This window comes from Paenarthrobacter aromaticivorans (assembly GCF_019038615.1).
Taxonomy (GTDB): domain Bacteria; phylum Actinomycetota; class Actinomycetes; order Actinomycetales; family Micrococcaceae; genus Arthrobacter; species Arthrobacter aromaticivorans.
Genome location: NZ_JAHOPC010000003.1, coordinates 1 through 57,671 on the forward strand (window position 1 = coordinate 1; position 57,671 = coordinate 57,671).

Sequence of the window (57,671 nt, forward strand, 5' to 3'; positions counted from 1 at the left end):
CCAACACGCCGACGGGCACTCACCCCTGCTGGCCTCCACCAACCCCGCCGTGAAAACCTACGACCCCGCCTACGGCTACGAAATCGGCCACATCATCCGCCACGGCCTCGAACAAATGTACGGACCCGACGCTGACGCGCAAGGCATACAAACCGCGTCAGATAAAAACGTGATGTACTACCTCACCGTCTACAACGAACCCATCACCCAACCCGCCGAACCGGAAAACCTGGACATCAACGGGCTCCTCAAAGGCATCTACCGCCTCGCCCCCGCCCCGGAAAACACCACCGGAAACGGCAACCGGCCCACCGCGAACATCCTCGCCTCCGGTGTGTCCGTGCCCTGGGCCCTGGACGCCGCCCGGATCCTCAACGACGACTGGGGAGTCGCCGCCGACGTCTGGTCCGTGACGTCCTGGAACGAACTCCGACGCGACGGACTCGCCGCCGAAGAACACGCCTTCCTCAACCCCGGCCAACCCGCCCGCACCCCGTTCATCACCGAACAACTCGCCGGCACCACCGGACCCGTCATCGCCGTGTCCGACTACATGAAAGCCGTCCCCGACCAAATCCGCCAATTCATCCCCAACGACTTCGCCTCCCTCGGAGCAGACGGCTTCGGCTTCTCCGACACCCGCCAAGCCGCACGCCGCTACTTCAAAAACGACACCCACTCCATCGTCGCCAAAACCCTCCAACTGCTCGCCGCCAAGGGAGAAGTGGAAGAAGGTGCGCTGGAAAAGGCCATCGATAAGTACCGGCTCTTGGATGTAAACGCGGGCACCACCGGCGGAGCAGGCGGAGACGCCTAACAAGCCGGGTACCCGTAAACCAGGGCAACAGTCCAGGTTGTAGCAACTCAAGCAGTAACCGCGACGGCGGCTTCCAGCGGAAGGTGGGAGCCGCCGTCGGGCGTTTAATAGAGGCCTTTCAGCGCTCAACATGACGTGACGAGCGGCAACATAAGTTGTAGCCTTCGCACAAATGGAGCTTGCCTGAGATGCACCGTATGCTCGTTCCATGGCAGAGCCCAGCAAAATCACTACAAAGCGCAAAGCAGCAACCCAGGCATTGTCGCCGGAAAAGGCGGAGACCCTGCGGCAGCTCCGTGCAAATGTAGGGCAATTGTCCACCAGCACCATGCGTCAGCTTGAAAAATCGCTGCCTTGGTACGGTCGGCTGAGCTCTGATGAACGCTCCGCCTTGGGGCTCGTGGCCCAAAATGGCATTGCCGCTTTCGTGACCTGGTATGAGCGCCCCAGTTCGCCGTCGTGGATCCTGACCGACGTCTTTGGTAATGCGCCTACTGAACTGACCCGCTCCATCAGCCTGCAGAAAGCCTTGCAGTTGATCCGGATTGTGGTGGAGGTGGTAGAGGACCAGGTTCCTGTGATCGCCCCTGAATCGGACCAGCCTTCGCTGCGCGAGGCGGTGCTTCGCTACTCCCGGGAAGTGGCGTTCGCGGCCGCGGATGTCTATGCCCGCGCAGCGGAATCACGGGGATCCTGGGATACCCGGCTTGAGGCGTTGATCGTGGACGCAATCCTGCGGGGTGAGAACACAGACGCGTTGCGATCAAGGATCGCCGCCCTGGGCTGGAAGGCGCAGGAGCGCTTCACCGTCATGGTGGGCAACTCGCCATCGGAGCCCAGCGCCAGCTACGTCAGCGATTTACGCCGGACTGCCGGCCGTTTCGCAGAAGACGCGCTGGTTGGAATCCAAGGTGACCGCCTCATCCTCATCCTCGGCGGGGTCCAAGACCGCGACACTGCGTACGTAAAACTCAGTGAACTGTTTGCGCCGGGCGCCGTTGTCTACGGGCCGGAGGCTGGCTCGTTGCTGGAGGCCAGTACTTCGGCCCAGGCCGCCTTCGCTGGCCTTACCGCCGCGCGCGCCTGGCCCTCGGCGCCTCGACCTGTTGCAGCGGACGATCTCCTCCCGGAACGCGTTGTTTCCGGGGATGATGCGGCCCGGCGGTCACTCATCAAGAATATTTACCGCCCGCTGCTGGCAGCCTCAAATGGCTTGGTGGAGACCTTGGGAACGTACCTCGAGTTGGGACATTCATTGGAGGCCACAGCGCGTGAATTGTTCGTCCATGCCAACACGGTGCGCTACCGTTTGAAGCGTGTCTGCGATGTGACAGGCTGGGATCCGCTCCTCCCAAGGGAAGCTTTCGTACTTCAAACTGCCCTGGTGGTGGGCCGGCTTTCGGCCCAGCCCAAAGCCGCCCCCGAGCGTCACGCATCGCGTTCACAGAACTGAACCGTTGTAGACTTCCTACAAACTGACCCAGTGAGCTTGGTGTACGAAAACACCAGTGGATCACGTGGCAATTTGGAAAGCTGGATACGTGCTTGCAATCGTCTGCCCTGGACAGGGCTCCCAGACCCCTGGATTTTTGGCCCCTTGGCTGGAACTCCCCTCCGTCGAAGGCCAATTGGCTACCCTGAGCGAGATCGCAGGCATCGACCTCAAGGCCCACGGAACTACCTCTGATGAAGAAACCATCAAAGACACCGCAGTGGCCCAACCCCTGATCGTCGCCGCGGGCTTGGTGGCGGCCAAGTCTTTGTTCGACGTAGAACTCAACACGCTTCCGGTTGTCCTTGCAGGGCACTCCGTCGGTGAAATCACAGCTTCAGCCCTTGCCGGCGTCCTCACTGAGCAGGAAGCCATGACTTTCGTCCGCGAGCGGGCCAATAGTATGGCTGCCGCAGCTGCGGTAACCCCGACAGGCATGAGTGCCGTCGTAGGTGGCGACCCCGCGGAGGTCCTTGCAGCCATCGAGGCATCGGGCGCCACTCCCGCCAATGTGAATGGAGCCGGCCAGACGGTGGCCGCAGGAACGTTCGAGCAGCTTAAGGCTTTGGCGGACAACCCACCGGCCAAGGCTCGCGTCATTCCCCTGAAGGTCGCCGGCGCCTTCCACACGGCACACATGGCTCCCGCCGTGAGCGCATTGGAAGCCCTCAAGCCTTCCTTGTCGCCGCAGGACCCGACTGTCCCCCTGCTGTCCAACTATGACGGCCAGGAAGTTAAGGCAGGTTCTGCCGCCGTCGACAGCATGATCGCGCAGGTCTCCAGGCCCGTCCGGTGGGACCAGTGCATGGAGAACCTCTCGACCCGCGGAGTTACCGGCCTGATCGAACTGGCTCCCGCCGGCACGCTGGCTGGTTTGGCCAAGCGTGGAATGCCAGGGGTCAAGACAGTTGCTGTCAAAACCCCGGATGATTTGTCCGCGGCCCTGGCACTTTTCGCCGAATTGGAGGGACAGGCGTGAGCACCCCCGTACTCAACAAAGCTAGGGTCAACGAGAATGCCCGCATCCTGGGCATCGGCGCTTATCGTCCCGATGTCATCGTCACCAACGACGACGTCTGCCAGTGGATCGACTCCTCCGATGAATGGATCCGGCAGCGTACTGGCATCATCACCCGCCACCGGGCAGCCGCTGACGTCAGTGTCATCGACATGGCCGAAGGTGCCGCCCGTGAAGCCATCCAGCAGGCCGGGATCGAACCATCGCAACTGGGTGCGGTCATCGTGTCCACCGTGACCCACCCGTACGCAACGCCATCGGCCGCCGCTGCCCTTACGGAGCGTTTGGGCGCGACGCCGGCACCCGCCTTCGACATCTCCGCTGCCTGCGCCGGGTACTGCTACGGCGTTGCCCAGGCAGATGCGCTGGTGCGCTCTGGTGCTGCCGAATATGTTCTGGTGGTTGGCGCCGAGAAACTCTCGGACGTCATCGACAACCACGAACGCACCATCTCGTTCCTGCTCGGCGACGGCGCCGGCGCAGTAGTGGTGGGCCCCTCTGACACTCCCGGCATCGGACCTTCGGTATGGGGCTCGGATGGCAGCAAGTGGGACGCGATCGGAATGACCCACTCTTTGGAGGACGTCAAGAAACTGGGTGAATCCGCCCGTCACTCGGACGAAACGGATGACCTTGCAATCATCTCTGCAACGCAGGATGTTTGGCCTACGCTGCGTCAGGACGGCCAGACCGTTTTCCGTTGGGCCGTGTGGGAAATGGCCAAGGTAGCCCAGCAAGCGCTGGACGCTGCCGGAATCGAAGCCAGCGACCTCGCCGCTTTTGTTCCCCACCAAGCGAACATGCGCATCATCGATGAGATGGTGAAGAAGCTGAAGCTTCCCGAAACAGTCCTCATTGGCCGCGACATCGCCCAAGCCGGCAATACGTCAGCTGCTTCCATCCCCCTGGCCACGCACCGCCTGCTTCAGGAGAACCCTGAACTCAGCGGTGGGCTGGCATTGCAGATCGGCTTCGGCGCCGGATTGGTATTTGGCGCCCAGGTTGTCGTTCTGCCATAGACCTGGACAGTCCCCGCGGCCTCCAGCCAACTGAATATATGACTTACAAACCCAAACCGTAACCGCGGTTTGCCCCCTTTCCGGCATAGCCGGCACAACAAGAAAAGGAGCCAACAATGGCTAGCAACGAAGAAATCCTGGCCGGCCTGGCTGAAATCGTCAACGAAGAAACGGGCCTGGCTACCGAAGCCGTCGAGCTGGACAAGTCCTTCACCGAGGACCTGGACATCGACTCCATCTCCATGATGACCATCGTCGTTAATGCCGAAGAGAAGTTCGGCGTACGCATCCCGGACGAAGAGGTCAAGAACCTCAAGACCGTCGGCGACGCCGTCAGCTTCATCGCAAACGCCCAGGCCTAAGCCTGAAACCTGCTGTGCCGGGCCAGGGTGCTTGACCCTGTGCCCGGCACAGCCGCAGTAACGCCCAAAGTTTTTCCTGCCGCCCCTGCAAAAACTGCAGATGGGACGGCTGATCCGACAGAGAGTGATCGCATGGCACGCAAAGTAGTCATAACCGGTCTGGGGGCCACCACTCCCATCGGCGGCGACGTCCCCACAATGTGGCAGAACGCGCTGAAAGGGGTCTCAGGTGCCCGCACGCTCGAAGACGAGTGGGTGGCCAAGTACGACCTCCCCGTCCACTTTGCTGCCCGGTGCTCGACGCCGGCCCTGGAAGTCCTGAGCCGGGTGGAAGCCAAGCGTATGGACCCGTCCACGCAGTTTGGTGTCATCGCTGCCCGGGAGGCCTGGGCTGACGCCGGCATCGAGGACATCGACCACGACCGTCTGGCGGTGGCGTTTGCCACGGGTATCGGCGGCGTATGGACGCTCCTTGATGCATGGGACACGCTCAGGGACAAGGGTCCCCGAAGGGTCCTGCCCATGACCGTTCCCATGCTGATGCCCAATGGCGTAGCCGCTGCCGTCAGCCTTGACCTCGGCGCCCGGGCCGGAGCCCACACCCCAGTTTCAGCTTGCGCATCCGGTACTGAGGCCCTGCATCTTGGCTTGGACCTGATCCGCTCAGGCAAGGCCGATGTGGTCATGTGCGGTGGAGCGGAAGCTGCGATTCACCCAATGCCCTTGGCGGCGTTCTCGTCCATGCAGGCACTCTCCCGCCGCAATGACGATCCCGAGCGTGCTTCCCGCCCGTACGACATAGACCGTGACGGCTTTGTCATGGGTGAGGGTGCAGGCGCCCTGGTACTTGAAGCCGAAGAGCACGCGATCGCCCGCGGCGCCCGCATCTATGCTGAGCTTGCCGGAACCTCGGTCACGGCTGACGCTTACCACATCACAGCTCCTGACCCCGAAGGTCTCGGCGCCACCCGTGCACTCAAGGCCGCAATGTTCGACGGCAGGATCCAGGCTGAGGACGTAGTCCACGTCAACGCCCATGCCACCTCCACTCCCGTAGGTGACAGGCCGGAGTACACGGCCCTGCGCGCCGCGCTGGGGGCTCACGTGGACAGCGTTGCCGTATCTGCCACCAAGTCCCAAATGGGGCACCTGCTGGGCGCCTCCGGGGCCGTAGAGGCTGTCCTCACCGTCCTGGCCGTCTATGAGCGCAAGGCACCCGTCACCATCAACCTCGAGAACCAGGATCCCGAGATCCCCCTCGACGTCGTAACCTCCGCCCGTGACCTGCCTTCGGGCGACATCGTCGCACTGAGCAACTCCTTCGGCTTTGGCGGACACAATGCCGTCATCGCCGTCCGCAACGTCTAAGACCTGCGTTCGCCGGATGCCGCGAGGTAAATACCCTAGGTAATTAGAAGAGAAGGGCCCACCAGCAGGTGGGCCCTTCTCTGTTGCTATGGGAATGTTTTGGTGGTCAGGAGTTGCTGCTACCCGACTTGGTGCAGCCACCGGACCGGGGCGCCCTCAGCGGCGTGGCGGAACGGCTCCAGTTCCTCGTCCCAGGCTTCGCCCAGGGCCAACGACAACTCATGGTAAACGGCAGACGGGTCTCCAGCTCCTGACTCATAGGCATAGCGGATGCGGTCCTCGCTGACCATGATGTTGCCATGCACATCCGTGACGGCATGGAAGATCCCTAATTCCGGAGTGTGCGACCAGCGTGCGCCATCCACGCCTTGGCTCGGTTCTTCAGTCACCTCGTACCGCAGATGTGCCCAGCCCCGAAGAGCAGACGCCAACTGGGCGCCGGTGCCGGGCGTACCTGTCCAGGACAGTTCGGCACGGAACATTCCGGGCGCAGCTGGCTGAGGGGTCCACTCAAGATCGGTCCGCTTGTCCACGACCGATCCGATGGCCCACTCAACGTGCGGGCACAACGCCGTAGGGGCCGAGTGCACGAAAAGGACACCGCGGGTTGTTGCAACAGACATTCCATCCTCCATAGCTGTAGGTACGTCTTCCCCAACGACCTCTGCGGCGGATGTCTTGCTGTTGCTGCCCGGTCCTGTCATTCTTGCGGACCCTGCAGCTATTCAATTTAGCTCTTTGATTGTGACACGAAACGAACCCTCAACCCTAAATTGAAGGTTCGGCCGTGGTGCTTTCATTTTGCCGTACCCTTCCCTTTTCCGCCAGTGCAACTCCTGGGGCGTCATTTTCAGGCCCGGGGGTGGGCCTGCTGGTAGCTCTTCCGAAGCCTGTCCACGGAAACGTGCGTGTATATCTGCGTAGTGGCGAGGCTACTGTGGCCAAGAATTTCCTGCACGGCCCGAAGATCAGCCCCACCATCCAGCAGGTGGGTTGCGGCGCTATGCCTCAGGGTGTGGGGCCCCGTTGCGGCCGTATCGCCAAGTGCCTGCAGCAGGACGGCTACAACCGCACGGACCTGACGTGGGTCAACGCGGTTTCCTCTTACGCCCAGGAACAGAGCCGGGCCGCTCGTGGCAGTTACCAGTGCCGGACGTCCCCGGCGAAGCCAATCGTCGATGGCAAGGGCAGCCGGAACTCCGAAAGGAACGGTACGCTCCTTGTTTCCCTTGCCAATGACGCGGAGGGTCCTTCTATCCTGATCCATGTCATCGATGTCCAGCCCGGCAAGCTCCCCAACCCGCACGCCGGTTGCGTACAACAGCTCCACCATTGCACGATCGCGGAGGGCCAGAGGACCTCCATCCGCCGCGGCAGCGTCAAGGCTATCCACGACCCTGAGAACTTGCTGCTGCTGGAGGACTCCAGGCAACGATTTCACGCGTTTAGGAGCTTGCAGGCGAATGGCCGGATCCGTGGCGATGAGTTCCTCCCGCAGAGCCCACTTGGTGAACGCCCGGGCCGTGGCGGCCCGGCGGGCAAGAGTCGACCGGGCCATCCCGGCTTCACTTTGTGCGCCCAGCCATCGGCGGAGAGAACCCAACTCAAGTTGATCGAGATCGCGTATTCCCTCCTGGACCGCGAATCCGAGAAGGCTGTGCACATCTGCCAGATATGCGCGGACAGTATGTGCCGACCTCGCGCGTTCACCGTGGAGGTAGCGTTCGAAACCCTCCACTGCACTCTTTAGCGGTGCTGGCAATGATTCTGCGTCCACCCGTCCAACTTTGCCAGCAACATGGACCGTCGCTGCGTATCAACATGCTTCGCGACTTGTCCACCCTACGCATTCTTGGTGCGCTTCCAGGCCCCCCGTTCAGAGGATGCGAGCCCCAGCAGTCCCAATCGGCCCAAGCCCGCACGCACAGAGTCCGGGCTGAGGCCTGCAACCACTGTGAGCTTCTCCACGGAACTTGCTGATCGAAGAGGTAAGGCATCCAAGAGAATCAGGTCTTCCAAAGACAAACCATCATGGGGTGCGGCCGGCGAATCCTTGTAAGAGACAGTCACCTCGCCGTTCCGCCCGGCCAATTCAGCAATTTCTCCGACGTCCGTCACACAGATCGCCCCGCCATCCCGGAGCAGCCTATGGCAACCAGCCGAATTCGCGCTGTGAATGGACCCGGGAACAGTTGCCACCACCCGCCCAATGCTCTCGGCGTGATGGGCTGTGTTCAGTGCGCCTGAACGCCATCGAGCTTCCACCACCACCGTGACAGCCGCCAGCGCAGCGATGAGGCGGTTTCGCTGCAGGAATCGGTACCTTGTAGGAGCAGATCCGGGTGGAACCTCGGAAATCACCGCTCCTTGGTTGGCCACAGCACGAAGAAGGTCGTCGTTCCCGGAGGGATAGAAGCGGTCCACTCCCCCAGCCATGACCGCAATGGTCGGCAGGTTTGCTACGCCGCCGCGGAGGGCCCCACGGTGGGCGTGGGCGTCAATGCCGTAGGCTCCCCCGGAAACTACGCAGTACCCACGTTGAGCCAAGCCGTAGGCAAGGTCCCCCGTCACAGATGCTCCGTAGCTCGTGCTGTCCCTGGACCCCACCAGCGCGATGGTCTGCCGCATTGAGGGAAGGGGCTGCTCGTGTCCGCGCCACCACAGGCACAAAGGCTCCTGGAGGCCGAGGTCCGACAATTGCTCAGGCCATAGCTCATCGCCGGGAACGATCAGGCGGCCACCGAGCCTCTTCATCGTCTCCAGGTCACGGTCCGGCGCGAGGTCCGGAACACGTGGAGCCCATCGTCGCTTACTTGCCGTGAGCCCCGGCCAGGAAGCCTGGCCTCCGCTTTCGGACAGTAAGGTGGAAATTTCCTGCTCGAGGCGTGGCCCGGCAGCGAGTTCGCCGGTCGCGATACCCAGCGCGTCAATAGCTCCAACAGCATGAACCAACGCGAGCCCTACGGAATCCTGTGGTTCCATCAGACGCGCCAATGCTGCCCGTGCCAGCCTCTCCTTTTCCTGTTTTCCCAACACTGCTGCGTTTGCGCCTTCCGTTGTCACTTCGTCCTTCGTCACGTTGTCCTTCATGCTGTCGTCGTTGCTTGCCGGAGGCCGAGCGCTTGTCCGATGTGGTCTGCAGTGGGAATGTTGCTATGGTCCAGGTCTGCCAGTGTCCACGCCAAGCGAAGGACGCGGTCGTAGCCTCGGGCCGTGAGAATGCCGCGCTCCAACGCCGTGTCCAGGATGCGCGTGGTGCCCGGCGCCAGCCTCAGTTCCCCGCGCAGGGTGCGTCCTGGCACTTGGGAATTGGTCTCAATGCCGAATGCGCCCAGGCGCTCAGCCTGCCGCTGCCTCGCAGCCAGTACCCGTCCTGCGACGGCGTCGGTTCCCTCTTCCATACCTGCCTGTCCAAAATCGGCAAGAGATACGCGTTCCACTTGGAGTTGTATGTCGACGCGATCCAGGAGAGGACCCGATATTCGGCCGAAGTACCGCCTGCGCATTATTGCGGTGCAGGTACAGTCCATTCCCTTGCCCGACGCTTTGCCGCATGGGCAAGGATTGGATGCCAGGACAAGTTGAAAGCGAGCGGGGTAAGCTGCTGTTCCCGCAGAACGGTGAATGACCAGTTCACCGCTCTCCAAGGGCTGTCGGAGGGCATCCAGGACACGTCGTTCAAACTCGGGAGCCTCGTCAAGGAAGAGGACCCCACGGTGTGCCCGCGAGGCAGCACCCGGGCGGGGAAGTCCCGAACCTCCGCCGATGATGGCAGCTGCAGTAGCACTGTGGTGGGGATTCTCGAAGGGGGGCCGCCGGAGTAACGTGCCGGTTGATGAGCGGACCGCCGCCAGGGAGTGAATGGCAGTAACTTCCATTGCTGCCTTGTCCGCCAGATCCGGCAAGAGTCCCGGCAGACGCTCTGCGAGCATCGTCTTGCCGGCACCTGGTGGACCGGTCAGCAGCATATGGTGGCTACCTGCGGCTGCGACTTCCAGCGCGCGCCGGGCCTCTGATTGCCCCGAGACGTCGGAAAGATCAGGCACGAGGCCCACTTCGTCTTCATTTTCATCCCCGGGCTCACCGCCGGGCGGGTCATAGTCCAGGGCGAGTTCTTTGGGGTCCGCGCCGAAGTCGTAGGCGAGCCGGGCGAGAGTCCTGTATCCCCTGACGTGAGCTCCCGGTACCAACGTTGCCTCGGCGACGTTAGCTTCGGCCACGACGATTTCCGGATACCCGGCCTGGACGGCTGCCATGACGGCAGGGAGGATGCCCCTCACCGGCCGAAGCCGGCCGTCCAAACCCAGCTCAGCAATGAAGACTGTCCCATCGATCGAACGAATGTCCTCGGCAGCACGGAGAACAGCCATGGTGATGGCAAGGTCAAAGCCCGAACCACGTTTGGGCAAGGATGCTGGAATGAGATTTGCGGTGATCTTCCTCCGACTCAAAGGAATTCCCGAGTTTTGTGCCGCGGAGCGTATTCGCTCTTTTGCTTCGTTAAGGGCGGCATCGGGTAGTCCCAGGATCACGAATGCTGGGAGAGTCTGGCCAATGTCGGCTTCTACCTCAACGACGTAGCCGTTGAGGCCAACCAGGGCAATGCAGTAGCTGCGCCCGACCCCCATCAGCCAACACCCCTCAGGTGTTCCAGTTGGGGATCCCCAATGCCGTCGTGGATGACCGACACCACATCAATACGTTTTCGTCGAGCATTCACTTCATGCTCCCGGCACCACGATGAAGCGAGCCGGTGCAGGCGAGCCAGCTTGGCCGAATCTACTGCCTCAAAGGGATGCCCGTAATCCAGGCTGCTGCGGGTCTTTACCTCCGCGACCACCAGGGTGTCGCCCTCCAGTGCAACGATGTCGATTTCACCATCGGCGCACCGCCAATTGCGATCGACGATCCGCATGCCCTGGTGTTCCAGGAATCCTGCTGCCAAAGCCTCGCCGTTACGGCCAAGTATGTCTTTTGCTCTCATGAGCATCACCTCCGCTATCCAGCTTTGATGCTGGCAGCGGCTCGTGACAGACGGCCCTGATGCTATGTGGGTAAACCCGTCACATCTTTCTCTTGTGGAGGAAGAGTACCCGCGGGCTGCAGGTGCTAGTTGCCGAGGTCTCCCAGATCCCCGAGGCCACCATCCTTGGGCAACGCAAGGTCTTCATTGCGTGGGAGTTCCTCGACGTTGACGTCCTTGAACGTTATGACCCGGACATTTTTCACGAAGCGGGCTGAACGATAGACATCCCAAACCCAGGCATCCTGCAGGGTTAGATCGAAATAGACTTCGCCGTCTGCGCTGCGGGCTTGTAAATCAACATGGTTGGCCAGGTAGAAACGCCGCTCGGTTTCGACAACGTAGCTGAACAAACCGACAACGTCCCGGTATTCACGGTAGAGCTGCAGCTCCATGTCGGTTTCATAGTTCTCAAGGTCCTCGGCGCTCATAGTTCCATCTTGCACCATCTGCCGCGAACCGGACGCCATCAGCAGGACACACGCTGCAGAGCAGGCTGTCAGACAACGTCCGGCCCGGTGAGGTTCCAGCTCGTCCGGTGATAGGCACTGGGACCCTGCACCCTGATCACTTCGCGATGCGCTGCTGTGGCGTAACCCTTGTTTTCGTTCCAGCCGTAGGCCGGTACTTCGGAGTGGAGATCAACCATGATCCGATCGCGGGCTACTTTTGCCAAAACACTGGCAGCAGCCACGCTGAGACAGCTCATATCTGCTTTTACCTTTGTGTGGACCGGAGCTTCACACCAGGGTCCTGTGGGTGCGGTGTCGAACAGTGAGGCTTGAACTTCCGGAGAAAGCCAGTTGTGGCTGCCGTCCAACAACACGACATCGGGCGTGATGCCACCGGCCAAAATCTCACACCACGCCCGTGTTCCCGCCAGGCGCAGGGCAGCTATGATACCGACGTCATCGATTTCGCGGGCGGACGCGTGTCCAACTGCGGAAGCTACAGCCCAGTCACGGACCATGGGCTCCAACCTGTCGCGGTCCTCGGGCTTGAGCAACTTGCTGTCCCGGACATCGGCCAGAAGTACGTGGTCCTCGAGATTGACCACTGCGATTCCCACACTGACGGGGCCAGCCAGGGCGCCCCTGCCAACCTCGTCCACACCTGCCAGCAACCGCACCCGGGGAGACAGGAAGGAACGCTCGACGTCCAGGGTCGGAACTTCGATTGGTGTCTTGGTTTTCAGCCGGGTGCTTGCCATGGCCGCTATTTTCCTGACGTGCCCGCGGGAACGTTCTTGAAGACATCCGGGTAATTGTCCAGCACCGTCCACCGGTTGACGGGCCAGGCTATGACTGTGGCTTTGCCCTCAACGTCCTCGATATTAATGAAACCACCATTGACCTCCTGGTGGGCCCTGGAATCTGCGGAGTGGTTGCGGTTGTCTCCCATCACCCAGACCTTGCCCTCTGGAACGACGATGTCGAACGGGTTGGGCTGGGGCACTTCTGCAGGATTGATGTATGTTTCGTCCACTGGTGTGCCATTGATGCTGACCCGACCCTGCGCGTCACAGCAGGAAACGTGATCGCCGGGAAGCCCAATCACGCGCTTGACCAGGTGCTGCTCATTGTCGTCGGCCGCCAACCCAACGAACTCCAAAGTGTCGCCTACCCAATCAAGGGGGCCCGCCGGTTTTTTCAGAACTGCGGGCAGCCAACCTTGCGAATCCTTGAAGACGACCACGTCGCCCCGCTCCAAAGCGAAGGGCTCCGGCACCAGCAGGTTGATGAAGATGCGGTCATTCACGTCCAAGGTACTTTCCATGGATTCAGAAGGAATGTAGAACGCCCGGAAAAGGAATGTCTTGATAAGGAAGGAGAGCACTACAGCAATGGCCACGACCGTGACGATTTCCTTCAGCCATCCAAGGACAGGGTTCCTGCGCGGCTTTTCGTCCTCGTCGGTTTTGTTGCCGGTATCGGCGGCAGCGTCAGCGGCCGGGCTGGGCTCAGCCACTCCGGCCACGCCAGCCGTTCCGTCCGAGAGCCGCGCGTCGTCGTCGTGCCGCTCGGGGTTCTCGGGAACTTTGTCCGGCATTTATTGTCCGTTCTTTGATGGTTCGGCCTGCGGGGAGCGAGGCACCTCTGCAAATCTATCAAGGGGCCAGATAATCTGGACTGGTCTGCCGATCACCCGGTCAAGCGGGACCATTCCCCCACCAGGTGCTCCCAGCAATCCGCGGGAATCAGCAGAGCGGGATCGGTGGTCGCCCATAAGCCAGAGCCGGCCCTCGGGAACCACGACGTCGAACTTCTGTTTGCTGGGTTCGTCCCCGGGGTACACATAGGGTTCCTCAAGTACCTGACCGTTCACTGTGAGCCGCCCCTCGGAGGAGCAGCACTGAACGTGGTCACCCGGAATCCCAATGACCCGTTTCACATATGTGGTATCGCTTCCAGTGAGCCCGAACCACTGAGTCACTGCAGCAGACGTGTCAACAAGGGGACCCTTACCGCTGCTGAGCGGGGCGAACGACCCACGCCCGTCAAAGACGACGACGTCTCCACGCTGGATCGCCTCGGAGGCGAATGCTGTACGGGAAACCAGGATCCTGTCCCCAGTCCCCAGTAACGGCTCCATGGACTCGGAAGGGATGTAGTAGACGTCTACCCACAAGGAGCGGACCAAGCCGCTGATCGCGATTGCAAGGACCAATGCCAGCAAAACAAAACGCCAGCCCTGTTTCCGGGGCTGGCGTTCTGATGTGTCCATGACTCGTATCCCTGTTGCGTTGCGGATTGCTCCGGAACAAACCGGGCACGAATCCTGGACCCGTTGCGTAAGTCGCTGGACTTACTTGGCGAAGTCGCGCTTTTCCTTGATCTTCGCAGCCTTACCGCGCAGTGCGCGCATGTAGTAAAGCTTGGCGCGACGGACGTCACCCTTGGTAACGACCTCGATCTTGTCGATGATCGGGGAGTGTACCGGGAAGGTACGCTCTACGCCGACACCGAAGGAAACCTTGCGCACGGTGAAGGTTTCGCGAACACCGTCACCCTGGCGGCCCAGGACAAAGCCCTGGAATACCTGGACACGGGAGTTCTTGCCTTCGATGATGTTGACGTGAACCTTGAGGGTGTCACCCGCGCGGAACTCGGGAACATCGTTACGCAGCGAGGCTGCATCTACGCTATCGAGGATATGCATTAATCCACTCCTGGTGAACGCCACAGGTCATCCACTTTGGGTTACGGCAGACAAGCCCGCGGCACAAAGCCAACCGGAAATCTCCGCCGAAGTTTCTTGGTGTCCGATTCCGCCACTGATTGGCGGCACCGGGTTGTCCGGCTGTTGGCTTCGCTCCCCCTGTGGCAGGTGCTAGCCCAGCAGACACAAGGGTTAATTCTGCCACATGCCGCAGCATCCGGCCAATTATGCGGACTTGAAATGCCCGAGGGCGGTTAGCGGGTCTGCTGTGCCGTGTTGCTTTCCATGCGGCGGCGCAAGCGACCATCCACGACGTCGTAACCCAGGTCCGCAAGTGCGTTGCGGTCCGCACGACTCAGCTGGCCGGCGTCGAAGTTATCAAGGAGATCCGGACGCCGCTCGGCAGTGCGGCGGAACTGTTCGTGACGCCGCCACTGCGCGATCTTCCCGTGGTTGCCGCTGAGCAGGACCGGCGGCACTTCGTGGTCCCGCCATGAGGATGGCTTGGTATACACCGGATACTCAAGGAGGCCGTCCGAGTGGGATTCTTCAACGAGCGATTCGGGGTTGCCCACCACCCCGGGGAGCAAACGGCCGATTGCTTCAACCATGGCCAGGACAGCAACTTCCCCGCCATTGAGGACGTAGTCGCCAAGGCTGACAGGCCGCACCGTGAAGTGCTCCTGGGCCCAGTCGATGACGCGCTCGTCAATTCCCTCGTACCGCCCGCAGGCAAAGACCAGCTGTTCCTCTTCGGCGAGCTCATAGGCAAGGGCCTGGGTAAACCTCTCCCCTGCCGGCGAAGGCACGATCAGCACAGGTTTGGTGCCCTCGCGAACCCCGGCAACCGACTCAAGCGCCTGCGCCCACGGCTCGGGCTTCATCACCATGCCGGCGCCGCCCCCATAGGGAGTGTCGTCCACGGTCCGGTGCTTGTCAGTGGTGAACGTCCGGAGGTCGTGGACGTTAAGTTCCAGGAGCCCATCCTGGCGTGCCTTGCCTATCAGCGAAAGTTCCAGTGGGGCAAGGTATTCAGGGAAGATGCTGACGACATCGATCCTCATTCAGGCATCATCCCCGGCGCCGTCCTTGGACTCCTCGGCCGTGTCATCGTTGATTTCGAAGAGACCAGCAGGCGGGGTGATGAGAATGAAGCCGTCCTCGATGTTGACCTCTGGCACGATTTCATCGACGAAGGGAACCAGAATTTCCTTTCCTTCCTCCGTCTTGACCGTCAACAGGTCCTGAACCGGCATTGTGGTCAGCGCGGCAACTTTGCCCACAACCCGTGAGCCAACCCGCGCCTCCAGCCCAACGAGTTCGTGCTCATACCAGCCTTCATCGTCGTCTTCGTCGTCGAGTTCTTCGGTTTCAATGAAAAGCTTCGCGCCACGGATGGCCTCGGCGGCATTGCGGTCTGCAATTTCTTCGAAGCCCAGCAGGAGGATGTCCTTGTTCCATCTGGCGCTGCGGATGGTCAGCGGGCCCGCAGAGGCCGGTTCCACGACGAATTCGGTTCCAGCGACGAAGCGCTCGGAGGGGGCGTCGGTGAGCACTTGCACCGTCACCTCGCCGCGTATGCCATGGGGTTTGCCGATCCGGGCCACCTGGAGCTGCATGGGTTCCTCTGAATTCTCGTTGTGCCCGCGCTGCATGGCAGCAACGGAAGTGAAATGATCGATAAAGCAATCCGGCCCCTCCACCATATTCGGTGAAGGGGCCGGATCTAAGACAAGTATTGCTGAGCGCGTTACCGGCGACGATCGGTGTCGACGACGTCGACCCTGACCTGCTCGCCACCTGCCAGGGCTGCAACCACAGTGCGCAATGCGCGTGCGGTACGTCCCTGACGGCCGATCACCCGTCCGAGGTCCTCCTGGTGAACGCGCACCTCGAGGGATTCCCCGCGGCGGTTGTTCCTGGCACTGACCTTGACATCCTCAGGGCTGTCAACGATCCCACGGACCAAGTGCTCGAGCGCTTCTGCCAGCAATTTACTCAGCCTCGGTGGTCTCTGCTTCAGCCTCGGCCGGAGCTTCGGCTTCGTCCTTCTTGGCCTTCTTGGTGATGGCTTCCGGAATGATGACGGAACCCTTCTCCGGGGCTACGAAGGCTTCCTTCGGAGCTTTGGTCTTCAGGGTGCCTTCCTGGCCCGGCAGGCCCTTGAACTTCTGCCAGTCACCGGTGATCTTGAGGATCGCAGCAACCTGCTCGGTCGGCTGGGCGCCAACGGAAAGCCAGTACTGGGCGCGCTCGGAAGCGACCTCGATGTACGACGGCTCTTCGGTGGGGTGGTACTTGCCGATTTCTTCAATGGCACGGCCATCGCGCTTGGCGCGGGCATCCATGACGACGATGCGGTAGTACGGTGCGCGCATCTTACCGAAGCGCTTAAGGCGAATCTTTACGGCCACTTTTGTGGTCACTCCTGTTTCTGAAACGGGGTTGAACCCGACGTTCTGCACCCGTGGGGCGGGCCATACTTGGGGGTTCGAAAGGACAAGATTTGGGCACGGAGAGAGGGGCCGCGCCAATCAAGTACCTGACCATTGTGCCAGATGCCGGAAGTAATTACGACTTTCGCCACTCCCGGCCACAACGGTCAGACAGACCAAACGTAGAGCCCTGACCGCTCCGCCTTTTCCACGTCAGTGGCCAAGGCGGCCAACTGCTGCACGTATTGACGCGATTCGTCCGCACCAAAAGGCATGTCGTCCTGAGCCGCCCACGCCGCAGCGACGTCGTCAAGAACGTTCCCGTCGCCTTCGCTTTCATACGTCAGCAACTCGGCCAGCGCCCTCACCATCGCCTCCGGAACACCAAGGAGGGCGTCGCTGGTGACATCCACCAGCGCCAGTTCGTAGTCTGCGCCGGCAGCGTGGACGGCTTTACCCGCAAGGTCACCCAATTGTTCGACCTCAAAGTCGGTGATGCCATCGATCCTGACGGCGGGGCCGGTAACGTCAGCGCCCCGATCCAAGGCAGCTGCCCTCTTGAGTGCTTCATCGTGGGTGGCTACAAAAATTTCGGCAAAGCCCATGGAGAGTGCTCTCATTCGTTCGTGCTGACGGGGCGGCGGCAAGGCCCAAGGGGGCAAATACCGTCAATGCCCAGCCTAATGCAGTCCCTGCCCATGCTCGCGGAAGCCAGCGCGAGGATGCTTAGCGCACTGCCACGCGCAGCTTGTTGCGCCAAGGGTCTTCGAACTGAAGCTCCAGGCCCGTATGGTGGTTCGCCACGGACGCAACCTTCAGCCGGTCAGCCAGTGCGGCGACGTCATCCGCGGACGGCACCTCGATCAAGACTTCGCCCAGGCCCAGAGTGTCCTTTCGGGGTCCAGCCCCTCGGCTGTTCCACACGTTCATCGCCATGTGGTGGTGGTACCCGCCGGCAGATACGAACAACGCCTGCCCGTGCCAGCCCGCCGTCCTCTCAAAACCCAGCGTGTCCACATAAAAATCCTGGGCGGTCTGTACGTCACCTACCTGAAGGTGCACGTGCCCGACGCCGGCTGCGGCTTCCCGCTGGCCAGTCACGGCGGCCTCACTCAAGTGTTGCTGGAGGAAACGCTGGGGCGGCAAGGCAACATTGTCCATCACCACGGTCTTCCCATCCCACTGCCACACATCGCGCGGTTTGTCGTAATAGAGCTCGATGCCGTTGCCTTCCGGATCAGTGAAGTAGAACGCTTCGCTCACCAAATGGTCAGCACTGCCTACAAAGGCGCGCGGTTCATACTCTGCCGCAGTGGCGATGGTGGCCGCCAGGGAAGGCTGGTCCTGGAACAGGATGGCCGTATGGAAAAGCCCCGCTTCCCCACGGCCTGGAATCTGCAGGCCGGCAGCGGGAGCGAGGTGGACTACAGGCTTGCCCAAGCGCCCGAGGTACAGCCCGCCATCCTGCTCGGCCACGATCTCCAAGCCCAAGGCACGCTGATAGTAGTCACTCATTACCCTCATATCGCCGACCTTGAGCATGACGGTGCCCATGGTGAGTTCGGCAGGAAGGAGATCCTGGTTGGATATCGTCGTCATGTGAAGCTCCCGGTTCATAGATGGCCGCCCTTCGGCACGTTCTACTAATCTAAATTACTTGAAGCTTCAATTTATTCCTAGTAGACCAGTTTTCCGCGCAGGACTACATGCTTCAGGCTTGCCACAGTTGCGAGGTTCTTCCTGGGATCATCCCGGCAAAGCACGACGTCGGCACTTGCCCCTTCGCTGATGCCCTCGGCTCCGAGCCACTTCCGTGCGCCCCATGTGGCGGCGCCCAGAACGGCAGTGGGCGGCAGGCCGGCGTCGTGCAGTTCCTTCATTTCGTCAGCGATCCTGCCGTGCTTGATCACGCTCCCTGCGTCAGTTCCCGCATAGATGGAAACACCGGCTTGGTAGGCCTCCAGCACCCGTTCTCGGCGCCGCTCCCAAAGCCGGGTCATGTGCTCGGCATAGACCGGAAACTTAGGTGCGGCCTGGGCGGCGATATCCGGAAAAGTCGCGATGTTTACCAACGTAGGAACAATCGGGACGGACTGCTCCACCAGGCGGGGAATATGCCGGGGCAAAAGGCCGGTTGCATGCTCAATGCAGTCAATCCCGGCGTCGAGCATGTCATCAATGGTGTCTTCAGCGAAGCAGTGGGCCGTCACCCTGGCCCCTTCGTCGTGGGCGGCGGCGATGGCATCCCTTACGACGTTCGCGGGAAACGAGGCGGAGAGGTCACCGGCACCGCGATCGATCCAGTCGCCCACTAGTTTCACCCAACCGTCCCCGTCCCGGGCTTCCTTACGGACTGTCTCCACCAGCTCGCCCGGCTCCACTTCGTGGCCCAAGCCACGCAGGTAACGCCGGCTCCGGGCGATGTGGCGTCCGGCACGAAGCAGCCGTGGGAGGTCCTCCCGCCGCTGAACCCAACGTGTATCGCTTGGCGAGCCGGCGTCACGGATCAACAATGTGCCGGCTTTTAGGTCCGCCTGTGCCTGGGCAAGAGTTGTTTGCTCATCAACCGCCCCGCCGACGCCAAGTCCAATATGGCAATGGGCGTCTACAAAACCAGGAAGGACCCACCCCTCCAGTGTGGAATCGGGCGCGGCAACGGGACGGTCGAACGTCAGTTTGCCATCAACGGACCACAGTCCGTGTCGTTGCTCGTCTCCTGCGACAAGCACAGGACCGGTGAATTCGATGATGTTGGCCATGGCAAAAGCCTAATCTGCCAGGCATGGGCCAATCCTCACGACCGGGTGTGACTGGGACGCCGATCGGAGCTGTGGTAGCTTCGTCTACGACCACACGGGGGCCCCTGCAGGGGCTGAGATCGGACTGAAGCAGTCTGCGACCGTTGAACCTGTCCGGGTAATGCCGGCGAAGGAAGTGAGTAATCCTTTGAGCACCACCAAAACACAGCACAGCTCTGCCGAAAACCAGACCAACACCAGCGAAAAAGCGGCGGAAACCGTCACGCAGTCGCTGAAGTCCCATTCGTTGGCCTGGTTGGAAGACCCGGCAAATGGTATCCGGGTCCCCGTTACGGAGATTGCGTTGGAGCCCTCCCCCAACGGTGAGGCCAACGAACCACTGCAGGTATACCGAACTGCCGGACCGGGCAGCGACCCCGTGGTGGGCCTGGAACCGTTCCGCACCGGATGGATCGAAGCCCGGGGAGATACCGAGGCATATTCCGGGCGGGAGAGGAACCTGCTCGACGACGGCAAATCAGCGGTACGCCGCGGTGCAGCATCCCAGGAGTGGAAGGGGGCGCAACCGGTGCCCCGCCGCGCCGTCGAAGGTAAGACGGTCACCCAGATGCACTATGCAAAGCAAGGCATCATCACGCCGGAAATGCAGTTTGTCGCACTGCGTGAGAATTGTGACGTCGAACTGGTACGCAGCGAAGTGGCTGCCGGGCGCGCCATCATTCCCAACAACATCAACCACCCGGAATCCGAGCCCATGATCATTGGCAAGGCCTTCTTGGTCAAAATCAACGCCAACATCGGAAACTCGGCCGTCACCAGTTCCATCGCCGAGGAAGTTGACAAGCTGCAATGGGCAACCCAGTGGGGTGCCGACACCGTCATGGACTTGTCCACTGGCGACGACATCCACACAACCCGCGAGTGGATCATCCGCAACTCCCCCGTTCCGATCGGCACTGTACCCATCTACCAGGCCCTGGAGAAGGTCAACGGCGAAGCCAACAAGCTCACGTGGGAAATTTTCCGGGATACCGTCATCGAGCAATGCGAACAGGGCGTTGACTACATGACAATCCACTCCGGAGTGCTCCTGCGGTACGTGCCCTTGACGGCAAACCGTGTGACAGGAATCGTCTCCCGCGGCGGCTCGATCATGGCGGGGTGGTGCCTGGCGCACCACGAGGAGAACTTCCTCTACACGCATTTTGATGAGCTCTGCGAAATCTTTGCCAAGTACGACGTCGCCTTCTCGTTGGGCGACGGCCTGCGTCCCGGCGCCACAGCCGATGCCAACGACGCCGCGCAGTTCGCTGAGCTCGATACGCTTGCCGAGCTGACCCAGCGCGCTTGGGAATTTGATGTGCAGGTGATGGTTGAAGGACCCGGGCATATTCCCTTCCACTTGGTCCGCGAGAACGTGGAACGCCAACAGGAACTCTGTAAAGGTGCCCCCTTCTACACCTTGGGACCGCTGGTCACGGACGTTGCTCCTGGCTACGACCACATCACATCGGCAATCGGTGCAACGGAAATTGCGCGCTATGGCACGGCCATGCTCTGCTACGTGACGCCCAAAGAACACCTTGGACTGCCAAACAAGGACGATGTGAAGACCGGTGTGATCACGTACAAGATCGCAGCGCACGCAGCGGACCTCGCCAAGGGACACCCGGGCGCAAACGAACGCGACGACGCTTTGTCCAAGGCCAGGTTCGAGTTCCGTTGGCGCGACCAGTTCGCACTGTCCCTGGACCCGGTTACCGCAGAAGCCTTCCACGACGAAACACTTCCCGCCGAACCTGCCAAGACCGCGCACTTCTGCTCGATGTGCGGACCTAAATTCTGCTCGATGCGCATCAGCCAGGACATCAGGGACGAGTTCGGTTCGGCCGAGGCGCAGGCCACCATTGCCGGGATCTACGACGGCATGCGGGAAAAGAGCGAAGAATTCCTGGCGTCAGGCGGCAAGGTGTACCTGCCTGAGCTGCAGCTTCCCCCAACCCGGACGGCGGAGACTTCAGGAAACCTTAACTGACCTCGTCCGGACAACATCGGCTACAAAAGAGCGAATAATCCGGTCTCCATCCACCGAGTCCTGGGGCCGGTGCCCTCCAGCTGCTACGCGGCGGAGGGCACCGGTGTCCTCCAGGTACCCCGCGATTTCTTCGTACAGTGGCTCCCACCCGCCCGTAAGGACGAGGGTAGGTACACCCGGAACTATGTGCAGGGGCGCCTCCCAAGGAGGTGCCTGCAGCCGGAGGCGACGTGCGGAACGGCGAGCTTCGGGCGTGTCCGGCCCGCTGGCTTCGGCCGAAAATGCACGCCTGAAGTATTCGCGTTCGTAGTCGGCGTCCTTAAGCTGGTTGCGCACGTCAAACAGCGGTTCCATGAGCGAACGATGGAATGTCGTGGCAGGCAGCTCGGCTGTCAGGGATAAACAAGCCGGTTCAACCAGTGTCAGTGAATGCATCAGGTCCGGGCGTTCAACTGCTGCGAGCATGGCGGAGATTGCACCTTGCTCATGCGCCACCACATGGCCGCCACCAGAATCCACCAGCGAAGCAACCACGATGCCGACATCCGCAGCGACGTCTGATTCCATGGGTTCAGCCACGGGATCAAAGCCGTGCCGGCGCAGGAACAGTGCGTCATATGACAGGGCCATGCCGTGCTGCTTGGGCCATGCCGAGGCGCCAAAACTCCCCAGTCCGTGGACGAAGACTACGCGCTGTTTGTGCATGGATTCACCCTAGTCCAGAGCCCTGACATCCCCGCCAAAAAGCAGTTGGCGCCGTTATGGGAATTCACAACGGCGCCAACTGTCACAGTGAGTCGGAGGTTCCGGGTTACTTGCCCAGGAACTTCTCGAAGCCCTTGGGGAGGTTCAGCGTGGACGGATCGAAGTCCGCAGCGCCCTGGCCGAACGCCGCTCCCGTGGGGGCTGCCGAGGCCGCATTGGCCCGTTTGGCCTCGGCGTCCCGGAGTTCCTGGGCTGCCTTTGCGGGGTTGCCGGAGCGCGCCTTCTTCTTCGGAGCGTTTTTGCCGCCCTTGCGGCCTCCGCCGGGGCCACCCATTCCAGGCATGCCCGGCATACCGGGCATACCGCCCTGGGCCATCTTCTTCATCATTTTCTGGGCTTGGGCGAAGCGCTCCAGGAGGCCGTTGACCTCGGAGACGTGCACACCTGAACCCTTTGCAATGCGGGCCCTGCGGGAGCCGTTGATGATTTTGGGAGCTACGCGCTCGTGCGGCGTCATGGACCTGACGATCGCCTCAACGCGATCGATTTCGCGTTCGTCGAAGTTCTCCAGCTGCTGGCGGATGTTCTGGGCACCCGGCATCATCATGAGCATCTTCTTCATGGAACCCATGTTGCGGATCTGCTGCATCTGCGCGAGGAAGTCATCCAAGGTGAAGTCTTCCTGGTCGGCGAACTTCTTCGCCATCCGGGCAGCTTCGTCCTTGTCCCAGGCCTTCTCAGCCTGTTCGATCAAGGTCAGTACGTCACCCATGTCCAGGATGCGTGAAGCCATCCGGTCCGGGTGGAAGAGCTCGAAGTCGTCCAGGCCTTCACCAGTGGACGCAAACATGACCGGCTTACCCGTGACGGATGCAACCGAGAGCGCGGCACCACCGCGGGCATCGCCGTCGAGCTTGGACAGCACGATGCCGGTGAAGTTGACGCCTTCATCAAACGCCATGGCCGTGTTGACGGCGTCCTGACCGATCATGGAGTCGATGACGAAGAGGACTTCGTTCGGGATGATCGCCTGACGGATCCTTCGCGCCTGGTCCATCATCTCGGCATCAACGCCGAGGCGGCCCGCGGTGTCAACAATCACGACGTCGTGCAGCTTCTGGCGCGCTTCTTCCACACCGGCACTGGCAACCGCCACAGGGTCACCGGCCGGGTGGTCCAGCTCGGAGGTTGCTCCCGGGTGCGGCGCGAAGACAGGGACGCCTGCGCGCTGGCCGACAACCTGAAGCTGCGTTACGGCGTTGGGCCGCTGGAGGTCGCAGGCAACCAGCATGGGGCTGTGGCCCTGCGCCTTAAGCCACTTGGACAGCTTGCCAGCAAGGGTGGTCTTGCCTGCACCCTGGAGGCCGGCCAGCATGATGATGGTGGGGCCGGTCTTGGCCAAGCGGATGCGCCGTGTTTCACCGCCGAGGATCTCCACGAGTTCCTCGTTGACGATCTTGACGATCTGCTGGCTCGGGTTCAAGGCACCGGAAACCTCGGCGCCAAGAGCCCGCTCGCGAATGCGGGACGTGAATTCGCGGACCACCGAAACGGCAACATCCGCGTCCAAAAGGGCACGGCGGATCTCCCGGACGGTGGCATCGACATCAGCCTCGGAGAGGCGGCCCTTGCCACGGAGGTTCTTGAAGGTTGCTGTCAACCGGTCAGAGAGTGAATTGAACACGCGCCGTGCACTTCTTTCGATGGTCTGCGATTGGCGGCCAGTGCGGCACGCCAGAGTCTTGACTTATTCTTGCCCCAAACAAATTTGCCTCAACCCCAACAAATCCGTGTCAACCAAGGGACTCGACTATCTAGGGTACCAAGTCGCACCTGCAAGATGGCATGCTGGCACAGTGACCAGCAAAACAACTGTGAAAACGTTGCTCATCCTCGGCGCGTCCGGGGACCTTACAGGCAGGCTGCTCCTCCCGGGACTGGCAGGGCTTATAGCCACGGGTCGGGCGCCCGGGTTGCGACTGGTGGGGGCCGGGTCCGACCCCTGGACGCCGGAGCAATGGCAGGAACGCGTCCATGGAGCATTTGCGGCCGCGTCAAAGACCGCCGATGCAAATGGACGCAACGCCTTGGCAGCTGTGGCCGGATCCACCGAATACCACCAAGTGGATGTCACTACCGACGGGCCCTTGGCGGACCTCTTGGCACGCTTGGAGGGACCCATAGCCATCTATTTCGCCCTGCCGCCCCACATCAGCCAGAAAGCGTGTGAAGTCCTCCGTCGCGAGCAAATGCCCGCTGGCACCCGCCTGGTGATGGAAAAGCCCTTCGGTTCCGGAAGCGAATCTGCACGCGAACTCAACCAAACGCTGGCCACTCTCGTGCCTGAGGACCACATCCACCGAATGGACCACTTCCTGGGCAAGGCCACTGTCCTGAATATCCTCGGCTTGCGGTTCGCCAACCGATTCCTTGAGCCTGTGTGGAACCGCGACCACATCGAAAAGGTGGAAATCGTCTTTGACGAGGACCTCGCCCTTGAAGGACGGGCCCGTTATTACGACGGCGCCGGTGCGTTGCGTGACATGATCCAGAGCCATTTGCTGCACATCATGGCGTTCATCGCCATCGACGCGCCAGCCAGCATCAATGAACGTGACCTCCGCGACGCCGTGGCTACGGTCTTGAGGGCCAGCAGTATCAAAGCCCCTTACCGCGATTCAACGCGGCGGGCGCGCTACACGGCAGGAACGCTCGGGGAACGGACAGTGCCGGATTACACCGCCGAGGAAGGCGTTGACCCCTCACGCAACACCGAGACACTCGCCGAAGTCCGGGTGGACATTGATAACTGGCGGTGGGAGGGAGTTCCCTTCCTCCTGCGCTCCGGCAAGGCCTTGGGGCGCCGGAGGAAGGAAGCCGTGATCACCTTCCGGCCAGTACCGCACCTGCCCACCGGCTTCTCCGGCGTGGACTCCCCCAACCAACTCCGGATTGGGTTCGGGCCAGACACCCTCCAACTCGACGTCGATGTCAACGGTCCAGGCGACATCTTCGCCTTGGACCGGGCCAGCCTCGTCGCAGAGCTGTACGCGACAGACATGCTTCCGTACGGTGAAGTACTTGAAGGCGTACTCACGGGCGATCCCTTGCTCTCCGTCCGGGGCGACACAGCCGAGGACTGCTGGCGGATCATTGAGCCCGTCCTTCGGGCTTGGGAACGGGATACAGTCCCCTTGGAGGAGTACGACGCCGGTGGCGCCGGGCCGGCGGACTGGCCCACCGCCGTCGTAGGTTAGGCCGGGCGACCCTCATAGGGCGTTAGGAAACCGTCCAGACATGAAGCGGGCCGGATACCTGAGAGGTATCCGGCCCGCTTTATTTATTAGGACTTAGATAGCGGCAGCGCCGCGCTCCCCGGTCCTTACTCGAACTGCTTCGTAAACATCCACGGTCCAGACCTTGCCGTCTCCGGCCCGGCCGGTGTTCGAGCTTGCGATCAGGACATCCAGGATGTCGTCTGCTTGCTCGTCCGTGGCAAGAACCTCAATGCGAATCTTTGGCAACAGGTCCACGTTGTATTCGGCTCCGCGGTACACCTCGGTGTAGCCACGTTGCCGGCCGTAGCCGCTTGCTGCGCTGACCGTCAAGCCTTGGACGCCGTACGCTTCCAGGCCTTCCCGGACTGCTTCAAGCTTTTCCGGGCGGACAATCGCTGTGATGAGCTTCATGCCTGGACACTCTCCTTGCCTTCTGCGGGCGTCTTGGCTGCTGCGGACTCAGACTTTCCGGTCATGGCCTCGTGCAGCGGCTGGAAGCTGCCACCGTGGCCATTGACACCGAACTCGTAGGCCGTTTCGGCGTGGAGGCTGAGGTCAACACCCACGTTCTCCTGCTCCGTGGAGACCCTGAAGCCCATGGTCTTGTGAATGGCAATGGCGATTATGGCTGTCATGACTGCCGAGAAGGCAATTGCGACTCCGGCAGCTGCGAGCTGGGCCCACATCTGGGTCATACCGCCACCGTAGAAGAGACCACCGGCAGTGACGCCTTCGCTTGGGGTGGCGATGAAGCCCAATGCCACGGTGCCGATGATGCCCGACACGAGGTGGACGCCGACAACATCCAGGGAGTCATCGAAGCCCCAGCGGAACTTCAAGCCGACTGCCAGGGCTGAAGCGACACCGGCTACAACACCGAGTCCAAGGGCACCCACCGGGCTGACATTGGCGCAAGCGGGAGTAATGGCAACCAGGCCTGCAACTACACCGGAAGCTGCACCCAATGAAGTGGGGTGCCCATCGCGGATGCGTTCGGTGACGAGCCAGGCGATCATGGCGGCGGCGGGGGCCGCCAGCGTGTTGATCCAGATGAGGCCAGCCTGTTCAGCAGTGGCTGCTGCACCGCCGTTGAAGCCGAACCAACCGAACCAGAGGATGGCTGCACCGAGCATGACGAACGGAATGTTGTGCGGGCGGTGGTTCGGGTCCTTGCCGAAGCCGCGGCGGTTACCAATGATCAGAACGAGGACGAGTGCTGCAACACCTGCGTTGATGTGCACGACGGTGCCGCCTGCGAAGTCAATGGCCGGGCCGAGGGCCTTGCCGATGGCTCCTTCAGCGCCGAACAAGCCGCCACCCCAAACCATGTACGCCAGCGGCGCGTAGACGAGGGTGACCCACACTGGAACGAAGAGGCTCCAGGCGCCAAACTTGGCGCGGTCTGCGATGGCACCGCTGATAAGGGCAACCGTAATGATGGCGAAGGTGGCCGCATAGCCGACCTTGATCAAACCATCGGGAGTGCTGATGCCTTCAAGGCCGAAGGTGGCAAACGGATTGCCCACGATCTCCATGAAGCCTTCGCCGGAGCTCATCGACGAGCCCCACAGCACCCAGACAACACCCACGATGCCGATGGAGATGAAGCTCATCATCATCATGTTCAGTGCTGCCTTGGCGCGGGTCATGCCGCCGTAGAAGAATGCCAAACCGGGAGTCATGAACAGCACGAGTGCCGCCGCCACCATGACCCATACGTGACCTGCGGTAAGTTCCATGGTGCACGTTCCTCTCTTGCTAGATCTGCGGTTCAACCGCGGTCTGACGCCGTTTTGCGTCCTGCTTAAGATTTTTGTGCCACCGTGTTTCGCCTGCGCAGGTTTTACATTGCGGGCTCGTTACAACAACCTCCCCAACGTAAATAGTGCATATCCCCGTTGTTACGGATATGTTTCATGCGTCACACTTCCCCGAAAACAGCCAGAATTTGAAGGACCCGCACCGCATGACTGAACAGCCCCGATCCGTTGAAGAGCCGAGGATCAGGCCGGAGAAGGAACCACTGCCCCGCGACATCAAGGTGATGTTGGCCGCAGCCTTCCTGATTGCGCTGGGCTTCGGTCTTGTAGCGCCGGTGCTCCCGCAATTTGCCACTACCTTCGACGTCGGTGCCACCGCTGCCGCCGTCATTGTCAGCATCTTCGCTTTTATGCGCCTGGTCTTTGCGCCGGCAGGGGGCTCCCTCATCGGTCGCTTCGGCGAGCGGAACGTGTATGTATCCGGCCTACTGATCGTTGCCGTTTCCACTGCCGCCTGCGCCTTCGCCCAGAATTATTGGCAGCTGCTGATTTTCCGGGGCCTCGGCGGAGCGGGGTCCGTAATGTTTACAGTCGCCGCCATGGGACTGCTCATCCGTTTGGCGCCACCTGAACGAAGAGGCCGCGTGTCGGGCGCGTACGCGTCGGCTTTTCTGATTGGCAGTGTCCTGGGCCCGGTTGTTGGTGGTCTGCTGGCAGGCTTTGGCCTTCGGGTGCCGTTCCTTGCCTACGCGGCGGCCTTGCTCGTTGCGGCGCTTGTAGTCCACACGATGCTCAGCGGCGAGGGCACCTCAGCCCAGGATGCCAGCCCTGCCCCACCCATGTCGCTGAAGGAGGCGGTGACGGATTCCGCCTACCGGGCTGCAGTGTTTTCCAGCTTCGGCAATGGCTGGGTGACTTTTGGTGTCCGCATGGCAACCATCCCGCTCTTTGCCGTCGCGGCACTTCACTCGCGGCCGGAGACAGCGGCGTGGGCCTTGGCCGTCTTTGCCGTAGGCAATGCCACAGCTTTGACGTTCTCGGGACGCCTCGCCGACGCCTGGGGTAGGAAGCCCCTGCTGATTCCGGGCCTTGTCATCACTGGCCTCACCACCGGTGTCATCGGGTGGACGACGGACCTTCCGGCATTCTTCGCCGCTTCCGCTGTGGCAGGTTTCGGCTCCGGTCTGTTGGGCCCCGCGCAACAGGCCGCGGTCGCTGATGTCATTGGCCGGGGCCGCTCCGGCGGAAAAGTACTGGCGGTTTTCCAGATGGCCGCAGACACTGGCGCCATCATCGGGCCCGTTGTAGCCGGCATCCTCGCCGATCGCTTCGGCTACGGGCTTGCGTTTGCCGTCACGGGCGGCGTGCTGCTGCTCACCGCCGCTGGCTGGCTGTTGGCGCGGGAACCGCTTAAAAGCAAAAGTGACTGGCAATAGTGGTTGGTAGAGCGTTGAAGACAACCACTATTGCCAGTCAGTTGGGCGATTGCGCTAGTTAAGCAGAGCGTCCACGAAGCCCTCGGCTTCGAACGGTGCGAGGTCGTCCGGACCTTCGCCGAGACCGATGAGCTTGACGGGCACACCCAGCGACTTCTGGATAGCCACCACAATGCCGCCCTTCGCTGTGCCATCCAATTTGGTGAGCACAATACCTGTGATGTTGACCACCTCGGCAAAGACGCGTGCTTGGTTCAGGCCGTTCTGGCCCGTGGTGGCGTCAAGGACCAGTAGGACCTCGTCCACTTCAGCCAGTTTTTCGATGACACGCTTGACCTTGCCGAGTTCGTCCATCAGGCCGGTCTTGTTCTGCAGGCGCCCAGCGGTATCCACCATCACAACGTCGACCTCCTGGTCGATGCCGGCCTTGACGGCTTCGTAGGCAACAGAGGCGGGGTCGGCGCCGTCGATGTCGGACTTGACGGTGGGTACGCCAACACGTTGGCCCCACGTGGCCAACTGCTCAGCAGCTGCTGCGCGGAAAGTGTCCGCAGCACCGAGCAGCACGTCCTTGTCCTCGGCCACGAGCACGCGCGCCAGTTTGCCCACGGTTGTGGTCTTGCCCACGCCGTTGACACCAACAACAAGCACGACGGCGGGTCGGTCAGCTTTGCGCTCGACGTTGAGGGAACGGTCCATGGTGGGATCCACGAGCTTGATGAGTTCTTCACGGAGCATGTCTTTGACATGCTCGGGGCTGCGGGTGCCCAGCACCTTGACGCGTTCCCGGAGGGCATCGACCAATTGCATGGTGGGCTCGGTGCCAAGATCGGCAAGGAGCAGCGTCTCCTCAACCTCGTCCCACACGTTCTCGTCGATTTTGTCCCCGGACAGCAGAGCCAGCAGACCCTTGCCCAGAATGTTGTTCGATTTCACCAAACGGGCGCGGAGGCGGGTCAGGCGCCCTTCCACAGGCGCCGGCGTCTCTACAGCGATGGTCTCCAACCCGGCGGCATCATCCGGAACATCAGCACCTTCGACTCTTCCGTCGAAAGTTGGGGCAGGAGGTGCGATTACGGCATCCGGTCGGTCCTCCACAAGGGTTCCGCTGCCTGCGGCCGATGACTGAGCGGGGTCATTGGCATCCCGCGTTCCAGGGTAGTTGGCGCCGGACTTCCGGGCCTTCATCAGTACCGGCACCAGCCCGCCGACCACGACGAGCGCAGCGACAATGGAAAGAATTATGGGTAGGAAATCGTTCACTCCCCTACCTTCTCATAAAGCTATGCCCCGGCACCGAGCCGTTGGCTGATGACGGTGGACACCCCGTCGCCGCGCATCGTGACGCCGTAAAGGGCATCGGCCACTTCCATGGTGCGCTTCTGGTGTGTGATGACGATCAACTGGCTGGACTCCCGGAGCTCTTCGAAGATCGTGATGAGCCGGCCCAGGTTGGTGTCGTCCAAGGCCGCTTCCACTTCGTCCATGACGTAAAACGGCGACGGCCTGGCTTTGAAGATCGCCACCAGCAGTGCCACAGCGGTGAGTGAACGTTCGCCGCCGGAGAGCAGGGACAATCTCTTGATCTTCTTACCTGCCGGCCGGGCTTCGACCTCGATGCCAGTGGTCAACATGTCGTTTGGATCCGTCAGGACCAGCCTGCCCTCGCCTCCTGGGAAGAGCCGCGCGAAGACGCGGTCAAACTGGGCCGAAGTATCGGCAAAGGCTTCGGTGAAGACCTGCTGGACGCGGTTATCCACTTCCTTGATGATGTCCAGCAAGTCCTTCCGGCTGGACTTGAGGTCCTCCAGCTGCGAACTGAGGAACTGGTGACGCTCCTCAAGGGCGGCAAACTCTTCCAGGGCCAGAGGGTTGACCTTTCCCAGTGCCGCCAGTTCCCGCTCAGCCTTTTTGAGCCGTTTCTCCTGCTCCGCCCGGTCAAAGGGAATTCCTTCCACCAGCGGTGCACCCGTTTCGTCCACAGGCGCACGGAGTTCCGCCCACTTGTCAGTGGTTGCGCCGGCTGGCTGAGGGACAAGTTGATCCGGGCCGTAATCTGCAACGAGTTGTTCGGCCGATAGCCCGAGTTCCTCGATAGAACGGGCCTCCAACGCCTCGATTCGAAGACGCTGTTGGGTCCTGGCCATCTCGTCCTTGTGCACGGAGTCGGTAAGTTCGGCGAGTTCCTTGGCGAGGTCATCGTTTCCGGAACGCACGCCGGACAGTTCCTTCTCCAGTTGCTCACGCGCTTGCTCGGCAAGGTCGCGTTCATGGCCGGCGAGATCCACTGAGATATCGATGAATCGAAGCACCTGCTCAACTGCCGACACCACTGCACCAGCACGTTGGGCTTGGGCGCGCCGCCTCTGCGCCCGGCGGGCGGCCTCTTCACGGGCCCGCCGCTCTGTGGCTGCTGCACGTTCCAGGGAGGCAGCCCGGCCAGCGATGGCCCCCACTTGTTCTTCGGCGGTGCGAAGGGCCAACCGAGCGTCCATTTCGTTGGAACGGGCCAACCGCGCCTGCGCCGAGAGTTCATCCCGCTGGTCCGTGGATGGTTCCTCATCCGGAGCTTCCTGGGCGGCGGCGAGCCGCTCAGCCGCAACTTCAAGGTCCAACCGGGCTTCTGCGATATTCGCTTCCGCACGCGCCAGTGAAGCCTCCAGGCGTTCGCTTTCACCCACCGCACTGCGAAGAAGTGAGTTCAAGTGCCCCAGGCGCTCTGCCACGGCAGCAAGGCGGGCATCGGATTCATGCAGCCTTTCCAATGCCGCATCAGCCCGGTCCTGGGCTTCGGCGCGACGAGCTTCAGCGCCAGCCAGGGCAAACCGTCCCCGCTCCAAGCGTGCCGTAACTTCGTGGAGCCCGGCCACGGCGTCGTCCACTGCTGCCTGGATCTCCAGCAGGGAGGGCGCCGTGGCTGAACCGCCCTGGACCGTCAGTGCAGTGAAGACGTCGCCTGCACGGGTGACCACCTTGATTTCCGGGTGTCCACCAATCAGCGCTGCCGCACCTGCCGTATCATCGACGACGGCGATCCCAGCCAGCAGGGCCAAGGCACCCTGGGCGGCTGGTTCCGTGACCTTAAGGACGTCCACTGCCCATCTGCTGCCAGCCGGCAGCTCCAAGGGGAACGCCGCATCACCAGCCCCGCGGCCGACGTCGGCCAGGAGCAACGCAGCCCTGCCGGCGTCGTCCTCTTTCAACTGTTGGATCGCGGCGACGGCGACAGTGGAGTCCCCGACCACGAGGGCGTCCGATGCAGAGCCCAGTGCCGCTGCTATCGCGGCCTCATAACCGGGCTCAATAGCCAGCATCCCGGCAAGGGGCCCCAGAATGCCCTGGACATCGCCGGAAAGCAGATGCTCCGAGCCGTCCTTGCGATTCAGCCCCAAAAGAAGTGCATCGCGGCGGGCGGTCAGGGCATCCCGCTGGCGAAGTGCTTCCCGTTCTGCGGATTTCAGCTCTTCGATCTCCGCCAGCACGGCGTCCAGGGCCTCGGTGGCATTCTCGTACTCGGCGTCAAGACTCTCTTCGCCATCTTCAACCCCTGCAACCTGCGATTCGAGTGCTGCGAATTCGCTCTGGGCGTGGCGGCGTCGCTCGTTGCCCGCGGCCAGTGATTCGCGGAGGCGGCCACGCTCGGCCTCCGCCGCTTCTGCCCTGGAGCGTGCCGCCGCGACCTGGCCCGCGAGCCTGGCGAGTCCTTCACGACGGTCTGCCGCTGCCCTTAGCATGGCCGTCAGCCGTTTGTCCTCGGCGGCTGCGAGCGCCTCCGCAGAATCCTTAGCCACTGTTGCTTCCAGGAGGACGGCCTGCTTGGCCAGGATGTCATGTTCCAAGGCGGCCTGTTCGCCGCGGGCCTTCGCCGCCTGGCGCTCCAGTTGTTCGGGGTCCCGGCCCGAGTCCGGCACAGCTTCTGAGGAGCCCAACAGCCGGCGACGCTCTGCTGCGAGGGAGCCCAGCGAGCGGAGCCGCTCACGGCCTGCAGACAGCTGGTACCAGTTGTCCCGTGCTGCGTTCAGCCGGGGGGTCGCTTCCGCTGCTTGCTGTTCCAATGCGGCCTGGCGTCGCCGACCGTGGCCCAGTTCAGACTCGACCACCTGGCGGCGTTCCTTGAGGGCGGCTTCGTCTGCGACGTCCTGTTCCAGGCTCGATGTCAGTGCAACAAGGTCGTCGGCGAGGAGGCGGGCGCGGGCATCCCTGACATCGAACTGGACTGTCTGTGCACGCCGTGCGATTTCTGCCTGCTTGCCCAGGGGTGTTAGTTGGCGGCGGATCTCTGCGGTGAGGTCGCCAAGCCGAGCAAGGTTGGCCTGCATGGCTTCGAGCTTGCGGACGGTTTTTTCCTTGCGGCGGCGGTGCTTGAGGATCCCGGCTGCTTCCTCGATGAAACCGCGGCGGTCTTCGGGCGTCGCGTGTAGCACGCGGTCCAGTTGGCCTTGGCCCACTATCACGTGCATCTCGCGTCCCAGTCCTGAATCGGACAAAAGCTCCTGGATGTCCAAAAGCCGGCACGGCGCACCGTTGATGGCGTATTCGGATCCTCCCGTCCGGAAAAGGGTCCGGGAAATGGTGACTTCGCTGTACTCAATGGGAAGCGCGTTGTCCGCGTTGTCGATGGTCAGGGAAACGTGCGCCCGCCCCAAAGGAGGCCTGCCGGACGTGCCGGCAAAAATGACATCTTCCATCTTTCCACCGCGCAGCGTCTTGGCACCTTGCTCCCCCATCACCCATGCCAAGGCATCCACGACGTTGGACTTACCCGAGCCGTTCGGACCGACGACGGCGGTGACGCCGGGCTCGAAGTCGAACGTCGTGGCCGACGCAAACGACTTGAATCCGCGGACAGTCAGACTTTTCAAATGCAAGGCGGTTCGGTTCTCCTGGGTGGCCTGTTGTCAGCCCTTGGGGGCGGCTGTATCTCCCTAAATCTACTGCCGTTTGGCCGAAATCCATGGATCTGTAACGGGAAAGCCTTGCGGCAAGGATGCCGCGCCCCTACACTCCTGCCAAGGGTTACTTGGCGGATTCGCTCCGGTGATCCGGCTTTGACCTGAAGGTCCCTCGGGTAAAGGCTGGATACGGTCCAGATATTCGGAAACGATCATCCAAGTGCAGGACCCATATTCCATAACTGAAGATCTTGGTTTGACCCTGGCTGGGGAGCGGCAAGCAGGGACCGTGCGCTAAACGCGGACCCATATTCGCAATTGGCGTACCACTCCAGGAGTTCTGATGACCGGTCCTTCAGCTACCCGACCACAGCAAGTCCTCAAAGGCTTCCTCTTGCCTTTGGTGATTGCCATGGTTGCAGCTTTGCTGCCTCTTACTGCCCCGGCGGCCGTCGCAGCGGGACCTTGCGACCCCGGTATGAACCCCGTGGTGTGTGAAAACTCCAAAGCCGGAAGTCCACCTTCAGAGTGGGACATAGCCGGCGCCGGGGATGCCGGGATACAGGGATTTTCCACGGAGATCAGTGTCAACGCCGGGCAGCCGATCAAGTTTAAGATCGATACGAACGCCGCCAACTACACGATCGCCATCTACCGCACAGGCTGGTACGGGGGTAACGGCGCCCGGAAGATTGCCGATGTGACACCCTCGGTACTGCGACAGAACCAACCCCAATGCATCAGCGATCTGACCACCGAACTCTATGACTGCGGCAACTGGGCCGTTTCAGCTACCTGGCAGGTTCCGTCGACAGCCGTCTCGGGCATTTACATAGCTCTTCTCACACGGCCTGACAACGGAGACCAGAGCCACATCACGTTCATTGTGCGAAACGATGGCAACCATTCCGACGTCGTCTTCCAGACCTCCGATACCACGTGGCAGGCGTACAACGGTTATGGCGGTTCCAACTTCTACCAGGGCGCGGCCAACGGCCGGGCCTACAAACTCAGTTACAACCGTCCCATGGATACCCGTGGCGGGATCGGCGGGCGGGACTTCTACTTCGCCAATGAGTATCCGATGGTCCGCTTCCTGGAGCAGAACGGGTACGACGTCAGCTACATAAGTGGTCTGGATACCGACCGCAGCGGCGCCCAGTTGCTTAACCACAAGGTCTTCCTGTCAGTGGGCCACGATGAATACTGGTCCGGCCCCCAACGCGCCGCCGTCACCGCGGCCAGGGACGCGGGGGTAAACCTGCAGTTCCTCTCCGGCAATGAGATGTACTGGCGCACGCGTTTCGAGGCCTCGACGGTTGACGGGGGCGCTGGCCGCACTTTGACCTGCTACAAGGAGACGTGGGCCAACACCAAGAGCGACCCAAGCACCCAATGGACTGGTACGTGGCGTGACCCACGGTTTGCTTCGCAAAGTGCTGGCGCAGGCTTACCGGAAAACGGGCTTACCGGGACTCTCTATATGTCCAACTACACCGATCTCCCCGTAACCGTATCCGCAGAGGAAGGGAAGACGAGGCTGTGGCGAAATACTTCCCTGACTTCGCTGCCTGCAGGTTCCTCGGCTGCTTTGGCCCCCCACACCATCGGATATGAGTCCAACGAGGACCTGGACAATGGTTTCAGGCCGGCAGGGCTGATCCAGCTGTCCACCACAGTTGGGGACGTTGATCAGTACCTGCAGGATTTCGGCAACACGGTCAAACCGGGCCGCACAACACACCACCTGACTCTGTACCGTGCCCCCAGTGGTGCCTTGGTGTTCTCTGCCGGCAGCGTCCAGTGGACCTGGGGCCTGGACCAGGAACATGATGGCGGCGGCGCAGCGGCCGATCCCCGGATGCGGCAGGCCCAAGTCAACCTGCTCGCAGACATGGGTGCTCAACCCGCTACACGGGCAGCCGGCATAGCCGCCGCAACGGCCAGCACGGACCTGACCGGGCCAACCGTCACCATTGCCGCACCAGCCAACGCTGCCACCATCGCCCACGGAACAAGCGTCACCGTATCCGGTACTGCTTCAGACACCGGCGGCGGCGTTGTGGCCGGCGTCGAGGTGTCAACCGACGGTGGCGCGACGTGGCACCCGGCACAAGGGAAGCAAAACTGGACCTACAACTACATCCAGAAAGGCCTCTCATCGGCCACTGTCCAGGTACGGGCCATCGATGACAGCGCCAACATTGGTGCCACGTCCACCCGGAACCTCACAATCACCGGCCCCTACAGCGTCTTTGGCCAGACTGTCCCCGCCATCCAGGACGCCGGCGACGCCGGGGCCTATGAACTCGGACTGCGGTTCTCACCAACCGTAGATGGTTTCGTCACGGGTGTGAGGTTCTTCAAGAGCCAGGCCAATACAGGAACGCACATCGGTTCACTCTGGAGCAGCTCCGGCGAGCGCCTGGCCACGGCCACTTTCACCAACGAAACAACCTCCGGCTGGCAGCAAGTCCTCTTCAGCCAAGCCGTCCCTGTGGCAGCAGGCCAAACGTACACAGTTTCTTACTGGGATCCGAACGGCCACTATGCCAGCAAGGAATACCAGTGGGCCTACAGCGGTTCAACGGAAGCACCGTTAACAGTTGCCGGCGGCTTCGGTGCCCAGCCTGCGGGCGTCTACAGCGGATCGGGATTCCCGATCGCCAGCCACAACGGCGGCCACTACTTCGTTGACGCTCTTTTCAGCACGGTTGACACCACGCCGATGACGGTTTCCGGACAAAATCCTTACCCGTCCTCTTCCAGCGTTTCCGTCAATACCAAGGTCAGTGCCGTGTTCTCCAAACCAGTCACTGCATCCAGCGTCCAGCTGACGTTGAAGTCCGCCTCCGGGACCGTGGCGGGCACCACCGCGTACGACTCCGCTACGCGTAGGGCGACGTTCACGCCATCATCTGCCTTGGCTTTCAGCACGACGTACACGGCGACCCTCGCCGGCACCGATTCGATCGGCGGATCGGTAACTGCGGGCGGAACCTGGTCCTTCACGACGGCGGCAACCCTGCCGGTCGCCGGGGATTGCCCGTGCAGTCTCTTCGATGACAGCGTTACCCCTGGAATCGCCGAGATCCGGGACGGAGTTCCACTAACGCTTGGCGTGCGTTTCTACAGCGTCAGGGCCGGCGAAGTCACCGGCGTCAGGTTCTATAAGTCGGCCGGCAACACCGGCACCCACAATGGGGCCCTGTACACCGCGGCCGGACAACAATTGGCGACAGTAACCTTCGCCAATGAGAGTGCTTCCGGATGGCAAACAGCGATCTTCGGCCAGCCTGTCCAGATCGCTGCCAACACGCAATACATCGTCTCCTACACATCGCTGACCGGCACATACTCGGCCACCACAAATGGCTTCGGTTCAGGCATGAGTGTTGGGCCCTTGCGGACAGACTCGGATGCTGGTGCTTACACGTACAGCGGAGGCTTCCCCGCTTCCAGTTCAACCGCCAGCTACCTGGTTGACGTGGTCGCCATGATTCCACCGCCCGCCTTCACGGCAAGCGCACAGTCGCCTTTGCCCGGCGCATCCAGTGTCCCGCTGGACACCAAGGTCAGCGCCGTACTGTCCGAAGCAGCCACACCGTCAAGCGTCACGCTTGGAGTGAAAACAGCCAGTGGCGCCGCCGTAGCCGGAACAACGAGCTATGACCAAACAACGCGCCAGGTGACGTTCACCCCCGCCTCGCCTCTCGCCGCGGGTACGTCATTCACGGCCACTCTGGCTGCAACATCGGCTGCCTCCGGGCAGCAGTTGACTGGAGGCACTTGGACCTTCACCACAGTTCCAGCCCCTCGTGTTCCGGGCTCGTGCCCCTGCACCCTGTACCAGGACAGCGTCACACCGACGACTGCCGAGGTTGATGATGGTACACCGCTGACGCTGGGCGTCCGCTTCTCCAGCGACACTGCAGGCCAGGTGACGGGCATCCGCTTCTACAAGTCCGCTGGAAACACCGGAACGCATACGGGTTCGCTGTACTCTGGTGCCGGGCAGCTCCTTGCATCGGTCACGTTTACCAACGAGTCCAGTATGGGTTGGCAGACAGCAACCTTCAGCCAACCAGTTAATATTGCCGCTGACACTGAATACGTTGTTGCGTACAAGTCTCCGACCGGCAAGTACTCCTACACCGCCAACGGCTTCGGTGAGGGTCTCACCAGCGGACCCCTGCGAACCGCGTCAGACGCAGGCGCGTACTCTTACAGCAGCGATTTCCCGAACGTGCCCTCCACGGCAAGTTATCTGGTGGACCTGGTGCTCACGGTGCCGGAACCTCCACTGACGGTCACGGCCCAGGTGCCGGCACCGGGCGCTACGGGCATCCCTGCCGACGTCAAACCCTCAATAACGCTCTCCGCTGCTATTCGATCCGGGGCATCGATGACGTTGACTGCCAATGGCGCGTCTGTAGCGGGAACCACCGCGTTGTCAGCAGACAGCAAGACCGTGACGTTTACCCCGACAACGGCCCTGCCCAGCAGCGCGTCAGTATCCGTCAGCGTGACGAACGTGGTTTCGCAACAGGGGCAAACCCTGCCGCCAACCAGCTGGCAGTTCACTACAGCCAGCCCCACCGTGCAACAGTCCACCATCTTTGGGTCGCTCCTACCGCAAGTGGCCTCCGCTTCGGAAACGAAAGCGGTGGAACTGGGGACCGCATTCAGCGTCTCCCAGGCAGGCAACGTGACAGGCATTCGTTTCTATAAAGGCACCGGGAACACCGGTACCCATGTTGGGTCGCTGTGGAACGCGGCCGGCACCCGCCTGGCACAAGTGACCTTCGTCAACGAGACAGCAACCGGATGGCAAACAGCCACACTGTCCACACCAGTGGCACTGGCTACAGGTCAGAGGTATGTAGTCTCCTACCGGGCACCCAATGGCAGGTACTCCTACACCACCGGCTTCTTCAACCAAACGTGGACCAGTGGCGTCTTCACGGCTTCCGGTCCCGATAATGGCGTGTATCGGTACGGTGCCTCTGGGACAATGCCAAACAATTCCTGGAATGCCACGAACTACTTTGTAGACGTGGTCTACTCCATCCAATCCGGCGGCTAGGTCCGCCTCCGAACTGCTGGCGTCCGGCCCCCTGAACTCCAGGGCCGGACGTCGGCATTTAACGTCAGCAAACAAGCTTCAACGCAACGCGTACTCACCGGCCAGGCTTATTCACCGGACCAAGTCTTCAACGCACCATGTCTTCAGCGGACTACGCTCGGCGACCACGCATGGGGGATAAACAGGCTTGGCTGTGACGCGGTATCCGTTGCCAGCTTCCAGATATTGCTGTCACCTGGGGTATTTTCGTCGGCCAATCCGTAAAGGACGTTTTGATTGTCCAACCATTCAATCTGGTCATCCACGCTTCGCTTCTCGGGCAGGACGGTTTCCTGTCCGGTAGCGAGGTCAAGGACAGCGACATTCCAATGCGCAGTCAACGTCCCGCCGTCGTTCTTCTTGTAGGCGATTCGCGTGCCGTCAGGAGAGATGGAAGGGCACTCGACGTTATCGTGGACCGCAGTCAGGGTCTTGGCCGACAAACTGCCACGAACAAGCCAGATCCGCCCGGCGGAAGCCGCAGTCGCGTAGAAGACGTCGCTTTGCCCAGGCGCAAAGGTGACCCCCCAGATGTTTCTGTCCGTGGCCTGCAAGCGCTCGCCGTTGACTATCAGGGCGAAGTCCTCCAGATTCCCCGAACCACCTGAACCAGCCGCCGTGAAGTTGATTTCAGTCGCGGTGGAGAACCCTGCTGTGGCATACGAGTGGCCGGTAACGAACACAGTTGTTGCAATCATGGATCCGTCTGGACTGGTTCGTGTCCGGCTCGGTATTCCCGGCAGGGGCCATGCCCGCTGCTGCTGCCAGTCTCTATTAAGGACGGCCGCTTCGAAGGCAGTCACAATCCCCCGGTTCGTCCTGAGGCAAACCACTGTAACGGCAGTTCCGTAGACCCTGTCACAGGCCTGTTCGCTGACAGCACGCGTGCCGCCAGGGTTCGAGAGCGGCACCGTGGCCGCATTACCGTACCCCTGTCCGCCTGCCGTGTTCCGGAACAGGACGAAGGGGACACCAGGCAGTGGCTGGCCCGCAGTAACACCCACAGAGGGCGCAGCCGTACGGCTCTCCTCGAAACGCTGATAGGCGCCAACCGCATAAATGCCCGCTGCCGCAAGCACCAGCAATGTGACTGCCAGGAGAATGCCCCAACGCAGTTTCCCTCCCGTGAGGGTGCTCATCATGCGTTGACCGGCTTTGGCTTGGCTCCAGGCAGAATGAAGACGACCACAACCACGGCGCATGCCAACAACGCTCCGGCTGCAACCATGGCTGTGGAGGCTCCTACTGCGTACCAGAGAACGCCAAAGCCGGCCGAGGCCGTCATCCGGCTCAACGCAACCACAGTCTGTGCAGAGGCGATACCTGTGGCAAGCTTCCCTGGTGGAGTCAACTGGCTGGCCAGTGCCGCCAGCACACCGTCAGTGGCTGCGTAGAACCCGCCAAGAAGGATCAGGCAACCCAGGGTGCTCCATAAGCCACCGAACGGGGCCGCCGCCAGCAAGTAGCAGGCAAGCAGCGCGATGTGGCCGCCCACGAAGACCGGCACCCTGCCCACCCTGTCAGCCAGCCGCCCCAGCGGAATCGCAAACGCCAGGAACACGATGTTAGTGCCGACGAAAAGCAACGGAAACCACTGCACGGCGAAGGAGTCCCGGTCCTGCAACACGAGGTAGATGAAACCGTCACCAATGGTCAGCAAGCCAAGGAGACCCGCAGAGATCAGTAACCTTCCCAGGCCTGGCTCCCGCAGGTGGCTCCACGAGAACGCGAAGAGCCGGCGTCGCTGCTTCGGGAGGACGGCTGTTTGCCCTGCGCCTTCGATCCCCTTGAGGCCTTCGATCCCCTTGAGCCCATCCGCCCGCAGGTCCGGCACCACCAGCCCCAGAACTGCAACGCCGATAACCGCAAAGGCCAGGGACACCACAAAAACGGTGCTGAAGCCATTGGGGATCATGAGCAGCACTAGGAAGGCAATCATCGGCCCCGCAGCCGCCCCGATGTTGTCCAGCATCCTGTGTACGCCAAAGGAACGGGCCAGGTGTTCCGGTTGCGCTGAAACAGTGATCAGCGCGTCGCGTGGCGCCGTGCGAATGCCTTTGCCGATCCTGTCCCCGGTCACAATCGCGGCTACCGCCCAGAACCCTCCTGCGAAAAGGAATCCTATCCTGGCGAGCATGGACAACCCGTAACCAGCCAATGCGATGCGTTTTGGGTGTCCGCTGCGGTCCGCAGCCCAGCCCGCGGCGATCCTGACAAGTGCGCTCGCGCCCTGGTTGATGCCGTCGATGAATCCGAAGGCGATGGTCGAAAGGCCCAGGAATCCTGTCACATACAGCGGGAGGATTGCCGTCACAGACTCTGAGGACACATCCGTCACCATGCTGACAAGGCCTAGCCACAGGATGACCGGAGACAAACGAAACGGCACCTCGCTGGATAGTGCCGTTGTGGCTCCCCTGGGTTTTTCCCGTTTGCCACCGCTGCGATCCGAAAGTGAGATGTACATAGGTGCCCCTAGTCCGCCGTCGTGTGCAGGCTGCCCAAAAGCTGGAAGCGTGAAACGCCGGTTCCAGTCACCGAAACTGACACCGTCACCGTGTCCGTACCGCGCACGAACCTCGCGGCCACAGCTCCGTCCGGTGCGGGCGCATCCTCGGACCAGAAGCCTTGCCCGACCAACGACTGGCGGAAGGCTCCCAGAACCTCCTCCTGAGACGTGCCCACGACTCCGTCCGCCGTCAGCTGCAGGACGTTGCCCGAAGTGGAAATACTGGTGGAGCCCACGGTAGTCCCGGCCGGCATGGTCACAACGCTGCTGGGCCAGCCCTCTACCAGTGAGCCCTTCGCTGTGGCGGATTTCGGCAATGGACCAGTGATGAGTGGGGCCGGTGCAGACGGCACCGGGAGCCCGGTGGGTGTGGCTGTCACAGGAGGCAGGACCTCCAGCGGCTTTGCTGTTGTTCCACCGTCGCCTGAACCGTCCGCTGGACTGCTTGCCGAACTGCCTGACGTCGGACCGCCCGACGTCGGACTGCCGGAGGGAGGCGCACTGGCGCTGCCGGAAGCGTTGCCGTTCGACGGATCCCCGCCAGGACCCGACGATACGGAGCTCTGGGCCGTTGCCGGTCCGGGTTTCGAAGCCATCTGGTCCAGCACGAGGGCTACCGCGGCGATGAGGACGGCGAGGCAGATGCCCGCGATCACCAAGCGCCGCGCCATCATGGCTTGCCCGTACTTGCCGCGCCGCCGAGGAGCTCGTTGGCCTTCGCCTCAAGCCCGTCGTCGACGAAATCGTAAATGAACGATGCCAGCCAAATCACCACGGTCGCGGCGATCCAGCCCAAGATGCCGTTGATGGTGAAACCGTTCGAAAAGATGCTTGTTACCACAAGAATTGCCAGGGTGGCCAGGAGTCCCGCAGCCATCGTCACTGCCTTGCTGAGGACCCGCTTACGCCCGTCTGCCCGCTGCGCGTGGCGGCGGTGGAACATGGCCAGGATCAAGGGCTTGACTAAAAGCGTGGCCGCCGTGAACACCACGACGGCCCAAAGAAACCCGGCTCCCAAACGGACCCCGGGAAGAACTGACGCCACCCACAACGTGATGGCGTTGAAAACCAGTGCGATGGCGATCCGAACCGCCAAGCTTTTCATGGGGACAGTCTGCCATTGCGATCCGGATTCCGGAACAGTTTTGGCCCTACCAACGCCCATTTCGCGGCCGTGGCTGGCAAACCGGACACGTGTAGGACGAGCGGTTCATGAATTGCTCACGTTTGATGATGCTCTGCAAGCCTGCTGCCTCGCAACGGCTGCACAACTCGCCTGCGCGTCCGTAGGCGTTGAGAGAGCGGGCGAAGTATCCCGAATCGCCGTTGACGTTGACATATAAGGAGTCAAAGCTCGTGCCTCCGGCAGCCAACGCCGCATTCATGACCTCTTGTGCGGCCTGCACAAGCCGGGCGGCATCACGGCGCCGCAACGTGTCGGTAGGTCTTGCGTAATGGAGGCGGGCGCGCCACAGGGCCTCGTCAGCATAGATGTTGCCGATCCCGGAAATCACCGACTGGTCCAGCAATGCCCGCTTCAGGCCTGTTTTTCGGCTCTTTACTTTGCGATAGAAGGTGTCAAAGGAAAAGCAAGGGTCCAGCGGGTCCCTGGCAATGTGGGAGGCTTCCTCGGCGATTTCGGGCAGGGGCGTCTCTCCCAAACCTCCAGGGCCGCCGTCGGAAGTTGGCACCAGGGACGTCACGAACAGGCCACCGAAAATGCGCTGGTCCACGAATCGCAGTTGCTCCGGCATGCCGTCCACCGGGCTGAGGCAGATTCTGACTTTGAGATGCTTCTCGTCAGGGACATGGGGGTCCTGCATGAGCAATTGTCCGCTCATCCCCAGATGAGCCATGAGCGCTACCTTGGGCAGCGTGCTGTCAACGGAACCCAGGGTGTCCATGGCGAGCGGCATCCAAAGAAACTTACCGCGCCGGACGACGTCCATTACCGTGGCGTGCTCAAGATTCCCGATGAAGTCCTCGGTGCCGAGGCCATGCCTGCGGATGGAGCGGGCGTCAAGGACGTCAACCGCGGTGATCGTACGGCCACGGACCCAGCGGGCCAGGCCACGGCGAACCACTTCTACTTCGGGAAGTTCAGGCATTGGGTCTGTGGACTCGGCTTCAGGCGGAAGCGGGTCCGGCCGGAGCTTGGTCCAGCGCAGTCAGGGCGCGCCAAGCGTCAGCGGCAGCTTCCTGCTCGGCTTCCTTCTTCGAATGGCCAGCGCCGCGACCATAAGGAGTCCCACCAATGTTCAGGACAGCCTCGAATGTACGAGCATGATCCGGGCCCGAGCCTTCCACGGCATAGTGGATTGCTCCGAGTTGGCGGCTGGCGGTCAGTTCCTGGATGCTCGTCTTCCAATCGGTGCCGGCTCCAAGGGCGCCGGCGTCCTTCAGGAGCGGGCCCACAAGGCGCATCACCAGCTGGCGTGCCGTTTCGATGTCGTTGGAGAGGTAGGTGGCGCCAATGAGCGCTTCCATGGTATCCGCGAGGATCGAGGCCTTGTTCTTGCCGTCGGTGAGCTTCTCGCCCTGTCCGAGGTATATGAACTCGCCCACACCAAGCTCGCGACCAATTCCTGCGAGGGCGCGCGTGCTCACGACGGCGGATCGCCGCTTTGCGAGCTCACCTTCAGGCAGCGCTGGGTTCTCGCGGTAAAGCGAATCGGTCACAGAGAACCCCAGAATGGAGTCGCCGAGGAACTCGAGACGCTCATTGGTGGGAATCCCGCCGTTCTCATACGCATATGAGCGATGTGTCAGAGCAAGACGAAGCGTCTCGGTGTCAATGGAGACACCGAGACGCTTCAGAAGCTCTTCAGTTGAAGACATCCTTTGTCAGCCTATTGGGCAGATTAGGCGTCTGCTACCTTGCGGCCCTTGTATTCAAGGAACAGCGCGGTGCCGGCAGAGTCAGTGACGACCTTTGCCTGGTGCGGCAGGCTGTAAGTAACCTGACCGTTTTCGATGGTCTTGACCAAGTTGGGGGCAGTTGCCTTCCACTGGGCACGGCGGGCGCGTGTGTTTGCGCGAGACATTTTCCGCTTGGGAACAGCCACGGCTATCTCATTTCTCTCTTAGTCCAACACTTACTAATCAGTTTGCCGGTCAGTCTTAGCCAGATCAGCTAGGGCAGCCCAGCGAGGGTCAATGACCTCGTGGTGGTGCCCCGGCTCGTCTTCCAGGCGTACTCCACATTCGGAGCAAAGGCCCTGGCAGTCTTCCCGGCACACCGGCTGGAACGGCAGCATAGTGACAACTGCGTCCCGCAACACCGGCTCAAGATCGATCAGATCGTGCTCGACTCGACGTTGCTCTTCATCGTCTTCTTCGTCCGAAAGCTCGACGCCTTCATAGAAGAAAAGTTCTTGCACATTGACTTCAAGGTCATACGCAAGGGGATCCAGGCATCGACCGCATTCGCCGGTTACTTCGACGATTACGGATCCTGATACCAGAATTCCTTCGTGTACGGCCTCAAGGCGAAGATCCAACTCGACATCCGAGCCTTCCTTCACGCCAATGAGCGCCACACCAAGGTCACTTGGCGCAGGTACATGTTCGTTGAGTGTCCGCATGGTCCCTGGACTGCGTCCAAGGTCCTTGACTACCAGCGCCAAGGGCGAACTTGCATCTCGCTTAATGAGAACTCCTGTAGAACATATGACCGACGTACCATCTTAGCCTGATCAAGCCTGAGGACTCAAACCGGTGCCGGGCGCGCGAAGAGCGTCACGGTTTCAGCTGGGATCCACCGCAAGAAGCTGCGAGGTACCTATAAAGACTACCCCCTTGCGGGAGGGTTACGTTCCAGACTCGCCAGCGAGGAGCCGCTTCAACACGGATTTCGGTACGAAATCGGAAATGTCGCCGCCCAAGACATTGACCTCTTTGATCAAGGTGGAAGAAAGGTGGACGTAATGCGCTTCTGCCGGCAGGAAGACGGTTTCGACGCCGGTAAGCTGACGGTTCATGGTGGCCATCGGCAATTCGTAGTCAAAGTCCGAAGACGAGCGAAGGCCTTTAACAATTGCCGAAATACCCCGATGCCGGCAGTACTCGGCCAACAGCCCCTCCCCCATCGGCTCAACGATGATGCCACGCAAGGACGCCAGAGTCTCGCGGGCCATCTCCATCCGGTCTTCGAGGCTAAAGCGGTACTTCTTGGCGTAGTTGGTGGACACGGCCACGATGACTTCGTCAAACAGGCCAGCCGCCCGCGCGATGACTTCGAGATGTCCGTTGTGGATAGGGTCAAAGGATCCAGGGCATACCGCACGTCTCATGAGACGAACCTACCCCATAGCTTCGCCGGGATACCATGGCTGACATGTCACCAGCAGGCAGCACTTTACCGCTCAACACAACGGCCCACGGTTCCTCGCCATGGCAACGGGCCGCTACTGGCGCCAACCTGCTCTCCCTTGACGGAAACCTCGGAGTGACCATCTTCGAGGAGATGACCACCTTGGCAATATCCTCCGGCGCAATCAACCTCGGACAGGGCTTCCCCGACGAAGACGGACCCGTGGAGATAAAAGCCGCAGCGCAGGCAGCCATCGCCGCAGGAGCCAACCAATACGCTCCTGGCAAGGGCATCACGGAATTGCGCGAAGCTGTCGCGGAACACCAACTCCGGTTCTATGGACTCACTCCAGACCCGCAGACAGAAGTCGTCATCACTACGGGCGCCACGGAAGCCATAGCGGCGTCACTTTTGGCTTTCATCCAGCCCGGCGACGAAGTCCTGACCTTCGAACCGTTCTATGACTCCTATGGAGCCCTCATCGGATTGGCCGGAGCACAACATGTCACTGCTCCCCTGACCGCTCCGGATTTCCTTCCGGACCTCTCCAGACTCGAAGAGGCATTCAGCAACCGCACCAAAGTGGTGCTCCTGAACAACCCACACAATCCCACAGGCGCCGTTTTCCCCCAAGAGGTCCTGGAAAAGGTGGTTGAGCTAGCCAGGAAGTACGACGCCATCATTGTCAGCGACGAAGTCTACGAGCACCTGACCTTCGGCGTAACGCATATTCCAGTAGCTTCCTTGCCTGGGGCTGCGGAACGGACCCTCACAATCTCGTCTGCAGGAAAGACCTTCTCCTTCACCGGGTGGAAGATCGGCTGGCTCAGCGGCCCCCAGGACCTGGTTGCCGCGGTCCGCACCGTCAAACAGTTCCTTACATACAGCTCGGGCACGCCGTTCCAAAGCGCCATCGCCGTGGGACTCGCCCTTCCCGACACCTTCTACGCCGGCATAGCCGAAACGCTCCGACGCAAACGCGACATCCTTTCCGAAGGCCTTCGCGCTGCAGGATTCAACGTCTTCACGCCACGCGGTACGTACTTCATCAACGTCGACACAGAACCCCTGGGCATCAAAGACTCCGTGGACCTGGCACGCCGCTTGCCTGGCCTGGTAGGTGTCGCTGCGATCCCGGTTCCTGTTTTTTGCCATCCTGAAGGAGCGCAGCGGACCCGAAGCTTGTTGCGTTTCGCCTTCTGCAAAAAAACCAGTGTCCTGGAAGAAGCGGCCGAACGACTGGCCACGCTTAAGGACCTGCTCTGAACCGCAACGACTCCGGCCGCCATCACGCCACGCGTTTCCTGCGAACCTCAGGACAGCACGCCACTGTTGATGCCGATACGCTCATTGAAGGCAGTTACATCCTCAGCATCGGTGGCGCTGAACAATCCCACGTGAACGTGGCCAACCCCTCGGAGATCTTCTACGAATATCTTCGCAGGATCGGCCATGTTGTGGATCTGGCCGCAGAGCCTGGTGAGCCACTCTCCGTGCTTCATCTCGGCGCCGGTGCCCTGACATTGGCCCGTTACATCCAGGCCACGCGTCCAGGTTCGGACCAATATGCCGTGGAACTCGAACGCGAATTACTGGACTTTGTCCTGCAAAAGCTACCCATGCCCGAGGGCACGCGGCTGCACACGCACATAGGCGACGCACGCGAGGCGCTGGCCGAACTTCCCGCGAACGTGAGGTTCGACGTCGTCATCCTTGATATCTTCTCCGGGCCGGAAGCACCCGCCCACATCGCGTGCAGGGAGTTTTACGAAGAGGCCGCTGCCCGCTTGGGGCCAGACGGCGTACTGATCGTCAACGTCGGCGACGAACCGGCACTAACGCTGGTGCGAAGCCAGGTAGCAGCCCTCCGGCAAGCCATGGCGGACGTAGTCGCATTTGCCGAGACGGGAATGTTCGCGGGGCGCTACCCCGGCAACATCATCCTGGTAGGCACCCGAACGCCATGGCCGGAAGCGTGGACCAGCGCGCTGCTCTCGCGGGGCCCACACCCGGCAACAGTCCTCCATGGCGTGGACCTGGACAGAATTTCAGACTAGGAGGGTTCAGCGAACCATAGTTTGGTCTCGCCGTACTTCTTGTCAGCGAAACATTCCAACGCTTCAGGCCAGGCCGGTTCGGCACTCCTGGACGACCTCTCCACCACCACAACCGCCCCTTCATCCAAGTGAGGCGACAATTTGGCCAGCACGGCACTCAACGCTGGTTCGTCCAGCGGGTATGGCGGATCCAGGAACACCAGGTCCCACACATCGCGTGCTGTGGCGCGCTCCAGAAAAGACTCCACCTTGGATCGATGGACTGAGACTTTCTTGCCACCCAGGATTTGGTTGACCAAGTCCGCGTTGCGCTGGCAGGCATCGCTGGCCTTGGCATCGAATTCCACCAGATCCACGCTGCGGGCGCCCCGGCTCGCGCTCTCCACACCCAGGGCTCCGGAACCGGCATAGAGATCCAGCACCCGGGCATCGTCGATCACAGCCAAAGACTCGAGCCGGGAAAACAGTGCTTCCTTAACACGGTCCGTAGTAGGCCGCGTTGCGGTCCCGGGCACGCTCGTGAGCGGATTGCCACCAGCAACTCCTGCAATAATCCGGCTCACAGCGCCTCTCCATTGCCGGTGCCCGACCCTTTACCGATTCGCGTACCTGGGGATTCTCTAACCGCGTTCAAGGAACGCCTCCTTTTCAGGGTTCAAGTATTCATCAATGGTCGCCGCCAGGACCGACTGGTGTCGCAGCGCCGGGTCATGTGCCACCAGCGCCTGTGCATCCGCGCGAGCACGGGCAATCAGATCTTCATGCTCCAGGACACGCAGCAGCTTAAGCGTGGAGCGCCCACCTGATTGTGAGGCACCGAGGATATCGCCCTCACGGCGGAACTTCAGGTCTTCCTGGGAGAGCGCGAACCCGTCGGTGGTGGACGCCACGGCGTCTAACCTTCGACGGCTCGGATGCCCAGGCTCCAAAGTAGTTACCAGGAGGCAAGTCCCCGGCAGACCGCCACGACCAACCCGGCCGCGAAGCTGGTGGAGTTGGGAAATACCAAAACGATCGGCGTCCAGGATGACCATCAGGGTGGCATTGTGAACGTCGACACCCACCTCGATGACCGTGGTGGAGACCAACACCTTGGTCTGGTTTGCCGCGAACGATGCCATGGTCTCGGTTTTAAGCAGCGGGTCCTGACGACCATGGAGGGGCGCCACGGGCACCCCGGCCAAGGATGGCTCCTGCACCAGGCTCTCGACGACGGCTGTCACCGAAGCGAGTTCGCGGGCCGGACCTTCATCCGAAAGTTCGGCATCCGTTGGTTCCGCCTCTCCTGGGCTGAAGTCGCCGTCGTCGTCGGACCCGATTTTGGGACATACAACGTAGACCTGATGACCGGCGTCGACTTCTTCCCGCGATCGTTTCCAGATTCGCTCCGCCCAGCCCGGGTTCTCGGCGAGCCCTACAACATGGGTGGAAATGGGCGCCCGCCCAGCGGGGAGTTCATCGAGGATGGAAGTCTCAAGGTCGCCAAACACGGTCATCGCCACTGTGCGGGGAATCGGCGTAGCAGTCATAACCAGCAGATGCGGCGGACGTTGGGCCTTGGCACGCAGGGCGTCACGTTGCTCCACGCCGAAGCGGTGCTGCTCATCCACCACGATCAAGCCGAGGTCCTGAAAACTGGTTTTGTCGCTCAACAGAGCGTGGGTGCCGATCACGATGCCGGCGTTGCCCGAGGCGGCGTCGAGCATGGCCTGCTTTCGGGCGGAGGCAGGCATGGATCCAGTCAGCAGGGTCACCATGACGCCAGCCTGCCCGGCATCGGCACCAAGCATGCCGGCACCCCCGAACATATGATCGCGGGCCAGCGGACCCAGGGTCCTGCGGATGGAATCGAAATGCTGTGCAGCCAAAACCTCAGTGGGCGCGAGGAGTGCTGCCTGTCCCCCCGCGTCAACCACCTGCAGCATCGCCCGCAGTGCCACAATGGTTTTGCCCGAACCGACCTCACCTTGCAGGAGTCGATTCATGGGAGTGTCCTGGCCAAGTTCTTCGGAAAGTGTCTTTCCCACTGCTGTCTGGCCAGCGGTGAGCGTAAAGGGCAGGTTCCGGTCAAACTCGCCCAGCAGGCCGTCGCTGACTGGGCGTCGGGCAGTGGCTTCCTCTGCAGCAAGCTGGGCACGTCGTCGCGCCAAAGCTGCCTGCAGCACCAACGCCTCCTGGTAGCGGAACCGTTCCTGTGCCCGCTGCCAGTCCTTTGCCGTTTCAGGCGAATGGATCAGGCGGTACGCCTCAGCCACACTGAGCAGTCCATCCCTGCTGACAATCGACTCCGGAAGGGGATCGGCCAAGGCATCGAGGTCCAGGGTTTGCAGCAACGCGGTAATCACCTTGTGGATGGACCAGCTTGTTAGTTTTGCCGTGGCGGGATAGACGGGAATCGGCATGGCTGCCAGCTTTTCGGGGTCAATCGAACCGTCAGCATCCGGATCCTCATCCAGCAGGAGGAAGTCTGGATTGGTCAGGCCCAAAGCTCCCGCGTAGCGGGTCACCTTGCCGGAAAACATTGCACGGCGTCCCGGGAGGAGCTCGGCCTTGGCCCGGAAACCATTGAAAAAACTGACTTTCAGGGTGCCGGAAACGTGGCTTCCACCGGCTTCATCGGTCACCACGACGTCCGTGATGGAACCCCGGCGGGCACGCATCTGACGGGTGCTGTTGGACAGGACCCGTGCAATTAGAGTGACTTCCTCATCCAGGGGAAGGTTGCTGATGGGAGTAAGTTCGCCCCTGCTCAAATACCTGCGCGGAAAGTAGTTCAGCAACGCGCCGGTTGTCTTGAGGCCTAGGTGCTTTTCAATGACGGACGCCGAGCGCTTGCCGATCCTGCGTTCCAGGGGCAGTTCCAGCTCAGTGTTCATGCCGTGGCTGGCCCGGGATGCTGCTGGGGTCTGCAGTTTGTGTTGCTTGCTGGTCCCGGTGACCGTCTTCAGAATCCCTGGACCCCTCTTCAGAATCCCGGGGAAGGGCAAGTTGGCTGACTGCGATGTCCGTTGGCTCCCCCAGAGACCGGATCAGCGCTACTGCCGGCGCGGGATCAGGTACGTGGACATGCACCCGCCAACGATAACTGGCCTCAGCGGTGGATTCGTCGTCGTCTGGATGGTGACCTGTATTGCCAACCTGGCTCATGATGACGGAATCACCCATCTCGTCCAGGCGTTGGCGCAGCACGGCCGCGTCCAAGGGCGAAAGGCTGATGGTACACATCACTTCGACGCCGTCGTCGGCCGGCATCTGCTGGTGGATGTGCGGATCCTGCAGCTGGTAGCCGTGGAGGCCATCCAGGAGCTCATCCTGCAGTTCTTCGCCGAGCACTGCGGAGCGGAGACAGTCCAGCACCAGCAACATACCTACACCGCCGGCGTCAACCACATGCGCCGCCTGTAGGGGTGCGAGTTCATCCTCTGTGCGTACGACGGCTTGAAAGGCAGCTTCCACCACGGCGTCCAAGGCAAGGCCCAGTGCGTGGTTGCTGTCATCACTATTCTGGGAGGAATCCACCGCCTGGGCTGCATGGGCCGCTGCTTCAAGGACGGACAGCATGGTTCCGGATACCGGTTCGCTCAAGGCCGACCAAGCTCGGATCTGGGCCCTGTTAAGGGCCGTGGCCAGCAGTGGCGCACTCAGGCGCGCCTTACCAGCAAGCGGCTCCGCCGCTGCGCACAGGAAAACAGCAAAGAGGGTGCCGGAGTTACCCCTTGCCTGTTCCATGGCAGCCTGACCAGCGCGCGACAGCACAGCACCGACGTCGTTACCGGTCTCGACAGCGTCAGGAGCGGTGCCAGCCAACGCGGACACAGCCGCGCGCGCGGTGAGGTAAAGATTGGTTCCAGTATCGCCGTCTGCGACGGGAAAGATGTTGATCGCGTTCAGGCGGTCGCTATGGTTGCCAAGGACCACCTCTGTCTTGCCGAGCCAACGTTTCATGGCGTGCGCATTCGCGGCGATCTTAGTCTGCAAAATGATCCCATCCCACGGTGTCAGCAGCTTGTCCGGCAATCCGGACGCCGCTGCCATGAGACTGGACAACGGCCTGAACTGAGCCTATCGCAGTGAAGCCCTGCGGCAGCTGAATTCCAGCTGGGAACGTAGCCAGCAGTCCGTGGTCTTCTCCGCCGCCCAGAACCCACGGCATCGAATCTACGCCCAGCAAGGCGGCAGCGGGTTCGAGCGGAAGGGCGTGGGCCTTCAACGCAACAGCGTCAAAGTCCAGGATGACGTCGCTTGCCGCGGCGAGCCGGCCGCCGTCGCGCAGCAAACCATCTGAAATGTCCATCATTGCTGTTGCGCCCGAGCGCGCGGCTAGCGGCCCGGCAGCCAACGGCGGCAAGGGCCGGCATTGGCTATCCAACAGTGCACGCTGCTCATCTGAGAGGTCCGTTACAGTGACATCGCTTTCCAACAGCGCCAGGCCGGCGGCGGCTCGCCCCAGGGTGCCTGCCACTGCCACGACATCTCCCGGCCTCGCACCGGAACGCAACACAGGCGTCTGTCCAGCCAAAGTACCGACGACGGCGACAGTCACCGCAATCTCCCGGCCACGGCCCAGGTCACCCCCAGCGACGGAGCAATCAGGAACCCCCAGCCCGATGATCCCAGCGGTGAGGCCATCCGCGAAGTCCTCAACCCATTGAACTGGCGTGGCCGGCGGCATGGTTAGGCTCACCACCAGTGAGGTAGCCGTTCCGCCCATGGCGTTGATATCGCTAAGGTTCTGTGCCGCGGACTTCCATCCGACGTCGTATCCGGTGGTTCGATAGCCGTTGTTCCACTCCAGCCGGAAGTCCTGGTCCTGGGTCTGGGTATCGATGGAAATCAGTGTGCGGCCGTCCGTGGCGGCAACCATAGCGGCGTCGTCGCCGGGACCCAGCAGGACACTGGGGCTGCTGTTCAGGCGGGGGAAGATCAGGGCAAGGAGCTCGGACTCCGAGAGATCTGCGACTGTTGGACAATCTTCCGATAACTGTTTCGGGGCTTCGGATGACTGTTTTGGGGCTTCGGATGGCTGTTTTGGGGGCACGGCTCTACGCTATCGCGGGACACCGACAAAATACCGCCGGAGCCTGAGCCGGGCGCCCCGTCGGCAATGTGACTCTCCTAACCGGTGCACCAACCGCATGCCAAGCGGCCTCGTGCGCGGGATAGGCTGGGGTGATGCACCGAAAGACCCTTCCGCGGACCGCCGTGGCCTTCAGCCTGGCCGCAGCGTCCGTCCTCGCAGTGTCAGCCTGCGCCCCCACCGTGGACGTCACGGCGGCAACCGACGCCGCCAATCCGGCCTGCGCCCCAATGATGGTGGCGCTGCCGGACAAGATCGGCGATGCCGCGCTCCGCAAGACCAACAGCCAGGCCACTGCTGCCTGGGGCGATCCTTCCCAGATCATCCTGCGCTGCGGTGTAAACGTCCCTGGACCAACCACTGACCGCTGCGTCAGCGTGAATGACATCGACTGGGTGATCAAAGAAGGCGATGGCGTCTATACCCTGACCACCTTTGGACGCGAACCGGCAACGGAAATCCTCGTCGATCCGGTCAAATTGGAAGCCGCCAACATCAGCTCTGCCACAGTCCTCACCGAACTTGCCGCCGCTGCCGGCAAAATCAAAGCAACGCGGCACTGCGTGGGTCAGGAAGACCTGCAGAACCTCCCGACCGCCAAGTAGCGGGCACTCAACCGCATACACAGCAGCTGGTGCCGGTCGTTCCAACCGACACCAGCTGCTATTTGCCAGGGTTCAGCGCAGGCCCGTTTTGCGGGTCAGTGCCAAGTGGATGAGTTCATCGATCAGCTCGGGATACGACAGGCCTGAGGCCGCCCACATCTGCGGGTACATGCTCTTGGGAGTGAAGCCCGGCATGGTGTTGATTTCGTTGATAATCAGTTCACCCGCGGGCGTGTAGAAGAAGTCCACCCGGCTCAGGCCTTCCGCGCCCACGGCGTCAAAGGCGGCAGCGGCCAATTCCCGAACGCGCGCAATGGCTTCGTCCGGCATATCAGCCGGGCAACTCAGCGCGGCAGCACCATCTTCAACATACTTGGCAGCAAAGTCATAGAACTCGTGTTCCCCCATAGCCACCGCAATTTCGCCGGGCATGGAGGTGCGGGGCGCATCGGTGCCCCTGCCTTGCAGCACAGCGCACTCGATTTCGCGCCCGACAATCCCGGCTTCGATGACCAGCTTCAAGTCGTGGCGGCGGGCTTCCTCGATGGCGGCGTCAAGGCCCTCCAAAGAATCCACCTTGGAAATTCCCATCGAGGAGCCTGCACGGGCAGGTTTAACGAAGACCGGGAAACCGAGCTTGTCTACGCGCTTGCGGACAGCCTCGGCGTCCGTGAGCCATTCTCGGTCCGTGACGGCGATATAAGGCCCCACGGTCAGTCCAGCGGCTTCAAAAACTACCTTCATGAAGTGTTTGTCCATGCCGACTGCCGAAGCGAGCACGCCGGCACCAACATAGCGTGTGTCGGATAGCTCCAAGAGGCCTTGGACTGTTCCATCCTCGCCCCAAGGGCCATGAAGCAAAGGAAAGACGACGTCCACGGAACCGAGTTCCTCGGGTATCGCATTCGGCGCGGTCACGATCAGCTGGTGCTCGCCGCCCACCTCTGCCAAGGTGACAGTCCGGTCCGACGGCGAAACCTCAGGAAGCGCCGACGAGCTCAAGGACCACTGGCTGGTGTCCCCCGATGCAAGGACCCATTGTCCGGACTTGGCAATACCAATCGGCACGACATCGTATTTGCTCTTATCAATGGCACCCATGACGCCTGCCGCCGTTACGCAACTAACAGCGTGTTCGCTGGAACGTCCGCCGAAAAGGACCGCTACACGGGGTCGACGGCCGGTCACGGGGGTGGATTCTTCAGTCACAATCAGTAATCGCCTTCGGACTTAAGGGCCCGGGCCAGCAATCGCGGCCCCAGGTCATCAACGGACATTTTGCCTTCAAGCACCGCCACAACGGCGGCGGTAATGGGCATTTCGACGTTCAGTTTGTCCGCCAATTCATGCACGGCAGGGCCGGATTTAATGCCTTCAGCGGTTTGCGTCATCTGTTCAGCCACCTGCTCGAGGCTCAGCCCCTCGCCCAAAAGCCTTCCAGCTGTGTGATTTCGGGAAAGCGCAGATGAGCACGTTGCAACGAGGTCGCCGAGCCCCGCGAGACCCGCCATAGTGTGGGCCTCTCCACCCAGCGCCAAGGCAAGCCGGGACGTCTCAGCGAGGCCTCGTGTGATGACTGACGCTTTGGTGTTGTCACCCATCTGTCGCCCCTCGCAGATACCCACGGCCAGGGCAATCACATTCTTGACGATCCCGCCGATCTCAACGCCCACAACATCGGTGCTGGTATAGGGACGGAAGTACGGTGCGGTGCAGCAGAGTGCGATTGCGGCGGCGGTATCGGCGTCACTGCACGCAACTACAGACGCAGTGGGTTGTTCCCTTGCAATCTCCATGGCGAGGTTGGGTCCAGAGACCACCACCACACGTGATTCGGGGATGCCGAGCTCCTGGGCGATGACCTCGCTCATGCGTGCATCAGTCCCCAGTTCGAGGCCCTTCATGAGCGATACGACAATTGCGTCCGGTGCGAGCAGGCGCTTCCATTCTCCCAACTGGGGCCGCAGCGATTGGGCCGGCACGGCCAGGACCACGAGACCGGCATCCTGCAGGACCTCTGCAACATCCGTGGATGCGGTGACTGCGTGGGGAAGTTCGATGTCCTTCAAGTACTGCTCATTGCGGTGATCCGCGTTGATTTGATCAACTACCCGGGCGCGCCGCCCCCAAATACGGATCCTCCGCTCCACCCCGGCAGTTGCAGCAGCATCCGCGAGGATCTTGGCGAACGTAGTTCCCCACGAACCTGCGCCAAGTACAGCTACGGTGTCCGGAGCAGGGACAGGGCTTTCAATGACCGTCATTTGCTGCCCTCCGATTCCGGATCCTCAAGAGATGCTTCGTTGCCAGCGGGTTCTGCAGCCGTTTCAGGCGCTGCGCCCAGTGCAGCGTTCGAACCCCGCTCCACGAACCGGCCATGTTTGGCTTGCTTATGAACGGCCGGATCCCAGCGTTCGGCGGGCGGCTCCTCATCGCGCAGGGTTGCCAGGAGCGCGGTGACCGCGTCCATGATGACGTCTGTAGCTTCGGACAGCGTGGCCCGGTCCATGGGCCGGTCCGCGAAAGCGCTCAGATCCACGGGCTCACCGACGAGAACCCTGACGGTCTTTCGAGGAAAGATGTGGAAGCGCTTGGCGTATCGGGGGAAAACCTCATGGGCCCCCCAGTGAGCCATTGGAACTACGGGTGCACCTGTCTGCAATGCCAAGCGGGCAGCGCCAGTGTGCCCCTTCATCGGCCACAGGTCCGGGTCCCGGGTCAGGGTTCCCTCGGGGTAGATAATGATCGCACCTCCGGCGTCCACCACCTCTTTGGCGACTTGCAGCGAGCGGTTCGCTCCCGCCGTCGAGCGTTCAACCGGAATCTGGTTCGTCGCCCGCAGCAAAGTTCCCAGCACAGGTGCTTTGAAGAGTCCTGCCTTCGCGAGGAAGTGCGGAGGACGTTTCTGGTTGTACAGCATGTGCCCGATCACGACAGGATCAATTTCGGTGCAGTGGTTCGGTGCTGCGATGAAGCCGCCCGCGGGGAGCTTCCCAGTGCCCTCCCACTTCTTGCCCATCAAGACGTTCATCAACGGACGCGCAATGCCCGCCAGGAGCATGAACGTAGCCCGGCTCTTGGCCGATTCCTTCAAAGGGTCCCCCGCTACTTGGTGGTGATGATGTCGAAATCGGCGCCCAGGCCAGCGAGCTTCTCCGTAAAGCGCTCATATCCGCGGTTGATGATATCGATGCCAGTGACCCTGGAGGTGCCCGTCGCGGCCAAAGCTGCGATGAGGTGGCTAAAGCCACCGCGAAGATCAGGGATGTCAATCTCGGTCCCCCGCAGCGGCGTGGGACCGGAGATCACGGCAGAATGCAGGAAGTTCCTCTGGCCGAAGCGGCAGGGGACGCTGCCAAGGCACTCACGGTGGACCTGGATGTTTGCACCCATCCGGGCCAGGGCATCGGTAAACCCGAAACGGTTCTCATAGACCGTCTCATGCACGATCGACACACCCTCCGCCTGGGTCAAAGCCACCACCAAGGGCTGCTGCCAGTCAGTCATGAAGCCTGGGTGCACATCCGTCTCCAGGACCAGTGGGGAAAGCTTGCCTCCGGGGTGGTAAAAACGGATGCCGTCATCACCAATGTCCATGCCGCCCCCCACCTTGCGGTAGGTGTTCAGGAAGGTCATCATGTCCCGCTGTGAAGCGCCTTCAACAAAAATGTCGCCACGCGTCACCAACGCGGCCGAGGCCCAGGACGCCGTCTCGTTCCGATCCGGAAGGGCCCGGTGGTTATAGCCGCCCAAGTCCTTGACACCCTCGATACGGATAGTGCGGTCAGTCTGGACGCTGATGATCGCGCCCATCTTCTGCAGCACGGCGATGAGGTCGATGATCTCCGGTTCCGTTGCAGCGCCGCTGAGTTCCGTGATTCCTTCCGCGCGCGTGGCGCTCAGCAACACTTGCTCGGTGGCACCCACAGATGGATAAGGAAGGGAGATCTTGGCGCCGTGCAGGCCGTTGGGCGCGGAGATGTGGATGCCCCCCGGGCGCTTTTCCACGACGGCGCCAAACTGGCGCAGGACGTTCAGGTGGTAGTCGATAGGACGATCGCCGATTTTGCAGCCGCCGAGGTCCGGAATGAAAGCCTCTCCGATCGCGTGGATCAAAGGGCCGCACAGCAGGATCGGGATGCGTGAATCGCCGGCGTGCGCGTCAATAGCGGTGCTGGATGCCGTTTTGGCATCCTTCGGATTCAGTGTCAGATCGCCCGTGGCGGGGTCCTTGACCACAGTCACCCCGTGGAGCTTCAGGAGGCTGGTAACAACCTCCACGTCCTTGATTTCCGGCACGTTCCGAAGCACTGATGGTTCGCTGCCCAGCAACGCCGCCACCATGGCCTTGGGCACAAGGTTCTTGGCACCGCGAACGGTCACCCGCCCTGTCAACGGGACGCCACCGCGGATTGTCAGAACACTACT

At 61.6% G+C, this 57,671-nt stretch carries 53 protein-coding genes and 1 riboswitch (1 of these 54 running past the window's edge); of the genes, 13 read left to right on the top strand and 40 right to left on the bottom strand.

Translation table 11 applies throughout. The features are described 5' to 3' along the window. The 6 genes from KSW38_RS06675 to KSW38_RS06700 form a co-directional block, all read left to right on the top strand. On the top strand, nt 1-817 hold an 817-nt coding region (locus tag KSW38_RS06675), incomplete at its 5' end, for a transketolase-like TK C-terminal-containing protein (RefSeq protein WP_428982374.1). 208 nt (nt 818-1,025) lie between these two features. After that, on the top strand, nt 1,026-2,270 hold the full coding sequence (locus KSW38_RS06680; protein ID WP_216923833.1) for a PucR family transcriptional regulator: 1,245 nt from the start codon (nt 1,026-1,028) through the stop codon (nt 2,268-2,270). Between the two features lie 88 nt (nt 2,271-2,358). After that, nucleotides 2,359-3,288, top strand: coding sequence for an ACP S-malonyltransferase (locus KSW38_RS06685; RefSeq protein WP_216923834.1), 930 nt, complete (start codon nt 2,359-2,361; stop codon nt 3,286-3,288). Then, nucleotides 3,285-4,346, top strand: coding sequence for a beta-ketoacyl-ACP synthase III (locus KSW38_RS06690; protein WP_216923835.1), 1,062 nt, complete (start codon nt 3,285-3,287; stop codon nt 4,344-4,346). Before KSW38_RS06685 ends, KSW38_RS06690 begins: the two co-directional genes overlap by 4 nt. 116 nt (nt 4,347-4,462) lie before the next feature. After that, on the top strand, nt 4,463-4,708 hold the full coding sequence (locus KSW38_RS06695) for an acyl carrier protein (RefSeq protein WP_011692310.1): 246 nt from the start codon (nt 4,463-4,465) through the stop codon (nt 4,706-4,708). A 132-nt stretch (nt 4,709-4,840) separates the two neighbouring features. Further along, nucleotides 4,841-6,076 (top strand): beta-ketoacyl-[acyl-carrier-protein] synthase family protein, encoded by a 1,236-nt coding sequence (locus KSW38_RS06700; protein ID WP_216923836.1) that lies wholly within the window; start codon nt 4,841-4,843, stop codon nt 6,074-6,076. Nucleotides 6,077-6,195: 119 nt separating this feature from the next. Here the strand turns inward: KSW38_RS06700 and KSW38_RS06705 are convergent, their stop codons facing one another. The 17 genes from KSW38_RS06705 to KSW38_RS06785 all read right to left on the bottom strand — a co-directional run bounded on the left by KSW38_RS06705 (nt 6,196) and on the right by KSW38_RS06785 (nt 19,452). Next, nucleotides 6,196-6,699 carry a DUF3145 domain-containing protein gene (locus KSW38_RS06705; RefSeq protein ID WP_216923837.1) on the bottom strand — a complete coding sequence of 168 codons (504 nt, stop codon included), beginning with the start codon at nt 6,697-6,699 and terminating at the stop codon, nt 6,196-6,198. Nucleotides 6,700-6,926: 227 nt separating this feature from the next. Further along, on the bottom strand, nt 6,927-7,853 hold the full coding sequence (locus KSW38_RS06710; RefSeq protein ID WP_216923838.1) for a tyrosine recombinase XerC: 927 nt from the start codon (nt 7,851-7,853) through the stop codon (nt 6,927-6,929). Between the two features lie 65 nt (nt 7,854-7,918). Beyond that, nucleotides 7,919-9,166: a DNA-processing protein DprA gene (gene dprA / locus KSW38_RS06715; protein WP_216923839.1), complete on the bottom strand. Its 1,248-nt coding sequence runs from the start codon at nt 9,164-9,166 to the stop codon at nt 7,919-7,921. Continuing rightward, nucleotides 9,163-10,704: a YifB family Mg chelatase-like AAA ATPase gene (locus tag KSW38_RS06720; RefSeq protein WP_216923840.1), complete on the bottom strand. Its 1,542-nt coding sequence runs from the start codon at nt 10,702-10,704 to the stop codon at nt 9,163-9,165. The genes dprA and KSW38_RS06720 overlap by 4 nt, the downstream gene beginning before the upstream one ends. Continuing rightward, nucleotides 10,704-11,069, bottom strand: coding sequence for a YraN family protein (locus tag KSW38_RS06725; RefSeq protein WP_216923841.1), 366 nt, complete (start codon nt 11,067-11,069; stop codon nt 10,704-10,706). The genes KSW38_RS06720 and KSW38_RS06725 overlap by 1 nt, the downstream gene beginning before the upstream one ends. A 116-nt stretch (nt 11,070-11,185) precedes the next feature. Beyond that, nucleotides 11,186-11,530: a DUF2469 domain-containing protein gene (locus KSW38_RS06730; protein WP_216923842.1), complete on the bottom strand. Its 345-nt coding sequence runs from the start codon at nt 11,528-11,530 to the stop codon at nt 11,186-11,188. Between the two features lie 68 nt (nt 11,531-11,598). Then, nucleotides 11,599-12,309: a ribonuclease HII gene (rnhB, locus tag KSW38_RS06735; protein ID WP_216923843.1), complete on the bottom strand. Its 711-nt coding sequence runs from the start codon at nt 12,307-12,309 to the stop codon at nt 11,599-11,601. Nucleotides 12,310-12,314: 5 nt separating this feature from the next. Continuing rightward, nucleotides 12,315-13,148 carry a signal peptidase I gene (gene lepB / locus KSW38_RS06740; RefSeq protein WP_216923844.1) on the bottom strand — a complete coding sequence of 278 codons (834 nt, stop codon included), beginning with the start codon at nt 13,146-13,148 and terminating at the stop codon, nt 12,315-12,317. After that, nucleotides 13,149-13,823, bottom strand: coding sequence for a signal peptidase I (lepB, locus tag KSW38_RS06745; protein WP_216923845.1), 675 nt, complete (start codon nt 13,821-13,823; stop codon nt 13,149-13,151). It lies immediately after the preceding gene. 81 nt (nt 13,824-13,904) lie between these two features. Further along, complete coding sequence (gene rplS, locus KSW38_RS06750) at nt 13,905-14,258, bottom strand: 50S ribosomal protein L19 (protein WP_014922079.1); 354 nt, start codon at nt 14,256-14,258, stop codon at nt 13,905-13,907. A gap of 254 nt (nt 14,259-14,512) precedes the next feature. Continuing rightward, nucleotides 14,513-15,322 carry a tRNA (guanosine(37)-N1)-methyltransferase TrmD gene (trmD, locus tag KSW38_RS06755; RefSeq protein ID WP_216923846.1) on the bottom strand — a complete coding sequence of 270 codons (810 nt, stop codon included), beginning with the start codon at nt 15,320-15,322 and terminating at the stop codon, nt 14,513-14,515. Beyond that, nucleotides 15,323-15,877, bottom strand: a complete 555-nt coding sequence (gene rimM, locus KSW38_RS06760) for a ribosome maturation factor RimM (RefSeq protein WP_216923847.1) — start codon at nt 15,875-15,877, stop codon at nt 15,323-15,325. Nucleotides 15,878-16,008: 131 nt separating this feature from the next. Continuing rightward, nucleotides 16,009-16,251 carry an RNA-binding protein gene (locus KSW38_RS06765; RefSeq protein ID WP_144659985.1) on the bottom strand — a complete coding sequence of 81 codons (243 nt, stop codon included), beginning with the start codon at nt 16,249-16,251 and terminating at the stop codon, nt 16,009-16,011. A gap of 1 nt (nt 16,252) precedes the next feature. Then, nucleotides 16,253-16,672 (bottom strand): 30S ribosomal protein S16, encoded by a 420-nt coding sequence (gene rpsP / locus KSW38_RS06770; RefSeq protein ID WP_017199647.1) that lies wholly within the window; start codon nt 16,670-16,672, stop codon nt 16,253-16,255. A gap of 188 nt (nt 16,673-16,860) precedes the next feature. Further along, a complete protein-coding gene (locus tag KSW38_RS06775; RefSeq protein WP_223946306.1) occupies nt 16,861-17,313 on the bottom strand; it encodes a hypothetical protein in 453 nt (150 codons plus the stop codon). Between the two features lie 106 nt (nt 17,314-17,419). Next, nucleotides 17,420-18,292, bottom strand: a complete 873-nt coding sequence (locus KSW38_RS06780; protein ID WP_216923848.1) for a VOC family protein — start codon at nt 18,290-18,292, stop codon at nt 17,420-17,422. Between the two features lie 77 nt (nt 18,293-18,369). Continuing rightward, complete coding sequence (locus KSW38_RS06785; RefSeq protein WP_216923849.1) at nt 18,370-19,452, bottom strand: amidohydrolase family protein; 1,083 nt, start codon at nt 19,450-19,452, stop codon at nt 18,370-18,372. Nucleotides 19,453-19,536: 84 nt separating this feature from the next. Further along, a riboswitch (TPP riboswitch) is annotated at nt 19,537-19,644 on the top strand. On the opposite strand from KSW38_RS06785, the gene thiC reads away from it, so the two are divergent. Then, nucleotides 19,640-21,487: a phosphomethylpyrimidine synthase ThiC gene (gene thiC, locus KSW38_RS06790; protein WP_216924136.1), complete on the top strand. Its 1,848-nt coding sequence runs from the start codon at nt 19,640-19,642 to the stop codon at nt 21,485-21,487. It overlaps the preceding riboswitch by 5 nt. Here the strand turns inward: thiC and KSW38_RS06795 are convergent. After that, nucleotides 21,470-22,192: an alpha/beta fold hydrolase gene (locus KSW38_RS06795; protein WP_216923850.1), complete on the bottom strand. Its 723-nt coding sequence runs from the start codon at nt 22,190-22,192 to the stop codon at nt 21,470-21,472. The genes thiC and KSW38_RS06795 overlap by 18 nt on opposite strands. Nucleotides 22,193-22,298: 106 nt before the next feature. Then, a complete protein-coding gene (gene ffh, locus KSW38_RS06800) occupies nt 22,299-23,876 on the bottom strand; it encodes a signal recognition particle protein (protein ID WP_216923851.1) in 1,578 nt (525 codons plus the stop codon). A 172-nt stretch (nt 23,877-24,048) separates the two neighbouring features. Here ffh and KSW38_RS06805 point away from each other — a divergent pair, with 172 nt between their 5' ends. Then, nucleotides 24,049-25,449 (top strand): glucose-6-phosphate dehydrogenase, encoded by a 1,401-nt coding sequence (locus KSW38_RS06805; protein WP_216923852.1) that lies wholly within the window; start codon nt 24,049-24,051, stop codon nt 25,447-25,449. A 93-nt stretch (nt 25,450-25,542) separates the two neighbouring features. Here KSW38_RS06805 and KSW38_RS06810 read toward each other — a convergent pair whose 3' ends face one another. Both KSW38_RS06810 and KSW38_RS06815 read right to left on the bottom strand, forming a co-directional pair. Then, nucleotides 25,543-25,881, bottom strand: coding sequence for a P-II family nitrogen regulator (locus tag KSW38_RS06810; protein ID WP_017199639.1), 339 nt, complete (start codon nt 25,879-25,881; stop codon nt 25,543-25,545). Then, entirely contained in the window at nt 25,878-27,209 is a 1,332-nt protein-coding gene (locus KSW38_RS06815; protein WP_216923853.1) for an ammonium transporter, read from the bottom strand. The genes KSW38_RS06810 and KSW38_RS06815 overlap by 4 nt, the downstream gene beginning before the upstream one ends. 227 nt (nt 27,210-27,436) lie before the next feature. On the opposite strand from KSW38_RS06815, the gene KSW38_RS06820 reads away from it, so the two are divergent. Next, nucleotides 27,437-28,666, top strand: a complete 1,230-nt coding sequence (locus tag KSW38_RS06820; RefSeq protein ID WP_216923854.1) for an MFS transporter — start codon at nt 27,437-27,439, stop codon at nt 28,664-28,666. A gap of 54 nt (nt 28,667-28,720) precedes the next feature. On the opposite strand, the gene ftsY is transcribed toward KSW38_RS06820, so the two are convergent. Both ftsY and smc read right to left on the bottom strand, forming a co-directional pair. Next, on the bottom strand, nt 28,721-29,929 hold the full coding sequence (ftsY, locus tag KSW38_RS06825) for a signal recognition particle-docking protein FtsY (protein ID WP_216923855.1): 1,209 nt from the start codon (nt 29,927-29,929) through the stop codon (nt 28,721-28,723). A gap of 20 nt (nt 29,930-29,949) precedes the next feature. Further along, complete coding sequence (smc, locus tag KSW38_RS06830) at nt 29,950-33,534, bottom strand: chromosome segregation protein SMC (protein ID WP_216923856.1); 3,585 nt, start codon at nt 33,532-33,534, stop codon at nt 29,950-29,952. Nucleotides 33,535-33,901: 367 nt separating this feature from the next. Here smc and KSW38_RS06835 point away from each other — a divergent pair, with 367 nt between their 5' ends. After that, nucleotides 33,902-38,644 (top strand): DUF4082 domain-containing protein, encoded by a 4,743-nt coding sequence (locus KSW38_RS06835; protein ID WP_216923857.1) that lies wholly within the window; start codon nt 33,902-33,904, stop codon nt 38,642-38,644. 143 nt (nt 38,645-38,787) lie between these two features. Here the strand turns inward: KSW38_RS06835 and KSW38_RS06840 are convergent, their stop codons facing one another. From KSW38_RS06840 to coaD, 9 genes are all read right to left on the bottom strand, one after another. After that, complete coding sequence (locus tag KSW38_RS06840) at nt 38,788-39,825, bottom strand: TolB family protein (RefSeq protein WP_216923858.1); 1,038 nt, start codon at nt 39,823-39,825, stop codon at nt 38,788-38,790. Beyond that, the gene (locus KSW38_RS06845; protein ID WP_254186189.1) at nt 39,822-41,150 is read right to left on the bottom strand and encodes an MFS transporter; all 1,329 of its coding nucleotides are present in this window, start codon (nt 41,148-41,150) and stop codon (nt 39,822-39,824) included. The genes KSW38_RS06840 and KSW38_RS06845 overlap by 4 nt, the downstream gene beginning before the upstream one ends. Before the next feature lie 8 nt (nt 41,151-41,158). Next, nucleotides 41,159-41,866, bottom strand: coding sequence for a hypothetical protein (locus KSW38_RS06850; RefSeq protein ID WP_216923859.1), 708 nt, complete (start codon nt 41,864-41,866; stop codon nt 41,159-41,161). Next, nucleotides 41,863-42,297, bottom strand: coding sequence for a hypothetical protein (locus KSW38_RS06855; RefSeq protein WP_216923860.1), 435 nt, complete (start codon nt 42,295-42,297; stop codon nt 41,863-41,865). The genes KSW38_RS06850 and KSW38_RS06855 overlap by 4 nt, the downstream gene beginning before the upstream one ends. Before the next feature lie 46 nt (nt 42,298-42,343). Next, entirely contained in the window at nt 42,344-43,300 is a 957-nt protein-coding gene (gene mutM / locus KSW38_RS06860; RefSeq protein ID WP_216923861.1) for a bifunctional DNA-formamidopyrimidine glycosylase/DNA-(apurinic or apyrimidinic site) lyase, read from the bottom strand. Between the two features lie 19 nt (nt 43,301-43,319). Continuing rightward, nucleotides 43,320-44,030 carry a ribonuclease III gene (gene rnc / locus KSW38_RS06865; RefSeq protein ID WP_216923862.1) on the bottom strand — a complete coding sequence of 237 codons (711 nt, stop codon included), beginning with the start codon at nt 44,028-44,030 and terminating at the stop codon, nt 43,320-43,322. Nucleotides 44,031-44,053: 23 nt separating this feature from the next. Beyond that, a complete protein-coding gene (gene rpmF, locus KSW38_RS06870) occupies nt 44,054-44,257 on the bottom strand; it encodes a 50S ribosomal protein L32 (RefSeq protein ID WP_011775139.1) in 204 nt (67 codons plus the stop codon). Nucleotides 44,258-44,290: 33 nt separating this feature from the next. Further along, the gene (locus tag KSW38_RS06875; RefSeq protein WP_216923863.1) at nt 44,291-44,818 is read right to left on the bottom strand and encodes a YceD family protein; all 528 of its coding nucleotides are present in this window, start codon (nt 44,816-44,818) and stop codon (nt 44,291-44,293) included. 183 nt (nt 44,819-45,001) lie between these two features. Continuing rightward, nucleotides 45,002-45,484, bottom strand: a complete 483-nt coding sequence (coaD, locus tag KSW38_RS06880) for a pantetheine-phosphate adenylyltransferase (protein WP_216923864.1) — start codon at nt 45,482-45,484, stop codon at nt 45,002-45,004. Between the two features lie 35 nt (nt 45,485-45,519). Here coaD and KSW38_RS06885 point away from each other — a divergent pair, with 35 nt between their 5' ends. Both KSW38_RS06885 and KSW38_RS06890 read left to right on the top strand, forming a co-directional pair. Then, a complete protein-coding gene (locus tag KSW38_RS06885) occupies nt 45,520-46,770 on the top strand; it encodes an aminotransferase class I/II-fold pyridoxal phosphate-dependent enzyme (RefSeq protein WP_216923865.1) in 1,251 nt (416 codons plus the stop codon). Further along, nucleotides 46,767-47,561 (top strand): spermidine synthase, encoded by a 795-nt coding sequence (locus tag KSW38_RS06890; RefSeq protein ID WP_216924140.1) that lies wholly within the window; start codon nt 46,767-46,769, stop codon nt 47,559-47,561. Before KSW38_RS06885 ends, KSW38_RS06890 begins: the two co-directional genes overlap by 4 nt. Here KSW38_RS06890 and rsmD read toward each other — a convergent pair. The 4 genes from rsmD to thiL are packed head-to-tail and all read right to left on the bottom strand — an operon-like array spanning nt 47,558 to nt 52,488. Beyond that, the gene (rsmD, locus tag KSW38_RS06895; RefSeq protein ID WP_216923866.1) at nt 47,558-48,124 is read right to left on the bottom strand and encodes a 16S rRNA (guanine(966)-N(2))-methyltransferase RsmD; all 567 of its coding nucleotides are present in this window, start codon (nt 48,122-48,124) and stop codon (nt 47,558-47,560) included. The two genes, KSW38_RS06890 and rsmD, sit on opposite strands and share 4 nt — an antisense overlap. A gap of 57 nt (nt 48,125-48,181) precedes the next feature. After that, nucleotides 48,182-50,437, bottom strand: a complete 2,256-nt coding sequence (locus KSW38_RS06900; protein ID WP_216923867.1) for an ATP-dependent DNA helicase RecG — start codon at nt 50,435-50,437, stop codon at nt 48,182-48,184. Continuing rightward, entirely contained in the window at nt 50,427-51,506 is a 1,080-nt protein-coding gene (locus KSW38_RS06905; RefSeq protein WP_216923868.1) for a DAK2 domain-containing protein, read from the bottom strand. Before KSW38_RS06905 ends, KSW38_RS06900 begins: the two co-directional genes overlap by 11 nt. Before the next feature lie 22 nt (nt 51,507-51,528). Beyond that, nucleotides 51,529-52,488 (bottom strand): thiamine-phosphate kinase, encoded by a 960-nt coding sequence (gene thiL, locus KSW38_RS06910; RefSeq protein ID WP_254186221.1) that lies wholly within the window; start codon nt 52,486-52,488, stop codon nt 51,529-51,531. A gap of 245 nt (nt 52,489-52,733) precedes the next feature. On the opposite strand from thiL, the gene KSW38_RS06915 reads away from it, so the two are divergent. After that, on the top strand, nt 52,734-53,243 hold the full coding sequence (locus KSW38_RS06915) for a DUF3515 domain-containing protein (protein ID WP_216923870.1): 510 nt from the start codon (nt 52,734-52,736) through the stop codon (nt 53,241-53,243). 72 nt (nt 53,244-53,315) lie between these two features. On the opposite strand, the gene KSW38_RS06920 is transcribed toward KSW38_RS06915, so the two are convergent. The 4 genes in view from KSW38_RS06920 to murA are tightly spaced (at most 11 nt apart) and all read right to left on the bottom strand, a layout consistent with a single transcriptional unit that may run on beyond the window. Then, the gene (locus KSW38_RS06920; RefSeq protein WP_216924142.1) at nt 53,316-54,455 is read right to left on the bottom strand and encodes a D-alanine--D-alanine ligase family protein; all 1,140 of its coding nucleotides are present in this window, start codon (nt 54,453-54,455) and stop codon (nt 53,316-53,318) included. Continuing rightward, nucleotides 54,455-55,507, bottom strand: a complete 1,053-nt coding sequence (locus KSW38_RS06925; RefSeq protein ID WP_216923871.1) for an NAD(P)H-dependent glycerol-3-phosphate dehydrogenase — start codon at nt 55,505-55,507, stop codon at nt 54,455-54,457. Before KSW38_RS06925 ends, KSW38_RS06920 begins: the two co-directional genes overlap by 1 nt. Then, nucleotides 55,504-56,337 carry a lysophospholipid acyltransferase family protein gene (locus KSW38_RS06930; RefSeq protein WP_216923872.1) on the bottom strand — a complete coding sequence of 278 codons (834 nt, stop codon included), beginning with the start codon at nt 56,335-56,337 and terminating at the stop codon, nt 55,504-55,506. The genes KSW38_RS06925 and KSW38_RS06930 overlap by 4 nt, the downstream gene beginning before the upstream one ends. Before the next feature lie 11 nt (nt 56,338-56,348). Then, on the bottom strand, nt 56,349-57,671 hold the 3' portion of the coding sequence (gene murA / locus KSW38_RS06935) for a UDP-N-acetylglucosamine 1-carboxyvinyltransferase (RefSeq protein ID WP_216923873.1). The gene runs 3 nt beyond the window's last position; only the last 1,323 of its 1,326 coding nucleotides appear in the window; the start codon falls outside the window, past its right edge; the stop codon is at nt 56,349-56,351.

Excerpts from the sequence above, each read along its gene's own strand:
- KSW38_RS06795 (WP_216923850.1), bottom strand. The coding sequence starts at position 22,192 with ATGCACAAACAGCGCGTAGTCTTCGTCCACGGACTGGGGAGTTTTGGC.
- rnc (WP_216923862.1), bottom strand. The coding sequence starts at position 44,030 with ATGTCTTCAACTGAAGAGCTTCTGAAGCGTCTCGGTGTCTCCATTGAC.
- KSW38_RS06885 (WP_216923865.1), top strand. The coding sequence starts at position 45,520 with ATGGCTGACATGTCACCAGCAGGCAGCACTTTACCGCTCAACACAACG.
- dprA (WP_216923839.1), bottom strand. The coding sequence starts at position 9,166 with ATGAAGGACAACGTGACGAAGGACGAAGTGACAACGGAAGGCGCAAAC.
- KSW38_RS06845 (WP_254186189.1), bottom strand. The coding sequence starts at position 41,150 with ATGTACATCTCACTTTCGGATCGCAGCGGTGGCAAACGGGAAAAACCC.
- KSW38_RS06855 (WP_216923860.1), bottom strand. The coding sequence starts at position 42,297 with ATGAAAAGCTTGGCGGTTCGGATCGCCATCGCACTGGTTTTCAACGCC.
- coaD (WP_216923864.1), bottom strand. The coding sequence starts at position 45,484 with ATGAGACGTGCGGTATGCCCTGGATCCTTTGACCCTATCCACAACGGA.
- KSW38_RS06705 (WP_216923837.1), bottom strand. The coding sequence starts at position 6,699 with ATGTCTGTTGCAACAACCCGCGGTGTCCTTTTCGTGCACTCGGCCCCT.
- KSW38_RS06810 (WP_017199639.1), bottom strand. The coding sequence starts at position 25,881 with ATGAAGCTCATCACAGCGATTGTCCGCCCGGAAAAGCTTGAAGCAGTC.
- KSW38_RS06905 (WP_216923868.1), bottom strand. The coding sequence starts at position 51,506 with ATGAAACGTTGGCTCGGCAAGACAGAGGTGGTCCTTGGCAACCATAGC.
- KSW38_RS06820 (WP_216923854.1), top strand. The coding sequence starts at position 27,437 with ATGACTGAACAGCCCCGATCCGTTGAAGAGCCGAGGATCAGGCCGGAG.
- KSW38_RS06850 (WP_216923859.1), bottom strand. The coding sequence starts at position 41,866 with ATGATGGCGCGGCGCTTGGTGATCGCGGGCATCTGCCTCGCCGTCCTC.
- KSW38_RS06775 (WP_223946306.1), bottom strand. The coding sequence starts at position 17,313 with ATGAGAGCACTCTCCATGGGCTTTGCCGAAATTTTTGTAGCCACCCAC.
- KSW38_RS06720 (WP_216923840.1), bottom strand. The coding sequence starts at position 10,704 with ATGGGGGTCGGGCGCAGCTACTGCATTGCCCTGGTTGGCCTCAACGGC.
- KSW38_RS06785 (WP_216923849.1), bottom strand. The coding sequence starts at position 19,452 with ATGGCCAACATCATCGAATTCACCGGTCCTGTGCTTGTCGCAGGAGAC.
- KSW38_RS06695 (WP_011692310.1), top strand. The coding sequence starts at position 4,463 with ATGGCTAGCAACGAAGAAATCCTGGCCGGCCTGGCTGAAATCGTCAAC.
- rnhB (WP_216923843.1), bottom strand. The coding sequence starts at position 12,309 with ATGGCAAGCACCCGGCTGAAAACCAAGACACCAATCGAAGTTCCGACC.
- KSW38_RS06925 (WP_216923871.1), bottom strand. The coding sequence starts at position 55,507 with ATGACGGTCATTGAAAGCCCTGTCCCTGCTCCGGACACCGTAGCTGTA.
- trmD (WP_216923846.1), bottom strand. The coding sequence starts at position 15,322 with ATGAGGATCGATGTCGTCAGCATCTTCCCTGAATACCTTGCCCCACTG.
- KSW38_RS06815 (WP_216923853.1), bottom strand. The coding sequence starts at position 27,209 with ATGGAACTTACCGCAGGTCACGTATGGGTCATGGTGGCGGCGGCACTC.
- KSW38_RS06730 (WP_216923842.1), bottom strand. The coding sequence starts at position 11,530 with ATGAGCGCCGAGGACCTTGAGAACTATGAAACCGACATGGAGCTGCAG.
- lepB (WP_216923845.1), bottom strand. The coding sequence starts at position 13,823 with ATGGACACATCAGAACGCCAGCCCCGGAAACAGGGCTGGCGTTTTGTT.
- KSW38_RS06835 (WP_216923857.1), top strand. The coding sequence starts at position 33,902 with ATGACCGGTCCTTCAGCTACCCGACCACAGCAAGTCCTCAAAGGCTTC.
- lepB (WP_216923844.1), bottom strand. The coding sequence starts at position 13,148 with ATGCCGGACAAAGTTCCCGAGAACCCCGAGCGGCACGACGACGACGCG.
- mutM (WP_216923861.1), bottom strand. The coding sequence starts at position 43,300 with ATGCCTGAACTTCCCGAAGTAGAAGTGGTTCGCCGTGGCCTGGCCCGC.
- rimM (WP_216923847.1), bottom strand. The coding sequence starts at position 15,877 with ATGCAGCTCCAGGTGGCCCGGATCGGCAAACCCCATGGCATACGCGGC.
- KSW38_RS06780 (WP_216923848.1), bottom strand. The coding sequence starts at position 18,292 with ATGACGACGATATCCAACCAGGATCTCCTTCCTGCCGAACTCACCATG.
- KSW38_RS06680 (WP_216923833.1), top strand. The coding sequence starts at position 1,026 with ATGGCAGAGCCCAGCAAAATCACTACAAAGCGCAAAGCAGCAACCCAG.
- KSW38_RS06915 (WP_216923870.1), top strand. The coding sequence starts at position 52,734 with ATGCACCGAAAGACCCTTCCGCGGACCGCCGTGGCCTTCAGCCTGGCC.
- KSW38_RS06840 (WP_216923858.1), bottom strand. The coding sequence starts at position 39,825 with ATGATGAGCACCCTCACGGGAGGGAAACTGCGTTGGGGCATTCTCCTG.
- KSW38_RS06700 (WP_216923836.1), top strand. The coding sequence starts at position 4,841 with ATGGCACGCAAAGTAGTCATAACCGGTCTGGGGGCCACCACTCCCATC.
- KSW38_RS06900 (WP_216923867.1), bottom strand. The coding sequence starts at position 50,437 with ATGAACACTGAGCTGGAACTGCCCCTGGAACGCAGGATCGGCAAGCGC.
- rplS (WP_014922079.1), bottom strand. The coding sequence starts at position 14,258 with ATGCATATCCTCGATAGCGTAGATGCAGCCTCGCTGCGTAACGATGTT.